The following is a 57671-nucleotide window of genomic DNA, read 5'->3' on the forward strand; positions in this document are numbered from 1 at the left end:
CAGGATATCTTGGAACGCGGATTGCTGGGTCAAGTCACTTATGTCCGGGTCAGATTGTCGCATGACGGCGCGCTCGCGAACTGGCTGCCGGAGCATTTCTACAATGCCGAGCAGTGCGGCGGCGGCGCTTTGATCGACCTGGGCTGTCACCCGATGTATCTGTCCGCGCTGTTCCTCGGCGAAGCGATCACCGGCGTCAGCGCCAACTTCGGCTACATAACAGGCAAAGAAGTCGAAGATAACGCTCTGGCTACGCTGTTTACGGCATCCGGCGCAATCGCTTCGGTAGAAGCCGGCTTCATCAATGCTTACTCTCCATTCACGGTGGAAGTGCACGGAACGGAAGGGACCGTTCTTTACGGCACGCCGGATAGCAAGCTGCTGCTTCGTTCCAAGCGAGACGAAGCAGCGGCTGAATGGACGGAACAGCCTTTGCCTGCCAACCGCGAAAGCGCGTTCGAGCAATGGGTTCGCCATATCCAAGAAGATACGCTCGCTTCGGAAAATATTGCCGCGGCGATCCAGCTTACGCGTCTGATGGAAGCAGCCAATCGTTCAGCGAAAACAGGTTCGGTCGTTTCCCCGCAAGAGCTGAACGGTTAACATGGGTGGACATATCGCGCATGCCGCGCCTTTTCCCTACGAGACGATGTTTGAAAAAAGCGATTTGCTGGAGCGGCTTGAGATTGCGGTGACCTGGGGCCACTACGAGATTCGCGTGCTGCGCTTTCATTTGACCTCATTCGAACCGGGGCGCGTCATTAGTTTTCATAATCACTCGACCTACGAATTTCATTTTATTCCGCGCGGAGCGGGCCGGGTCATTCTTGGCGATCAACCCTATTCCTTGTCGGACGGCATGCTGTATCTGACCGGCCCCGGCGTGATGCACTATCAAGAAGCCGATTCGCAGCAAGCGATGGAAGAGTTATGCCTGCATCTGGATATCGTGCCGAAGACCAATCCGTCCGTTGATCCGTGGGAAGCGGCGGAAGCGGAAGAATGCATGCAGAAACTGAACGCGCTTCCTCCTAGACCTACGCAGGACAGCTACGGCGCCATGCCTTGTTTTCTGGATGCTTATGAAGCCTGCGAGAGCAAACGACTCGGTTACTACACCGATATTCGAATGCAGGTCGTCTCGATTTTGCTAAAAACGATTCAAGCGTACGATTCGGGCGACGTCGGAATGGAAGCGCCAAGTCGCGACATGGTGGCTTACCGCTACGAATACGCCGTCCGTTATATGGAAGCCAACTACACGTCCGGGCTGCGCTTGGAAGACGTCGCGGAAAAGTTGGACCTCAGCGCTCGCCAGCTTCAACGTATTTTCCGCGATATTGATCCGACCCGGCCTTTCAGCCGCGTGCTGGAAGATATTCGATTGCGCGCGGTCTGCGATCGTCTGCGAACCGGAAGCCTGTCGATTGAGCGGATTGCCGAACTTGAAGGATTCTCGACAGCGGCTTACCTGCATACCGTTTTTCGCAAACGCATGGGCATGTCGCCTTCCGTGTATCGGAGAGCGAAACAATCCGAGCTGCATCGTCAGCCGGCCGAAGCGCCCATTCCCCTGTTTTCCCATTCCAAAAACGAGGTGAATCATCATGAGTAAAACGTATAAAATCGGTATCGTCGGCTGCGGCGGCATTGCCAACGGCAAGCATCTTCCGAGTCTGAGCAAATTGAAAAACGTCGAACTGGTCGCCTTCTGCGATCTGGTGCCGGAGCGCGCGGAAGAAGCCGCAGCCAAATACGGCAGCGAAGGCGCAAAAGTATACACCGACTATACCGAATTGCTGAAAGACGGTTCGATCGACATCGTGCACGTCCTGACGCCGAACGAATCGCACGCACGCATCTCCATTGCGGCTCTGGAATCGGACAAACACGTCATGTGCGAAAAACCGATGGCCAAAACAGCAGCCGAAGCCCGTCAAATGGTCGAAGCGGCGAAAAAGTCCGGCAAAAAGCTGACCGTCGGTTACAACAACCGTTTCCGCCGCGACAGCCAGTATTTGAAAAAGATTTGCGAAGCGGGCATGCTCGGCAATATCTATTATGCCAAAGCGCATGCGATTCGCCGCAGAGCCGTTCCGACATGGGGCGTGTTCCTGGACGAAGAAAAGCAAGGCGGCGGCCCGTTGATCGATATCGGGACTCACGCGCTCGATCTGACGCTGTGGATGATGGATAACTACAAGCCGAAAGTCGTGCTGGGCACCAAATACCATGAGCTTTCCCAACGCGAGAACGCAGCGAATGCTTGGGGACCTTGGGACCCGGAGAAATTCAAAGTGGAAGACTCCGCATTCGGGATGATCGTGATGGAAAACGGAGCCACCGTGGTGCTGGAATCGAGCTGGGCGATCAACTCGCTGGACGTGGACGAAGCGAAATGCAGCCTCAGCGGCAGCGAAGGCGGAGCGGACATGAAAGGCGGTCTGCGCATCAACGGCGAAGAGTTCGGCCGTCTGTATACGAAAGAAGTCGATTTGTCTTCCGGCGGCGTCGCGTTCTATGAAGGCAAAGCGGAAAGCGACTCCGATCTGGAGATGTATCGTTGGATCGACGCGATCGAAAACGATCTGACGCCGACTGTGACGCCGGAGCAGGCATGCGTGGTGTCGGAGATTCTCGAAGCGATTTACGAGTCGGCGCGGACGGGCAAAGCGGTGTACCTCAACGAGTGAGTGAGTGTGGGCGCTTCGGGAGAAATTCGCTCAAGACGCTGTCTCACTCGGAAAAGTTGATTGGAATTTTTAGTTGAAGTTTTCCAAGTTCAAAGGCGTCTTTCGCTGAATTTCTCCCTCCGCTGGCGTCTCGCTCGGAGGTAAAAAGTAAGGAATGATGCATGGCGGCTTTTTGATTAAGCCGCCGTATATCGGATTTTTGTATTTTAGTCAAAAATTTGGACAAAGCAAAGCCCCGGAGATTTCTTCCGGGGCTTATTTGATACGAATGTCATTTTCAAAAAAGCTTTTTCTTCACGGTCCGGATCAGAATTAATGTATCAGATTCCTGCACCGCGGTCGACGTCGCTTTTGGGAGCGTCGTCGGTTGGGGAAGAAGATTCCGGTTCGTCAGTATCGGTGTGGGACGCGGAGTACGCTTCCTGCGTCGAAGGTTCCGGCGAGGCAGTCCCGTCGCTCGGTTCGCCGGTGGAAGCTTGGTCGGTTTCCGGCGGAAGTTCCTCCGCTTCTCTGTCGGCCCGCGCTAATTCTTCGGCCGCGGCCCGCTCGGCGGCTTCCTGTTCAAGCTTCGCGAACTTTTCCTGCTCGAGCGGAACCGCCGATTCTTCCAATGCTTCCGCCGAGACGCGGAACTCGCCGCTGCGGATGCGGATACGCACCCAGTCTCCGGTGATCGCGCCCAGATCGATATAACGGTCGGCCGCGATGTCCTTTTTCTCCCACTCTTCATGTCGAACGATAAAGCCGAGGCTCAGCACGTCAGGGGCGACTTCGAGCAATGCGGACGCTTTGTCTTCGCCTATGTCGACAAAGTCCACGCGGCGGCTGCCGAAAGCGGCCCCCCACATCCATAAATTCCAGCCCGCATAATCATGATCTTCGCGTTCGTATTCCAGAATCAGCCGACGCTGCTCGTATTCGCGGACTTTTAGCGCCAATTGAGCCTGCACGCCGTCGCCGAAAACGGAGATTACCGCGCGGCCGGGGCGGATGCCCGTTACCCTTCCTGCCTGGTTAACCGTCGCGATTCCGACGTCGCTGGAACGCCATTCGAGACGCGAAGCCGACATCGGATTGCCGAACGGGTCTTTGGGCTCGGCTTGAAGTTTGAGGCTGCGTCCGACATACAGACGCTGCACGCCTTCTTCCATCGTGATTCCGATCTGGTGCACCGTGCGGCGCTCGATCAGGATGGCCGTGCTGCTGCGCATATCGCCGCATACGGCGGTAATGAGCGCGCGCCCCATGCCGATCGTCCAGGCCGATCCGTCGCGCCGAATAATGATTTTTTCCGGGTCGGACGAATGGTAGGAGACTTCGGCTTCCGGCATCCTCCGACCGCGCTGATCGCGCACCGTCGCGTGCAAGAACAGCTTTTCGCCGGGCTGAACGACTCCCGGCATGTTTTCCCACTCCAACAGCGCCGGGTCCGGCTTGTAGTCGTCCTCTTCGTCATAAAGCACCATGCTCGAAAGCGCGGGCACATGCACGAAGTCGGACGCTTCTCCTAGCGCCTGCGTGCCGGCTCGGCGATGATCGACCACGATCTTCCACGCACGTCCGCGCGCGGGCAGTTCGATCGTTTGCTCCGATTCCGACGCGTTATGCACGACGACGATCGTTTTCCACAGATCGCCCCCTGCATGGTCGTTCAGCATAAACCCGACGACGCCGCCGTGCATGCGGAACACATCCATATGCTTTTCGATATCGCCGCGCGTTTTGAGCCGGAAAGCGCGGTGCGAACGTCTAAGCTCGATCAGGCCGCGTATATAATCCGTCACGCCGTGGAAGCGGTCTTTGTTGTTCCAACGGATCGCGTTGATGACGTCCGGACTGCGGTAACTGTTATGGTCGCCGAACTTGCTGCGCAGCAGTTCGTCGCCGGCACTGATGAACGGTACCCCTTGCGCCGTCAGCACGAGTCCGTACGCCAACAGCTGCCTTTTCACCAAATGATGCTCCAAAGGGTCGATATCGTTTAGCATGACGTAAGGATCGCTCGCTTCGACCGCCTGGGCCGCCGTCAGTCCCCGCGAAGGCTGTCCGTCATGGAAAGACAAGAAGCCTGTTTCTTCCCAGTTGCCCCGAGATTTGATCAGCTTGTCCCACAAAATCAGGTTATCGTGCGCCGTGACGTAATTGACGCTCTCCGCAGGTTCGGCCGCGAAATCGTGCACCGCTCCGCGAAGCCCCTGCGCGATCTCGCCTTCTTTTCCCGGCGCGCCGCTCACGAAGCCCGTCCCCCAACCGTCCCCGTCGCCTTTGAGCGCATTGCGGAAATTGTCGTTGAAGACCGCGAAGCCTCCGCCCTGCTGCGCGCCCTTGAGCGTCAACTCGCGCAGCGGAGAATCCAGCGCCGTCCACGGCTCGCCGTAGATCAGGATAGTCGGATCGACCTTTTCGTGCAGCACCGACGCGACCGTTCGCATCGTCGTCGTGTCGATCAATCCCATCAAGTCGAAGCGAAAGCCGTCGACGTGATACTCTTCCGCCCAATACAGCAGCGAATCGAGGATGTATTTGCGCACCATCGGACGTTCGGTAGCCAGCTCGTTGCCGACGCCGGAGCCGTTGCTGAGCTGACCGTACTTGTTGAAGCGGTAAAAATAACCCGGCACGACCGGATCGAACGGTCCGTCCTCCACCGAAAACGTATGGTTGAACACGACGTCCACCACGACCCGGATTCCGCGGGCGTGCAGGGCCTGAACAAGCTTTTTCAACTCGCGGATGCGCGATTCCGGGTTATGCGGGTCCGAAGCATAAGAACCTTCGGGCACGTTATAATTTTGCGGATCATAGCCCCAGTTGTAAGATTCCGGCGTCACGTCGCATTCGTTGACCGTGCAAAAATCGTACACCGGCAGCAGATGGACGTGCGTAACGCCGAGCTCTTCCAAATGGTCGATGCCGACCTTGCGCCCTTCCTTCGTGCGAATGCCGCTTTCCGTAAACGCCAAATACTGGCCGGAATGATTCATTCTCGCGTCTTCCGAAGAGGAAAAATCACGCACGTGGAGCTCGTAAACGACCGAATCCACGGCATGCCTGAGCGGCGGGCGAATATCGCTTTCCCATCCTTCGGGATCGGTACGCTTCATGTTGACGATAGCTCCGCGCTGACCGTTGGCTGAAGCGGCTTTGGCATATGGATCGACGACGTAACGGCTTTTCTCGTGCTCGCCGATCTTGTAGGTAATATGATAAAGGTAGTAATAGCCTTCCAGATCGCCGGGCACGACGATGCTCCACACGCCGTACTCGTCTTCCTCCATCGTCAGCTCGCGGCCGCCCGAATGATCGGTGACCCGTCCTGCTTTGTCATATTGTCCTTCGTCTTCGTACAAGGCCACCCGCACCTTTTCCGCGCCGGGCACCCAAACTTTGAATGTGCTGTATTGCGGGGAAAACGTCAGCCCAAGATCCCCGTAAGGGTAAGCTTCGAAATCGGGACAGTCCAGTGTATCGTTAAAGCTCAGCGTATCGGCCATATCGTTCACCCCTTGTTGAAATCGTCGTATCCACGTTTATTTTAACAAGCATTCGTTCTTTAAGGAAAGAAAAACCCTGCGGCGACTTCAAGCTAAACGGCTATCTTTTTATTCAACTGCTTATCGCCGAACATCCGGAATGCGTACTGAAGGCTATCGAATCGTTCGCCCGTTATTGCTTCGCATCCCTGCTAACCTGACTTACTTTATAATTGGACGAAAAAGAACCGTAGGACGCACAATCTTTCATACTTTCTCGCAACAATGCTCATTTATTCGCTTATCAAAAAACGGAGTGTCCTCGACACTCCGTTACTCCGGCATGGCAACCCATGCCTGAAAGCTTATTCGCCGAGGCGCAAGCCGAGAATCACAAGATCGCGTTCAACCCCGTCCAGCACAGCCACGCGCGGCAGATTCCCCCAAGATTCAAAACCGTATTTTTTGAGCAAACCCAGACTCGGCGCATTATGCCCGAATACAAAGCCGAGCAGCGTATGAACGCCAAGTGCAGGACTTTCGTCGACTGCTTTTTGCAACAGGCGGCTGCCGGCTCCGGTACCGCGCAGGGACTCGTCCACGTAAATACTGACCTCGGCCGTCGCATTGTAAGCGGGACGTCCGTAGAAGGATTGCAAACTGACCCAAGCAAGCACGCGACCGTTTTGCCGCATCACCCAAAGGGGTCTGCGAGACGGTTCATGTTCCGCAAACCAGGCATGACGACTTTCAACCGTAATCGGTTCAAGATCGGCGGTGACCATGCGTCCGGCAATCGTGGAATTGTAGATATCCACGATCGCAGGCAGGTCTTCGAACGTAGCCAGTTCGATCAGCGGTTGTTCATTGGATGTTGTTGTTTCATTGGATGTCGTCATGTTGCAGTCCCCTTTTCCATAGATCAAACTTCTTTTTATATTTAGCTTAAGCCGACCTCGACCTCGCTCCACTCCCACAGTTTGGCTGCCGCTTCATCGTCTTCGGCTTTACGATCCAAACTTTTGGGCTGGCTTCGATAAAAATACTCGCGCGATATCCCCTCAACCTCGGGACTATCCGCCAGATAGACAGCCGTGGAAGCTCCTTCAGCAGGCGTCTGGAACGAAGGCAGCTTGCCAAGCGCGCGATACACGCCTTGTCCAAATCCGGTGCCGCGGTCAATGCCGAGCTGCGTCAATACCGCGCCGGGATGGAGTGCATTAACGGCTATTCCGGAATCGTAGGTTCGCAGTGCCAATTCGCGCGCAAATAAAATATTGGCAAGCTTGGACTGGCCGTACGATTTGATCACATTGTAGCTTTGACGCAAATGCGGATCTTCAAAGTGGATTCGGCCTGCTTTGTAAGCCCCGGAAGCGACCACCACGATCCGGCCGCGATCCGCAGCCTGCACCAAGCCCAGCAGCAGATTCGTAGCCAAAAAATGTCCCAGATGATTAACGCCAAGCGCCAGCTCGAAACCGTCCTTCGTCTCCTGGCGCTTGGGACTGATCACGCCCGCGTTATTGATCAATACGTCTAGGCTGGATACACGCCCGTGGATGTCGTCGGCAAACTGCCGAATCGAAGATAATTCCGCCAGGTCGCCCCGTACGAGTTCGGCTGAACCGCTTCCTCCTGCGACTTCCACCTCGCGCAAGGCCTTTTCGCCCCGCTCCTGATTGCGACAGAGCATCAGAACCCGGTATCCCCGCTGCACCAATTCGATCGAAGTCGCGAGTCCCATGCCCGCGTTAGCGCCTGTTACGAGTGCTGTTTTTCCGTTCAAGCCGTTCTCCTCCTTTTGAAGTGGAACAAAGTGCTGAATGATTGCTTGATCAGGTATTGATTATCCTCCATCATAAACCAGCATAACGTGACATGACAATTAGAGCGTGTCGCGAATCAATCACGCTTGACTGAGAACCGTGATAAACTCGTCAAAAGAATCCGTAACCTCGGCCAGCTCTTCCCCGTCCATTAGCCAAACTCGGATGCTTCCCGGACTTCGATTTTCATCCAAATCAATTAGGGCGTGTACGCAAACTCAGCGCCGTGCATCTTGATCTGCTTCCGGCGGAGTTTGCGTACACGCCCTAGAAAACAATTTCCTCCTTATCCGAACAGAACGTCAAAACGGGCAGCACTCCACAGTGTTTTTCGCACTGTGGAGTGCCGCCCTTTTTGCATTCCGAATATCGGATTTAGTCCGCTTGCTCGGCTTCGTACTGTTCAGGCGTCAGAAGTTCTGCCAGCAGTCCTTCCGCTTCGCCGTCCGGCGCGATCTCGATCATCCAACCGCCGCCGTAAGGCACGCTGTTGACCAATTCAGGCTCGCTTTCCAAGGCTCCGTTCACCGCTGCGATCGTACCGCCGACCGGGCAGAACAGATCCGATACGGTCTTAACGGACTCGATCGAACCGATGCTTGCTTCCGCCGCAACAGCAGACCCTTCTTCCGGCAATTCGACAAATACGATATCGCCAAGCTGATGCTGCGCGAAATCGGTAATGCCGAGACGCAGATTGCCGTTAGCCAGCTTTTCCACCCATTCATGATCCTTGGTATAGTACAGACCTGCTTTCACTTCGCTCATCGTCTACTTCGCTCCATTTCGCTGTATTGCCGAACATTCGGCATATTTAAAGTTTTGCTTGTTCGGGAATTTTCCGCGCTTTTAGCTTAAAGCAGCCTATTTGGCGTGTCAATGTTCCTCACAATATTTTTGGTAAAATTCAAACTTTTGTTGACAACACACAGGCGCATCCCTTAATAATTAGGATAAAGCATTTGATCCGCATTTGGCAAAAAACGAACGTTGCATCATATTCGCATAGGCGAATGAAAGCATAGGGAGAGAGTACCGGACGCTTACGCGATCGCGGGTACCGCCGAAGGAGTAAGCCGGATCGATGGATCGCGGTGAATCTCTCAGGCAAAAGGACCTTTGCCGGACGCCACTCTGGAGAGCATCCGCGCGTTAAGCTTAGGCCAATGCCTGACACGCTGGCGGATCACCCAAGGGGAAACCTGCTTCAAGGCGGGGTAACTCTCAGGTATCAAGGACAGAGCCCTTACGACTGGACCCTTCTTCCCCTTTTGGCGGGAAAGGGGTCGGTCTTTGGGCACCTGTCCTTTTTTGTTGATCGCGAACACCAAATTCGATTCACAAGGAGACTTTGAAACGATGACTTCTCTCAAGCGAACCCCGCTCTACCCTCTGTATGCGGAAACCGGCGAGCCGCGCTGCATCGACTTCGGCGGTTGGGAGCTGCCCGTACAATTCCATGGCATTCAAAAAGAACACGAAGCGGTACGCGAGCGTGCAGGACTGTTCGACGTATCGCACATGGGCGAATTTATTCTGAGCGGCGAAGGCGTGCGCGACTTCCTTTCCCGACTGACGACAGGCGATATTCATTCTTTGGAGGTCGGTCAAGCTCTCTACACCTTCATGTGCTACGAGAACGGCGGGGTTGTGGATGATCTGCTGGTGTACCAGATTCGCGAAGGTCATTTTATGTTGGTCGTCAATGCGGGAAATATCGAGAAGGATGCGGCATGGATACTCTCGCATAAGCCCGAGTCTATCAATTTCCGCGACGTTTCCGAAGGCACCGCGCTGATCGCGCTGCAAGGCCCGGCTGCTTTGCAGATTCTCAAAAAGGTCTGCAACGAGCCTGCGCTCGACGAACTCAAGCCTTTCCATTTTATCGAAACCGGCGTGTTTGAAGGCACGATGGCTCAAGTGTCTCGCACCGGCTATACCGGCGAAGACGGGTTCGAGATTTATGCCGCTCCCGAATTCGTTGCAAAAATTTGGCGCGACCTAATCGCAGCGGGCGAAGAGTTCGGTCTGCTGCCGTGCGGTCTGGGCGCACGCGATACGCTGCGCTTTGAAGCGAAACTGCCGCTATACGGTCAAGAATTATCGGCAGACATCACACCGTTCGAAGCTGGACTAGGTTACTTCGTCAAGCTGGGCAAAGGTGACTTTATCGGACGCGAAGCGCTCGCCGCCCAAAAAGAAGCGGGCATACCGCGCAAGCTGGTCGGTCTGGAAATGATCGACCGCGGCATCGCGCGTTCGCATTATCCGGTGTTTGCGGGCGATCGTCAGATCGGCGAAGTGACCACTGGAACCCAATCTCCAACGCTGAAGCGCAATCTCGCTCTGGCGCTGATCGAAGCGGAATTTGCGCCGATCGGCACGCAGGTCGAAGTCGAAATTCGCGGCAAAAAGCTGAAAGCCGAAGTGGTCAAAGCTCCTTTTTATAAAAACACGCCTGCCCATAAAGCTCTGATTCAACAATCCGAAAAGGGAGTGAACACGCCTTGAAGAAGCACCGCTATATTCCGATGACCCAGCAGAACGAACGCGACATGCTCGCTGCCGTTGGCGCCGAAAGTATCGAAGACCTGTTCGTTGACATTCCAAAAAACGTCCGTTACGAAGGCACGCTGCCGATGTCATCCGCACTGGACGAAGCCGGTTTGCTGCGCCACATGACACAGCTAGCCGGCAAAAACGCCGACAGCGACCGCTATGCCAGCTTCCTCGGCGCGGGTCTGTACGATCATCAGGTTCCGGTCGTGATCAACCATGTCATTTCCCGCTCGGAGTTCTATACGGCGTACACGCCCTATCAACCGGAAGTCAGCCAAGGCGAGTTGCAGGCGATCTTCGAGTTCCAGTCCTACATTTGCGAATTGACGGGCATGGAAGTCGCGAATGCCAGCATGTATGACGGCGCAACGGCAATGGCTGAAGCGGCATCGCTCGCAAGTGCGGCTACCCGTCGCAAAAAGATCGTCATTGCTTCCACGGTACACCCGGAAACACGCGAAGTCGTGCGTACCTATGCTTACGGCCTCGGAATCGAAGTCGTCGAAGTCGGATTTCATAACGGCGTAACCGATCTGGGTAAATTGGAATCGTTGATCGACGGCGATACGGCCGCTGTGTTGGTGCAATCGCCGAACTTCTTCGGCGCGGTGGAAAACGTTCGCGCGATCGGCGAGCTGGCCCATGCGCAAAAAGGCCTGCTCGTCGTCGGCGCCAATCCGATCTCGCTTGGCCTGCTTGAAGCTCCGGGCAAGCTCGGTGCGGATATTACGGTCGGCGACGCGCAGCCGCTCGGCATCTCCGGCTCGTTCGGCGGTCCGACTTGCGGATACTTCGCGGTATCCAAAGCGCTGATGCGTAAAATTCCGGGCCGGATTGTGGGTCAAACAACGGACAAAAACGGCAAACGCGGCTTCGTACTGACGCTTCAAGCCCGCGAGCAGCATATCCGCCGCGACAAAGCAACATCGAATATCTGCTCCAACCAAGCCCTGCTGGCGCTATCAGCTTCCGTGTACCTGTCCATTATGGGACGTCAGGGATTGATCGACGTATGCGACCTTAACCTGAAAAAGTCGCATTACGCAGCTAAGCAACTGAGTGTGATTCAAGGGGTAGAACTTGCCTTCTCCTCGCCATTCTTCAATGAATTCGCGCTGAAACTTCCTGAAGGCACCGATGTAAACGCCCTGAACGAAAAGCTGCTGGAAGAAGGCTTCATCGGCGGATACAATTTGTCCTGGGAATATCCGGAGCTAGGCTCTGTTATGTTGATTGCCGTTACGGAAAAACGTTCGAAAGAAGACATCGACCGCTTCGCGGAAATTTTGGAGGGAAGTCTATGAACACGAGCCTCGATCTGACAGCGCCAACCCTTGTCGATGCTAAGGAAGATTGTGCCCTGATCTTCGAATTGAGCCAGCCGGGCCGCGTTGCTTATTCCTTGCCGGAATGCGACGTCCCGACAACCGAGGATGAAGTCTCGTCCTGGTTGCCTGACGAGTTCAAGCGCAGTGATGCAGCCGCATTGCCGGAAGTGTCTGAAGTTGATGTGATTCGCCACTATACGGGGCTATCCCGCCGCAACTTCGGCGTCGATAACGGATTTTATCCGCTCGGCTCCTGTACGATGAAATACAATCCGAAAATCAACGAAGACGTGGCTCGCTATGCCGGATTCGCTAAGATCCATCCATATCAACCCGTATCGAGCGTTCAAGGTGCACTTAAGCTGATGCACACGCTCCAAACCGATCTGGCCGCGCTGACGGGTATGGATGCGGTGACGCTTCAACCGGCAGCAGGCGCACACGGCGAATGGGCCGGCTTAATGATGATCCGCAGCTATCACGAAGCCCGCGGAGAAAAACGCACCAAAGTCATCGTTCCCGACTCCTCGCACGGCACGAACCCGGCCAGTGCGACGGTTGCCGGATTCGAGACGGTGACGATTCCTTCGAATGCTAAGGGCATGGTTGATCTGGATCTGCTGAGAGCAGCAGTCGGTTCGGATACCGCCGCGCTGATGCTGACCAACCCGAGCACGCTGGGATTGTTCGAAGAGCAGATTGTGGAAATCGCCGAGATTGTGCACGAAGCGGGCGGTCTCCTCTATTACGATGGTGCCAACTCCAATGCGATCATGGGCATCACGCGTCCGGGCGACATGGGCTTCGACGTCGTTCACCTTAACTTGCATAAAACGATGAGCACCCCGCACGGCGGCGGCGGTCCGGGCGCGGGCCCGGTCGGCGTCAAATCGATTCTGATCCCTTACCTCCCGGCTCCGACCATCGAGAAATTGGAAGACGGGTCTTACGATTTCGCAGCCGCTTCGCCAAATTCCATCGGCCGCGTCAAAGCCTTTTACGGCAACTTCGGCATTCTCGTTCGCGCTTATACGTATATCCGCACGTACGGTCCGGACGGCCTGCGCCGAGTATCCGAATGTGCCGTGCTGAACGCGAACTACATGATGGCCCGTTTGAAAGATTATTATGAAGTTCCGTTCGCGGGTCCATGCAAACACGAATTTGTCATGAGCGGCAGCGGCCTGAAAAAATACGGCGTCCGCACGTTGGATGTCGCGAAACGCCTGCTCGACTTCGGGTACCACCCGCCAACCATCTATTTCCCTCTAAACGTCGAAGAATGCATCATGATCGAACCGACCGAGACGGAAAGCAAAGAAACGCTCGACGGCTTTATCGACACGATGATTCGCATCGCGAAAGAAGCCGAAGAAGATCCGGAACTGCTGCTCAATGCGCCTTACACCACACCGGTCACCCGTCTCGATGAAACGAACGCCGCGCGTAAACCGGTATTGAACTGCTCTTGCAGTTAAGGAAGCTTTCGGTACATCAAACCTCATAGGCTATACGTTCAGGGTACGAGTAGCTTATCTATCCTTTGCGTTTTTTGCAGGCCACTTTTCCGGGAAATCCGGCAAAGTGGCTTTTCTTTTTGTTTCCGTCGCTTCATAATAGAAAAAGGGCCGTCCGCCATGAATCGATCCGGGTGCCTATAGTGTTTTAATATCCAAATTTTCAGGAAGTCGAGGGTTGTACCGATTATGTCACTCACAGATAAAGGTTACCGCATTTTGATGAAAGACGTGATCCGCGAAGGCGATCCGATTTTGCGCCGCAAGGTTGAGGAAGTAAAGTTCCCTCTTTCCGATGAAGACCGCAATGCCATGGATGCCATGATGCGCTATCTTCACGAAAGCCAAGACGATGAACTAGCTGAAAAATACGGGCTCCGTCCGGGCGTAGGCATCTCTGCCAATCAGGTCGGCGTAGATCGTCGGATGTTCGCCGTGCTGTTTACGGACGTCATGGAAGAAGAAAATCCAACTTTGTACGAATATAAGCTGTTCAATCCGAAGATCGTCAGCCATTCCGCCGCGATGACGTATTTGCCGGACGGCGAAGGCTGTTTGTCCGTAGATCGTCCGGTCGAAGGCATCGTGCCTAGATATGAAAAGATCAAGCTAAAAGCTTACGATGAGAACGGAAAAGAACTGCTACTCAAGCTCAAAGGCTATCCGGCGATCGTGATGCAGCATGAATTGGATCATTTGAACGGCGTGATGTTCTACGATCATATCAACGAGAATGATCCGCAGGCAGAGCCGAAAGGCGTGAATATTCAGAGTTTGTGGTAGGCGTTTGTCCGATTACAAAAAGAACCGGCATCTGCCGGTTCTTTTTGTTTACAATCAGGTAAGATGTTTGTTTTATTCATATTGATCTGAGCGATGTTTATAAAAGCTACCTAAATTCATTTTTTGAATGAACCAATACCCCAGTCCGAACGTGATTCCCGAGAATAAGTAGAAGAAATAAAAAAGCTGCGCTTCAGAAGAAAATGGATGTCCTCCACCCCAAAGCAAAAGTGCCAGAAGAGTCGGAATAAAGAAAATGGCTACGCAAGCCAGAGGGTAAAGTAGCCATTTAAGACTTTTGAACTTTTTATCCACGAGATAAACCAACCCGATATATAACGGACAAGCCACGACGAGAAATCCAAAAAGAGACGTGAAAATCGTGTATCCCACATCGTGAAGAGGTTGATTATAAGCAGCATGTAAACGATATACGTAACCCAAAAATCCCGCACTGTAAGAAACAGCTCCGAGCAAAAACATCGCGAATTTAAACATAAAATCCTCCCTTCTTTAATTATGTATCTTTTAATGTAGATCAGATCCGTTTGTTGTTGGTGTTCCAGGCAGTACTTCATTCCATACGAAGCAGTCCCTTACGTTTAATTTTAACAAAAAAATCCGGCTCCCATAAGGGAACCGGACGGACGCAGCTTCGGCGTGCCAAAATGCTCGGCGCGCACGCCGGAGCGACAGAGATCGTACAGTCGAAACGGTTCATGCGAAATGCGTCTAACTTAGACTTGAATAGCTTCAACCAGAGCTACGACTTCTTCGGCTGTCGAGCATTCCAGTGCCTTCGCTGCCAGCTCCTGCATGTCCGCACGGGACAGTTTGGAGATTTGGCTGCGCGCCGGCAGAATGGATGTTGCGCTCATGCTGAATTCGTCGAGGCCCAGACCCAGCAGCAGCGGAATCGCGACGGAATCGCCGGCCATCTCGCCGCACATCCCTGCCCACTTGCCTTCTTTGTGCGCGGCTTTGATGACCATGTCAACAAGGCGCAGGATCGAAGGGTTGTAAGGCTGGTACAGGTACGACACGCGTTCGTTCATGCGGTCGGCAGCCATCGTGTATTGGATCAGGTCGTTGGTGCCAATGCTGAAGAAGTCGACTTCTTTCGCGAATTGATCCGCCAGTACGGCAGTCGAAGGAATTTCGACCATGATACCGAGTTGGATGTTTTCCGCAACCGGAGTTCCTTCGTTCTTCAGGTTCTCGCGTTCTTCTTCAAGCAGCGCTTTGGCTTGGCGGAACTCGACCAGGGTCGCGATCATCGGGAACATGATGCGCAGATCGCCGTGAACACTTGCGCGCAGCAAGGCTCTCAACTGGGTGCGGAAGATGTCCGTACGATCCAGGCACAAGCGCACCGCGCGGAAGCCCAGGAACGGATTCATTTCTTTTGGCAGTTCGAGGTAAGGAAGCTCTTTGTCGCCGCCGATATCAAGCGTGCGGACAACGACCGGTTTGCCTTCCATTTTCTCGAGTACCGTTTTGTAAGCATTGTATTGAACGTCTTCGGAAGGGAGTTTGTCGCGGCCCATGTACAGGAACTCTGTCCGGTACAGGCCTACGCCTTCGCCGCCATTATCGAGAACGCCGGCTACGTCGTTAGGCGTGCCGATGTTGGCAGCCAGTTCAACGTGAACGCCGTCCGTCGTTACGGTCGGCTCTTCGCGCAGCTTGCGCCATTCCGCGCGCTGCTCGTCGTACTTGGCTTGCTTCTCGCGATATTCGGCAACGACTTCTTCGCTCGGGTTCACGATGACGTTGCCTTCGAGACCGTCAACGATGACCAGGTCGCCCGGCTGTACTTGCTCCAGCACGTTCTTCGTTCCGACAATTGCCGGAATTTCGAGCGAGCGGGCCATAATAGCCGAGTGCGACGTGCGTCCGCCGATGTTCGTCGTGAAGCCTTTAACGTATTTACGGTTCAATTGAGCCGTATCCGAAGGCGTAAGGTCTTCTGCGATCACGATGACCTCTTCGCTGATTTCGGCAGGGTTCTGCACGTTCAAGCCGAGCAAATGTCCCAGAATACGCTTTGTTACGTCTTTCATATCCGCCGCGCGTTCCTGAAGGTAAACGCTCTTCATGTTCTCGAACATGGAAACGAATTGTTTGGACGTTTCGTTCAGCGCGTAGTCGGCATTGACTTGATCATTGACGATCATGTCTTTGACCGGGCTGATCAGCTCGGGATCGTTCAGAATCAGCAAATGCGATTCGAAGATCTCCGCTTTTTGCGCGCCGAGTTCTTTCAGCGTGTTTTCCTTGATGCGCTCCAGTTCAACCTGCGATTTCGCAAGCGCGTCGTCAAGCTTGGCGATTTCCGCTTCAGCATTTTTGACCGTTTGCTGGGTTACAGTATAATCCGGATGCTCCAGGCGAAACGCTTTTGCGATAGCGATGCCGGCCGAAGCCGCGATTCCGGAAATATTAAGCATTGACTTCGCCCAGACCTTCTCCGACCATAACGTCTTCCAGAGCTTTCAGAGCTTCCGCTTCTTCTTCGCCTTGAGTGATCAGAGTCAGTGTCGATCCTTTTTCCAGACCCAGGGACAGAACGCCCAAAATCGATTTCAGCGTTACGCGTTTGCCGTTAGCTTCTGCGAACGATTCAGTCGATTTGAATTTGTTAGCCGTGTTTACCAGTGCTGTTGCAGGGCGTGCGTGGATACCGTCTTCGTCTACGATTTTGAATGTTTTTTCCATGATTGAATTCCTCCAATGTGTATGTTTGTTGGTAAAACGTTCTTACTTAACTATAGCTGACTTGTATGCACTTTGCACGTTTGCCTGCTATTTGAAGATTTGACTGCCTCTTGCCATGATCCGAATGATTGATGGTTCACCAGCTCGGACCGTGCCTGGCTTCAGCAGCTGTACAGCCGCTTCCCCGGGAAGGTTCATGAAGACGACAGGCGTGATGATCGAAGCCGCATGCTTCTTCACATCCTCCAAGTCAACTTCCAAGATCGGCTGCCCGGGGGCAACGCGATCTCCTTCCGCTACACATACATTAAACCCGTGACCCTTGAGTTTAACGGTATTGACGCCGATATGAACCAGAATTTCTATGCCGGCTTCCGACAAAATTCCAACGGCGTGTTTTCCCGGGAACACCGTGAGCACGGTTCCGCCAACCGGAGAGAGAATGCGTCCCGAAGATGGGAGTACCGCAAAACCGTCACCGATCATTCGGCGGGAGAAGAACGAGTCGGGCACGCTTGAGAGATCGAGCAGCTCACCGTCGGCCGGCGAAACGATGATGTCGCCTTCCGCCTTGTTCTTATCGATGACCTGCTGATCGGCAGTTTGTACGCTGAACGAGTCCTCATTCAGCGCGCGCTCTGCCACCATCGCTTGCATCTGCGACTTGATCGCGTCGGAGCGAGCCCCGAGCAAGACATGAACCTCGTCATGATCCATTTCCCAAACGCCGAGCGCTCCCAACTGCCTGAGACGCTCCTTATCCACCTGACCGTTCTCGGCGACCCGAACGCGAAGCCTTGTGGTGCATGCGTCCAGATTCAATACATTATCTTGTCCGCCGAGTGCCGACAAAAGTTGTCTCGGCAGCTCGTCTGCTCCATTCGGTTTCCCGGATGAAACAAACGTTGACGCCTCACTCTTGCGGGCGCCGGAACCGGCTCGTTTCAGAAGCTCAAGCAGCTTCGTAAACATAGGGGCAACTTCCTCTATATTTATTCTTCCAACGAAATTTAAGCGAAAGCGCAAAAAAGGCACGAATGGCACGAGAAACAGAAGTAAATTAGCAGAACGAAACAGACATGCAGTATGCACAGTCCGATCCCTACTCGTATTTTCTTCGTTCCCGTATCGATTCATGCCTGATCGTATCAGTAACACATCGCTACAAAGATCGTTTTCAGTTCGCTTACGTTCGTCATTATAGCACCCGCCGAAATAGCTGGCAAGCCCTTGCACCGACAAACAATCCTAGAGATTATCTTTTTCCGCAAGACGCTGCAAATGTACGGTCAAATAACTGGATTCCGCCTTGTAAACCGGGAGTCCCAGCCGCTTTTCCATCACTTTGGTCAATTTCCAAGCAAGCGAATACATTTCCGGATATTCCCTTCCGAGCAGCTCGGCCAAGCGATCCGTGGAACGAACTTCTTCGCCGCGGCAGACCCGTTCGATCGCGAAACGAAGATGGGTCAATAGGCGCGAATAATCGAGGCTGGCACGATTCAAGCCGCCGTCCAGATTCTCTTCGATCAGGTCGACCAAATCCGCGATCAACTCGGAATGCCCTCTCACCTCGGTAATGGGACGGTTCGTAATCGCGCTATGGATATGCAAAGCGACGAAACCCACCTCATCCTGACCCAATGCGATGCCCAGACGTTCTTCGATCAGATTGACGACATACTGCGCCAGTTCATACTCTTCCGGATAAATTTCCTTCGTTTCATAAAGAAAAGGATTTTGGAATGTGATTCCCTTTTCCGTACGTTTGAGCGCAAACGCAATATGATCGGTCAAAGCGACATGGATATGCTCGTTCAGCGGCGAAGCAATCCGTGTGCTAATTGTCTGAATCGCTTCGTTCATCACCTCGATCAGATTCTCGTCGACTTGAGGAAGCAGCTGCTTGTACTGTTCCTGCTCACGGCGGCTGCGTAAAATAAACATCTTCTCCGCTGCCTCGGATTCGATCGAATCCTTCTCCGAGCGCCCGAATCCGATTCCTTTCCCGATAACGACCACTTCACCGTAATGCGGATCGTCCGCAATAATGACATTGTTGTTCAAGACTTTGGACACCAGCATCCGCTTGCTTCCGCTCCTCTTCGTTACAGCTCATTATGACGAATAGATTACCAAAAAAACGCCTGAAATTCAACTTTGCGTTACGCTTACGCGCTTAGCATAGGCTTGTTTCGACGCTATTTCGAGATATCGACAAACCCTTCGCCGAATACGTCGCGCACATCGTGGATCGTCACAAAGGCATCTTTATCGGCGCTCTTCACGATCTTTTTCAACTGCGAGACTTCCTGCTTGCTAATAACAATATAAAGAACTTCCTTTGCTTCCTTGGTGTAAAATCCGTGTCCGGACAGTACCGTTACGCCGCGATCCATCGCCGTATTGACCTGCTCGGCAATCGTATGCTGATGCTTGGAGATAATCATAACGGCCTTCTTCGGATTCAAACCTTCGACGATAAAGTCCATCACCTTGGTTCCCACATAAAGCAGCACGATGGTAAACATGAAGTTTTCCACTTCAATGACCATCAGCGAGGCTACAGCAACGATCACGTCGAAGAACAGCAGCCCGTAGCTAATGTTCCAATCCAGATATTTGTTCGCCAAACGAGCCAAAATAACCGTGCCCGCCGTCGTCCCGCCTACGCGCACGATCATGCCGATTCCGACACCCGCAAAAATACCGGCAAAGATCGCATTGACTGTTTTTTCTGTCGAAGCGATGTCCCAACCTTCCGTCAAATGCAAAAATAACGAATTAAACGCAACCGCTAAAATTGTATAAATAATCGTCTTCTTATCCAGAAAACGATAGCCGATTACCAACAAAAATCCGTTGATAATCAAATTGACGAGACCGGGCGACCACTGAAGCCAATAATACAAAATGATCGTAACGCCGGTTACCCCACCCTCGCCAAAGTCGTTGGGGATAACAAACAGATTGACCGCCAGCGCAAAGATAAAGGCGCCGAGCGCGATAAACGCGACATCGGTAATCGTCTTGGTTACTGCTTTTCTTTTCATAAGTTCATTCCCGTCCTTTTCCGGCATCTCGCCAGCGATAACACCTGTCTGCACAACCGCTGAGCCACACGCAATCCCCTAATTCTATCCCATGAAAAAAAGGACCGTCAACCTGCATTTTCTCTAGGAAAATACGGGATTCGGCCCTTCTTGCATACTTATTCGAAAACGGTGCAAAACCTATTCGTCTCCAAATCCATTCGGAGCACCCGGATCGAGCTAATCCATCCAAATACTCGGTTACTCGGTTCTCTCTTCCGCAGGACGTTCCGCCAAGGCAACGGCCTCGGATCTTGCTGCTTTTTCTGCTGCCAGGTTAGCGCCCACTTGCGCATCGGTCGGTGCTTTTTTGCCTCCGGTCAGATTCTGAATCATCTGCTCCAGATCCAGCCCCGATACGCTCTTCAACATTTCAGGCGCGGTTGCCATAAGCTCGGTGACATAGCTGCTCACGCGCGCAGCACCGCCGCCTTCGCCGCGTCCGGTATCGACGACCGTAATCTTGTCGACCGCCGCGATCGGCTCGGCAATCTTGCCTGCCAGTTCCGGAAGCATATTGACGATAACGTCCAGAATGGCCGCTTCTCCGTAATGCTTGAACGCTTCGGCCAATTTTTCTTTGGCTTCGGCTTCGGCAAGACCGCGCAGACGGATAACTTCGGCTTCCGCCGTACCTTTGGCGAGCTCGGCGTCGGCAGACGCGATACCGTCCAGGCGTTTCTGCTCGGCGGAGGCTTTGGCCTGCGTTTCGATCGAATACTGGTGCGCATCGGCTTCGCGCATCCGGCGAGCTTTATCCGCTTCCGCCGCGACTTCTACGGCGTAACGATCGGCATCGGCTTTTTTCTTGACTTCGGCATCGTATTGCTTTTGACGAACCAGAATTTCTTTTTCCTGCAAGTCGATCTCGCGGTCTTTACGTACCAGTTCAACGCGCATTTGTTCTTCGACAGCTGTCTGCTTGGCACGCGCTTCCTGAATCAGATAAGCTTGGTCGGCGTCGGCTTTCGCCGTATCCTGATCGCGTTTGAACGCGGCGATCTTCAATTCTTTTTCTTTTTGTCCTTCGGCAATGTTCGTATCGCGAATCAGTTCGGCTTTTTGTCCTTCTTCTTCGGCACGAGCTTTTTGAATCCGCGAATCTCTCACGGCTTCCGCTTCGGCAATCTCCGCGTCGCGCTTCACGGCCGCGATTCGCGGCTTACCGAGAGACTCCAGATAGCCGTGCTTGTCACGGACGTCTTTGATGGTAAAGGAAACGATTTGCAGGCCCATCTTCTTCAGGTCGCGTGCCGCGACACTTTGCACTTCTTGAGCAAAACGGTCACGGTTGCGGTACATCTCTTCGACCGTCATGGAACCGAGGATCGAACGCAAATGGCCTTCCAATACTTCCTGAGCTTCCGACTTGAGGGATTCGATCGGCTTGCCCATGTACTGCTCGGCAGCCGTCGCCACGTCTTCCGTCGAGCTGCCGATCTTGATGATCGCCACGCCGTCGGCCAATACCGGAACCCCCTGCTCCGTATACACTTCCGGTGTCGTTACGTCCAGCTTATGCGACAACAGCGACAAATATTCGGCCTTTTGGAAAATCGGCAGAATGAATGCGCCACCGCCGCGCACGATCTTGATTTTGCGTCCGGCTTCGTCGTCGGCAATATTTTTCGTGCCGAGGAACGAACCGGTCACCACCATCGCCTCATCCGTGCTAACCGTCTTGTAACGGGCCCAAAACGCCAACCCCAGTACGAGCAGCACGGCCACGACGATACCCGGAATCAGTAGATAATCCGGAATCTGATCGAAAAAGTTCATTTTACTCCAACCCCTTTTCTGTTTTTTCGAGTTCGCTTACGCCCAGCGTCCCATCTTCGATGTCAATGACGACCACCCTGACTCCCGCAGGAATCCAGTCTCCGTCGAAGCTAAAAGCCGTGTGCAGCGTATTGCCCGAACCGCCCATGCTGACCATAACCTCGCCGTAGCCTTTTTCCGGAACCGGCACGGTAACTTCACCGATTCGGCCTGTCAGATCGTTCATCGAGTAGCCTACCGAATTCTCGCTGCCTCGCATCGGCTTCACATAACCGAAGTAAAGCAGCAGACCCGAGAGCAGCGCACACAGTACCGAAGCCGATACGCTCCACAGCGGCGGCAAGCCCGCATAACGCTCAATCAAGATGCCGGCTCCGCCGAAAACGGTGACCATCCCGGCAAGTACGACAGGCTGCAGGAACTCGAACGACAACGCGTCGAACACACCGCCCAGCGCGTCGCCGATCCAATCCCCGAACACGACGCTGATTAACGCAAACAGGACTCCGCCTACCAAGCAACCTAAATAGAGCGCTTCCATAGTCGCATCATTCCTCCATTCTTGGAGCTTTCCCATCCCGTTTCGGCATTCGGCGGCTCTTCCGTTATGGAAAAGCCTGTGCATGATGTACGAGTTTATCGCGCATTGCTTTATCACGCTGAAGCGCCGCCGCAAGCCGAAATTTTGTGAATGGGTATATTGTTACATACGGGTGATTGCCGATTTGGTTTCATTTTTCTCTAAATTAGTTCAATTTTCCTGCGAAGTAGAGACTTGGGCTAAAATTCCCAGCAGTTCATCTTCTTCAAATCCCGAATTCGCGCTTGCTTGCAGGGTATATGTTACGTCATTCGGCCTAGCCGTAGCGTAAACCATATGGTTTTCAAGATTAGCGACTTGAATCTCGGTTCCTTCCACGGAACGCGATTCCGAACCTTGAACCGTTGCAGGACGCTCGCTTAAGGTTAGCAACAACGCTTGATCGCCTTCGTACGGGCCATATAGCAGTTCTTCGATCGGTAGAGTGTCTTCGCTTATCAACTTGCCTTTCTCACGCGAATAAACCAAGACGATGCTATCTTTGTCCATCGGATCGACCTCATCGCTTTTAAGCTCGTCAGGCATGGAAAAGTTTTTATCTTTGTAGGCCAGACTGAGTTCGACCCCTTCGATATTCGGAATCCCGGCATCCGGGTAAACCTTTTGCACTTCGCGTCTTGCGTCGACCAGACCATCAGGTTCGGCAGGCGTAGATGAGCACGCAGCGAGCGAAGTCGCGAGCAGTACGGAGATTAAAAGTTGCGGCGTCTTATTGGGTATTTTCATGGTGAATCAGCTCCTCTCTAACTGATAAGCGCAGAGAATGAGTGAGTCGTTATGGAGAAATTTTGAGGGAAGCGGGGGCGCTGCGGGAGAAATTACAAGCATATGCTTCCGAAGTGCATTTCTTCGAAATGCTTTACAAGCCGCTGTCTCACGAAGAAAGCTTTCAGCTTTCCTCGTTCAAAGGCGTCTTTCACTGAATTTCTCCCTCCGCTAGAGCTTCCTCAGTGGTTTAGGGAAAGAAGCAAAGAAAAGAGACCAGCGGTTGCATGGTCTCTTTTTGGAGAGAATCAGAAGTTGATTTTTTCGGCGATTTCTTTTAAGGCATTTAGGCTAATTGTCGGGCTGCCGGTATGCAGAACATAATAACAGTCTTCCGTAGCGATCCACACTTGTTTTTTGGATCCGCCTTTGATCGAAGAAGTGTCTTCGAGGATCGCGGGATGACCTTCGATGTCTCCGATCGTGATGAACGAAGGATCGAAGTAAGCTTGCTGGGTATCGATGGCGGATTGAGGATTTCGATCTAGGCTTTTTATTTGGTAGATATTGATTTCAGACTGATCTTCTGTCGCGTATACGATATGAATTATATCTGTTCCGAGGTTATCCTCTAACGAAGCGTATTTTTTGTGCAGGATCTTGTTGTTGAAAAAGGATGAGAATTTCCCAGGTTGAGTAGAGAACGCCGAATCCTGATGTTCTTTTTCCAGACTCAACGGGATTTTGATTTCGTTGTTCGCCTCAAATTCCTCAAGACTTATGGAGCCGTATATCGGTGCCCCTTGAAGCGCTGCTTCGCTACTACGTGCAGTCTCGACCACCGAATGTTTCGTTCGAAGAAACCGGATATTTCGCGGCATAAGCTTGCTGATACATCGTCGCTCCTCCAAGTACGATTACGGAAGACATTACAGTGGCGATCATTGTTTTTTTGTTCATTGCATTCGTGCTCCTCTCAATCAAATTCGGAATAGCCTATATGCTGAACGGGATTAGTATAAAAAAGTTTACTATAAAAATAAAAACACGATCCCCGATTGATACCGGGGTCGTGTTTTGACGTTCATGCTTTGGAGTTGCAAAAGTTTCAGCTTCCCAATACGGCTTACAGCGAAGCTTTATAGATCGCCACGACGTCTTCGCGCTGCAGTTTGTTGAAGTTGCCGAAAGGTCCGAATTTCATCGCTTTGTCGGCCATTTCTTCGATGCGGCTGCTATCGATCTCGTAGTCGGCCAGCGTGCTTGGAGCGCCGATGGAGTTCCAGAATGCGCGCAATGCTTCGATACCTTCGAGACCGACTTCTTCGGCGGATTTGCCTGTCGCGTCGATACCGAAGACGTTGACGGCAAGCTTTTTGAAGCGCTCCGGATCAACGCTCAAGCTGTGCTTCATCCAGTTCGGGAACAGGATCGCCAGACCCCCGCCGTGCGGGATATCGTAAACGGCCGATACGGCATGCTCGACGTTATGGGTTGCCCAGTCGCCGGTGCTGCCCATGCTCAGAACGCCGTTCAGTGCCATCGTGCCGCTGTACATAATCGTTTCGCGCAGCTCGAAGTTTTCCAGGTCGTCGATCAGCTTCGGACCCGCTTCGATTACGGCACGGAGTACGGACTCGCAGAAGCCGTCTTGCACGGGCGTGTTGCTTTCGAGGTGGAAATACGTCTCCAGCACGTGCGACATCATATCGACGATGCCGTATACCGTTTGGTCTTTTGGCAGGGAGTACGTGAACTCCGGATCGAGGATCGAGAAGGTCGGGAACGAATACGCGCTGCCCCAGCCCAGTTTCTCCATCGTTTGCTCGTTGGTAATAACGGAACCGCTGTTCATTTCCGAACCGGTTGCCGCCATTGTCAGCACGACGCCGAGCGGAAGACCGTCTTTGGCAGCCGCTTTGCGTTCCGCGAAGTCCCACATGTCGCCGTCGTATTTCGCGCCGACCGCGATTGCTTTGGCACAGTCGATCACGCTGCCTCCGCCGACCGCAAGGATCAGGTCGATGTTCTCGTTTTTGCACAAGTCCACGCCTTTATGAACCGTCGACAGACGAGGATTCGGTTCGACGCCGGCAAGTTCAACTACGTTCGAGCCGATCTCTTTGAGCAAAGAAGTTACGCTATCGTACAAACCGGAGCGTTTGATGCTGCCTCCTCCGTATACGAGCAGGATGTTTTTTCCGTATTGCGGAACCAGCGTTTTGAGTTGTTCCAGTTGGCCTTTGCCGAAAATAAGGCGTGTCGGATTATAGAAAGCGAAAGATTTCATGTGAATGTGTTACCCCTTCCTTTTCATAAGTTCGTATTCATTATATACCGGATTGATCGGAAAACAAAAAAGACTGCCGCAGTCCGAAAACGGCACGGCAGTCTTTTCAATCTTCAGCGGTCTCTATTAAGGGACGCGCGACGATGCTCAACAGCGGACAAGCTCCCGAATTTTACGCGTCTTGCCGGCTCCAGCCCAGACTGCTCACGTAACGGAAGAACGCTTCGCGGCCTGTAGCGTCCGTTTTATACACGCCCGCATGGCCCAGAATCTCCGTAAACTTGGCGCCGACTTCAAGCTCGATAAGCGCTGTAGCGGCTTCCGGCGTTAGCTGCGAGCCGTGCGCGGCGATCAGCTCGCGTACCCACGGCAGATGCTGCGCCAGCACGTGGGACGCGTCGCTTTCCGCAGCAGCCAGCAAAGCGGAATCGCCGCTCAGCACGCGCCCGATTTGCTCCAGCTCGTCTTTCAGGCGTCCCGGCAGAATCGCCAGACCCATCACTTCGATGAGACCGATGTTTTCCTTTTTGATATGGTGCATTTCTCGGTGCGGGTGGAAAATGCCTTCCGGATGCGCAGCGTCGGTCCGGTTGTTGCGCAGCACCAGATCCAGCTCGTACGCGCCTTCGCGGCGGCGGACGATCGGCGTCACGGTGTTATGCCGAACGTTCTCTCCGTCTTTTTCGCTGGACGCGCGTACGTTGACGCTTTCGTCGCTGTACGTTTTCCATGTCTCGTAGATCTCGTCCGCCGCTTCCAGCAGTTCCGCTTGATCGTCGCCCGTCAAACGGATGACCGACATCGGCCAGCGAACGACGGACAGCTTCACGGAAGGATATTGCGCATGCGCGAACACCGCTTCCGTCGGTGCTTTTTCGATCGGGAAGGTATGCTTGCCGCCTTGGAAATGGTCGTGCGTCAAGATCGAACCGCCCACGATCGGCAGATCGGCGTTGGAACCCAGGAAATAATGCGGGAACCGATCGGTAAACTGAAGCAGACGTCGCAATGTGTCCTTGGTCAGCTTCATCGGAACATGGTCGCGGTGCAGCACGATGCAGTGTTCGTTGTAGTAGACGTAAGGCGAATACTGGAACAGCCAAGGCTCGTCGTTCAGCTCGAGCGGAATCACGCGCAGGTTCTGGCGGGCCGGGTGATTGATCCGTCCGGCATAACCCACGTTCTCGCGGCAAAGCTGGCATTTCGGATAGACCGGAGGCGGAAGCAGCTTGGCCTGCGCGATCTCTTCCGACGTTTTTTCCGGCTTGGACAGATTGATCGTGATCTCGATCGTGCCGAATTCCGAATCATGCGTCCAATACATATTTTTCGCCACGCGATCCATACGGATGTAGTTCGAATCGATGCACCATTTGTAAAAACGATCCGTTGCCGCCGTGATGCCGCCTTCTTGTTCCGCTTGAAGGAAATCGCGCGTCACTTCGGACGGACGGGCAAGCAGCAGCCCCATCAGCTTGGCGTCGAGCAAGTCGCGCTGCGTATCGGTATTTTCCGGGATCATGCCGGTTTGCGCCGCGTAATCGATCAGCGTATCCAGCATCGGCTGCGGGCCTTCCGGCAATGTTTCGGCCAGCGCGTCAAGCGACGCTTCGGCAGAATTCGGATCGGCTCCGTAAGGCTCGTCGAATCCGAACTGCTCCAACAGACGGTTGCGCCCGAAGTCGCCGTCGGCTTCCTCCAACAATTTTTCCCGCAGCGCAAACGCCGTCAAACGCTCAATGGCTCTTAGCGCTTCTACTTTCGTCACTTCCCCCGCCGAACCCTGCTGCGCGTGCTGTTTCAACTTTTCGCTCATGGACACTGCCCCCGTTATCGTTTTTTGAAGCGCGAATTCGTACCTTTGACCCGAATATTAGTCGTTGTAACCGTTAGGACGCGATTGATGCCAGTTCCAGGCGCTCGCGATGATCGTCTCAATGTTTTCGCGCGCCGGCGTCCAGCCCAACACTTCGCGCGCTTTTTGCGAGGATGCGATCAGGATCGCCGGGTCGCCCGCGCGGCGAGGTTCCGTTTTGACCGGAATTTCTTTGCCTGTCACTTTGCGCGCCGTCTCGATGATCTCGCGCACGGAGAAGCCGCTGCCGCTGCCGAGGTTGAACACGTCGCTTTTGCCGTCGTTTTTCAGGTAATCGATCGCCCGCAGATGCGCGTCCGCCAGGTCGCTGACATGCAGGTAGTCGCGGATGCACGTTCCGTCTTCCGTCGGGTAATCTTCGCCGAAGACGGAGATGTGCGAACGTTGTCCCAGCGCCGTTTGCAGGACGATCGGGATCAGGTGCGTTTCCGGACGGTGGTCTTCGCCGATCTTGCCGCTTTCGTGCGCGCCGGCCGCGTTGAAGTAGCGCAGAGCCACGTAGCGGACGTTCAGCACGCGGTCGTACCAGCGGATCATGCGTTCCATCATCAGCTTCGTTTCGCCGTAGACGTTGGTCGGCTCGGTGCGGTCCGTTTCTTCGATCGGCGTCTTTTCAGGTTCGCCGTAAGTCGCCGCCGTGGAAGAGAAGACGATGCGGCGCACGCCGGCTTCGTTCATTGCTTCCAACAGGCATAGCGTGCCGTACATGTTGTTGTCGTAGTATTTACCCGGGTTCTGCATGCTTTCGCCGACCAGGGAGTTCGCCGCGAAGTGAATAACGCCCTCGATCTCATTTTCCGCAAACAGTTTCTTCAGCAATTCTTTGTCGCGCAGGTCGCCTTCGTACAGTTTTCCGCCCAGCAACGCTTCCTTATGCCCCGTTTGCAGACTGTCGATCACGACTACTTCTTCGCCGCGTTCGAGCAAAGCCGCTACCGTATGGGACCCGATGTATCCTGCACCGCCTGTTACCAAAATCGCCATTATGTGTTCCTCCTTGGATTGGGACGATCGCTCGTCCTGATTAGGTTGAATCCTTGTGCTTGAAAAAGTTAGTTCCCGAGTTGCTCCACGCCTTCGCCGACGCCGCAGACGTAGAAGTCGCCTGTCAGTCCGGTGCGTGCTTGGTAGTTCTCGCCGACTTCGCGTACAAAGCGTTCCACGTCGTCTTCATGCACCAACGATACCGTGCAGCCGCCAAAGCCCGCTCCGGTCATGCGCGCGCCGAGCGTTCCCGGAATTTTGCGTGCTTCTTCGACCATGACGTCCAGCTCGTCGCAGCTCACTTCATACAGGTCGCGCAGCGAGTCGTGGGACAGGTTCATCAGACGGCCGAATTCTCCCAGATCGTTCGCCGTCAGTGCTTCGACCGAAGCCAGCACGCGCGCATTTTCTTCAATGACGTGCCGGGCGCGATTGCGAACCGTCTCGTCGGTCAAAGCCGATTTGAAGTCTTCGAACTGCGAAGGGGTAAGCTCGGCGAGGTAGCTCAGGTCGGCTTTGCAGCTTCTCAGGCGTTCCAACGCTGCCGTACACTGTTCGCGGCGTTCGTTGTACTTAGAATCGACCAGGCCGCGGCGCTTGTTGGTGTTGCCGATGACCAGCTTGTAGCTGCCCGTCCGGAACGGCACATGCTTGTATTCCAGCGTGTCGCACATGAGCAGGATCGCATGGTCTTTTTTGCCGTTCGCCACCGCGAATTGGTCCATGATCCCGCAGTTGACGCCGACGAAGTTGTTTTCCGCGGCCTGCGACAGCAATGCGATCTGCACCGTGTCGCGGTCATAGCCGCCCATTGCCAGCAAGCCGTAGCCTGTCACGACTTCGATCGACGCGGAGGAGGACAGCCCTGCACCGTTCGGAATCTCGCCGTGGTAGAACAGGTCATAGCCTTTCGATACCGGGAAACCGCGTTCCGCGAGTTCGACCATTACGCCGACCGGGTAATCCGTCCATTGTCCGCTTTTGTTCAAGCCGATCTCGTCGACCTTGATTTCCGCTTCTTCCGGCATATTGGTGGAAGCCAACGTGATCAAGCCGTCTTCGCGTTCGCGAATGACCAATGTCGTGCCGAACTCCAACGCTGCCGGCAGCACGTATCCGCCGTTGTAATCGATATGCTCGCCGATCAAATTCACGCGTCCGGGCGCATGGAACACACTCGGTTCAATGGCCGATTCACCGAATTTCCGTATAAACATTTGCTTGATAGACCCTGCATCCATTCTGAGATCACCTCGTAGGTTGTTTTGTTTACCTTGTGCCCTCAGTATAAAAGATAGCGTTCTCCTTGATAATGCACCGATGTGCGGACTGCATGGACTTATGTGACTTCCCTTTTCAAGAAGAGTATACTGGAGAAAAAGGCTGCACAAGCCGGAAAAGAAGGTTCACGATGAACGATGCTGCAAGCGACTTCTCCTACTCGGTTGCGCCCAATCCCGTTTACGATGATAAAGGCAGGCTGTATGTCTTGTTCGCCGGGGAAAGCCAAACTCTGCCCGAACACAAGATCGGACCCAAAATCTACGACTATTTCCTGCTGCATATCATTGAATCGGGCCGCGGCTCATTCGTGCACGAAGGACAGCCGTACGCGCTGGAAGCAGGCGACGCGTTCCTGATTCGGCCCGGAAGGCTGGTCAGCTATGTATCCGATAAAAGACAACCTTGGCGCTACCGATGGATCGCCTTCGCAGGTCCTTTGGCCGAAGATATCTTGCATACCGCCGGATTGACCTCGCAGCATCCCGTTTTTCGCCCGTCTACCGAGTCGAATATCCCTCGCTTGTTGATCGAGACGCTCGAGGCATTTCGCGCAAGGCGTGCAAGCGCACATCTCTCTTCACTCGGCAATCTGTACCTGATCCTGGCAGCGGCTGAAGACGCGGTGCGCGGCGACTCGGCGCTGCCCGCTGCGGATACGGCAGGCAGCCTGGCCGTCAAGCAGATGATTCGCTACATGACCGACCAATATGCGCATCCGGTGTCTATCGAAGATATGTGCCAGAGTTTGGGATACAACAGAGCCTATCTTGCGCGTCTTTTTAAAAAGGAAACAGGTGTCGCTCCGGTCACGTATCTGCTGCGGCTACGCATCGACAAGGCACGAAGCCTACTTCGCGAACGACCGGACTTGTCCGTTCAGCAGATTGCGTCTTCGGTCGGCTTGACTGATCCGCTATACTTTTCCAGGCAGTTCCAACGTTTGCATAGACAGTCGCCTACGGCTTACCGAGAATCGGTGCTCAAGCGGAAACGTCCGTCCGACGATTAACCCTACAAGACGCTTGCCTAACGATGTAATTATCCCAAAAGCAAACAAGCGAAGCAAAAAACCGTATTCCGCATAAAAGTCCCGCATTTTCGCTTGGACCCTTGAGGTCGCGAAAACGCGGGACTTTTATCAGAAACGGCTATTCAAAAAACGATATCGGGCACTTCTACCCAAGCAGCGCGTTGACTTTGCGATTCAAGCCGTCTTTTACTGCTCGCTTTCGGTTTTCAAAATCTTCTCGATCCGTTCAAGCTCTTCAGTCGTAAACTCCAACTGCTTCAACGTCTCGATATTTTCTTCGATCTGCGACACGCGGCTTGCGCCGATCAGAACGGAGGTCACGCGTTCGCCGCGCAGTACCCAAGCCAAAGCAAACTGCGCCAGGCTTTGACCGCGTGCGACAGCCATCTGGTTCAGCGCACGGACTTTGCGCATCGCCTCCGGCGTGATCTGATTCTGATTCAGGAACGGCGAAGCGCTGGCCGCACGGGAATCTTCAGGAACGCCGTTCAGGTATTTGTTGGTCAGCAGACCCTGTGCCAACGGACTGAACGCGATGCTGCCCGCCCCGCTCTCGTCCAACACATCCTGAAGGCCATGCTCGATCCAGCGATTCATCATCGAATAGCTCGGCTGATGAATCGTAAGCGGCGTGCCGAGGTCTTTGAGGATGGCAACCGCTTCGCGAGTTTGCTCCGCCGAATAATTGGATACGCCTATGTACAGCGCTTTGCCGGAACGCACGATATGATCGAGCGCTCGCATCGTTTCTTCAAGCGGCGTATCCGGGTCCGGACGGTGATGATAGAAAATATCCACATAATCCAAACCAAGCCGCTTCAGGCTCTGATCCAGACTGGAAACGAGATATTTGCGCGAACCCCATTCGCCGTACGGGCCGGGCCACATATAATACCCCGCTTTTGTGGACACGACCAGTTCGTCGCGGTAAGCTTTGAGGTCGGTTGCCAGTAAGCGCCCGAACATCTCTTCAGCCGATCCTGGAGGAGGTCCATAGTTATTCGCCAAGTCGAAATGCGTAATGCCCAGATCGAAGGCACGATGCACGATGTTTCGACCGTTTTCGTAAGCGTCAACGCCGCCAAAATTATGCCACAGTCCGAGCGAGATCGCCGGAAGCTTGAGTCCCGACCGCCCGCTGCGGTTATATTTCATCTGGTCATAGCGTTCTCCGCTCGCCTTATATTCCATCGCTTTTCTCCATCCTTTCATTTCGAAACTTGCTCCCATCCATCTTAGCGCCGAGGATGCCGATAAGCAAGAAAACGATTACATATTTTTTTCAACTTTCGTTAGACGTATCCAAGCAACTGCCGTACCCGTTCGGCCACAGCTCCCATGGCTTCCGTGATAAGCAGGTCGGCATGGCTGTCGTACGGGGTAGGCGTGCGATTGAGCAAAGCCAGATGCCCGCCCGTGAACATGCCGACCAGGCTGGCCGCCGGTTGAACGGTCAACGACGTGCCGCCGACGATCATCAGATCCGCTTCTTCGATGGCCTGGACGGAGGCTTCCAGCACATCCGAATCCAGCATCTCTCCATATAGCACGACGTCCGGTTTAAGCAATCCCCCGCACTTCGGGCATGCCGGAATCGCCGCATCGCCCATTACCGCATCGAGAGCGTAAGCAGTTCCGCAGGACGTACAGGTATTCCGAAGCACGGAACCGTGAAGCTCAAGCACGTTCCGGCTGCCCGCCTTCTGATGCAGACCGTCGATATTTTGCGTGATCACCGCGTTCAGTTTTCCGTTCTTCTCCAAGTCGGCCAACAGCCGGTGCATGGGATTCGGCTCCGCCTGCGGATAGACCATACGGCTTCGGTAGAACCGATAGAACGTCCCGGTTTCCCCGTAAAAAAATTCCCGGCTCAACATATCCTCCGGGGAATAAGGGAATTCGCTTTGACCGCTATCGTATAAACCTCCGGCTGAACGGAAATCGGGAATCCCGCTTTCGGTCGATGTGCCCGCTCCTCCGAAGAAGACGATCTTTCGAGCCTGACGGATCCGCTCTGCCAGCATTTCCGCGCGATCTGTTGTCATCGAATTTTCCTCCTCCGCATGCTGACCTGAATCTTCAATCAAAGTTTCGGACTCTAATACCCAATTCGCTATAATCTCCAATCACAAAGTCGGCAGCAGACATATGCGAACGGGGGCCTCCGCCTGACACGACGCCGATCGCAAGCCGTGCTCCTGCACGCTTGGCCATCTCCATGTCAGCACCTCCGTCACCGATCACAATCGCCTGTTCCGGCTGCACGCCAAGTCTGCGGCAGGCTTCGAATACGAGATCCGGTGCCGGCTTACCCTCCTGTACCAAGTCACGGCCGTTGATGCAGTCGAATAGCCCCTCAAGTCCCGCCCAACGCAGATGCTTGATCGCGGAAGACGTGCCGTCCGATGTCGCGACGGCGAGCTTGATTCCCGCTGCTTGTGCATTTTCGAGCAGCGCAATCACACCGGGAAGCGGGAGCACCGGCCTATCGGCTTCCAACCGTTCTTCCGCAGCAGCGGCAAACTTTCGCACGGCGTCTATGCTTTCATGCCAAGGCAGCCCAGCCCCGTATAACTGCCAGGCCAACACTCCGGTCAACTCATCGGCTGTAGCCAATGCCAACGGGCCCGAACGGTCATAATCGAGGATTCGCCCATTCTCGCCGCGCACTATGCCAAAAGCTTTCTCGGCGCTGCCTAGCCATTCTCCGCCCAATCGGAGCAATTTTCGCTCTGTGCGCTTCAGCATCTCGTCTGCCCAGCGTCCCCACAATGCCATAAAGTCCAGCAGCGTTCCGTCTTTATCAAAGATCAAAGCCTCGCAAGCGACTTCATGATCTGCGATCGTCAAATAAGAAATAGGCATACGTGTCCTCCCGTTTTAAAAAAAGCCGCGCAGAACCGTAAGTGTGCCGAAACGCCGCAAACACTTGACTGATTCTGCGCGGCTGATCCTTCGTTCCGAATCTTTGCGCTGCTATTGCCCGGCTTCCGCAGGAATCGCATCCAGCCAGGTTGAGATTAGGGTTACCGTTTGTTCGCGCTGCTGCGCTTCGGGAATCGAAGCTTTGCCGTCTCCGCCCTGTTCGCCGTAACTGCCGAAGTGACCGTGGTTTCCTCCTTCGATGACTTCGTATTGCGCATTTGCAGGCAGATAACCGCGACCTTCCTCGTAACTTTCCCGCTTCAATACTTGGTCTTCCGAAGCCGTGATCGACAGGGCAGGCATTTGCGTTTTGCTCAAATCGCCTTTCCCTTCGGCATACGAAGCGAGGAAGAAAATACCCGCGATCCGATCTGTATGTTCAACTGCATAACGGGCCGCAAATGGTCCGCCGAGCGAGTGCCCGCCTATCGCGAACGTCTCGTCCGGATATTTGTCTTGTACTTTTTCGGCTTCGTTTTGTCCCAGAAACGCGAAGTTGAACGGCATCTTCACAACCACCACATGCCGCCCGGTTGCTGCCAGGTCACGCGCAAACGGAGCATACACTTCCGGCTTCACGCGTCCCCCGGGATAGAAAATAACGCCAGGTTGCTTCACCGCCACCGTACTATCCGACCCGATCGCGGGTTCAAATTCGATCCAATCATCCGTTTGCGACACCGCTACGGCATCATCGCTTTTCAAAGCAGCAAGAGCCTCTTCGGATGGCTTGTACGGCGTGCTCACATACACGACGGCAGCCGCAATCAATACAAGCACCAGCACCAACACAATCGTCAGGATCAAGCGTCCTTTGCGGCGCGGCGTTCCTCCGGTCTTGTTTGGTCTGCCTCTTCGTTTTCCGCTATCGAACGGCTGAATCGGCGCTTTCGATCCTGTTAACATGACAACTTCCTCCTTACATCCAATAAGTTTCCCCGTCCCATTATAAAGAATCGCGACGAGTCCGGCAAAGGCAGTCCGGTATTTTTTACATATCGCAAAAAAGCCCGCGTCTCCGGTTAACGGAATGGACACGGGCTTTCGGCTCTATTACCGTGACCGTATCCGATTTTCGAGTTGCGCGGACGAACCTTTCTTGAAACGGAAAGGGTTCGATCCGCGCGCAAACCTCGTATCACAAGCGGTCAAAGTACTCATTTAGCTGTTTTTGGCTTGACGATAGGCTTCCGCGTACTGCGCCGCCTTTTCCCGAATCTTCGTCATATCGCCTGTTTTCAACGCTTCGCTGGTCAGATCGGAGCCGATTCCGACCGCCACGGCTCCTCCTGCGATCCAGTCACCCAGGTTGTCCACGGATACGCCGCCTGTCGGCATCAAATTCGCTTGCGGTACAGGACCTTTAAGCGTTTTGATAATCGAAGGCTCGAACATATTTCCCGGGAAAAGTTTCATGACGTCCGCGCCCAGTTCCAATCCTTTTAACAGATCAGAGATCGTTACGACACCAGGCATCACCGGAACGCGATACAGATTGCACATTTTGATCGTCTCTTCGTTCAATGCGGGCGAAACGACGAACTGCGAACCCGCCATGATCGCCATACGCGCCGTAACCGGCTCAAGCACCGTGCCTGCACCGATAACCGCAAAACGATCGGAATCTTGTGGCGCTTCAGGGTTATATACGCGGCTCAAACGCTCGATGGCTTGGAGCGCGTTAGGCACAGTCATGGTGATTTCGATAATCTTCACGCCGCCTGCAATCGCTTGTTCAGCCATTTCCACCACTTGTTCCGGAGAATCTCCCCGCAGAACCGCGACCACGCCGCAGTCCAAAATGCGTTGCAGCACTTTAATTTTCTTCATTAAGCTTCCTCATTCCTCTCCGATTCCGGCCGTGTACGGCGATTACGCCCGGCAATTTGTTCGATCCCTCATCCGCCGCTATGTACTCGCTTTCATTGTGCGCTATGCCGTTTTCCGGTGTCAATGAAAAAACGAAAATAAACCGATTAAGCACGTTCATTTCATTTTGGCGAAGGACCAACTGTCTCGTTTGAAACGAACACGTTCCTGACGCATCAAGAAGCTTTTTCACGCATTCAAGTCTTTTTTCCGTCCAGATCTAAAAAACAAAGAAAAATCGAAAAAATTGTAAATGCTCGCCAACCCGCACTACTGCAAGGATTTGGAAAGAAAACCTGGGTACATGGGGCTTTTTTGAGCTTGCTCGGCGTTTCATCCTAAAAAAGCGGTGGTAAATAGTTGGTGCACGCGGCAATAACAACTACTGAGGAGTGATTGAGATGGCAAACAGTCAGTCGGGCAACAAGAAAATGAGTCGCGAAGAAGCCGGTCGTCTGGGCGGAGAAGCTACGGCGAAAAAGCACAGCCGGGAGTTCTACCAGGATATCGGACGCAAAGGCGGCAAAGCTACGGCGAAATCGCACAGTCGGGAATTTTATCAAGAAATCGGACGCAAGGGCGGAGAAGCAACTTCCAATTCCCACGACAAGGACTTTTACCGGGAGATCGGACGCAAAGGCGGTCAGAAGTAATTTCGAATATGGGCAGACCGCTGAACCTACGTTTATTTCCCTCGCGCGCGCCAAACGAAAGAACCGATCATGCCGATTCGATTCTTTCGTTTGGACGTGCCTTTTTTGCGTTGGGCAGCTTTTTCCCGTCGAATGGACGATTTGTTTTCGGGACTTTGCTAGAAAAAAGTAACGGCATGTGTTAGACTGTTTAGAAAATTTAGCTTCATGCTTGGTCGGGTTTTCGCAAGTTCTTGCTTTGCTCGTTAACCGCGCTAAAGCTGTCATTTTAATATATCGTTCTGGGGGGAAAGTCATTATGGCACCGAAAAAAATGCGTTCCGACATGATCAAAAAAGGATTCGACCGCGCACCGCACCGCAGTCTTTTGCGTGCAGCCGGAGTTAAAGAAGAAGATTTCGGCAAACCGTTTATCGCGGTCTGCAACTCTTATATCGATATCGTACCGGGTCACGTGCACTTGCAAGAATTCGGTAAGATCGTGAAGGATGCGATCCGCGAAGCCGGCGGCGTACCGTTCGAGTTTAACACGATCGGGGTCGACGACGGGATCGCCATGGGCCATATCGGCATGCGTTATTCCCTGCCAAGTCGTGAAATCATCGCCGATTCGGTAGAAACGGTCGTCTCCGCGCACTGGTTTGACGGCATGGTCTGCATCCCGAACTGCGATAAGATCACGCCGGGCATGCTGATGGGCGCTCTGCGCGTCAACATCCCGACCCTCTTCGTCAGCGGCGGACCGATGAAAGCCGGCAAAGACAAGAACGGCCGCTCGATCTCGCTGACTTCGGTCTTCGAAGGCGTAGGCGCTCACCAAGTCGGCAAGATCGACGACCAAACTTTGCTTGAACTCGAACAATACGGCTGTCCGACCTGCGGATCATGTTCGGGCATGTTCACGGCAAACTCGATGAACTGTCTGGCTGAAGCGCTCGGCTTGGCTATGCCGGGTAACGGCACGATTCTCGCCGTTGCTCCGGAACGCCGCGAGTTCGTTCGTCAATCGGCTACCCAGTTGATGGAACTGATCAAGCTGGATCTGAAACCGCGCGATATCGTAACGGTTGAAGCGATCGACAATGCTTTCGCGCTGGATATGGCGATGGGCGGATCGACCAATACGGTTCTGCATACTCTGGCGCTGGCTCAAGAAGCGGGCATCGAGTATCCGATCGAACGCATCAACGAAGTGGCGAACCGCGTTCCTCACTTGGCGAAACTCGCTCCGGCATCCGACTGGCATATCGAAGACGTGCACAATGCGGGCGGCGTAAGCGCCGTGTTGAACGAACTGCTCAAAAAACCGGGCGCGCTGCATGCGGATCGCATCACGGTAACAGGCAAAACGATTCGCGAGAACGTTGAAGGACAAGAAATCCAAAATACCGAAGTGATCCATAAGATCGACAATCCGCATTCCGAACGCGGCGGCTTGGCTGTTCTGTTCGGGAACCTGGCTCCGGAAGGCGCGATCATCAAGGTCGGCGCGGTTGACGCTTCGGTGGGCGGCTATCACAGAGGCCCGGCAATCTGCTTCGACTCCCAAGAAGACGCGCTGGAAGGCATCGCGAAAGGCCAGATCAAAGAAGGCCATGTCGTCGTTATCCGCTATGAAGGACCTAAAGGCGGACCGGGCATGCCGGAAATGCTGGCTCCGACTTCGCAAATCGTCGGCATGGGCCTGGGCGCCAAAGTCGGCCTGATCACGGACGGACGCTTCTCGGGCGCATCCCGCGGAATCAGTATCGGCCACATCTCGCCGGAAGCGGCAGAAGGCGGACCGATCGCCTTCGTGGAAGACGGAGACTTCATTGAGCTGGACTTGAACAAGCGCACGATCCAATTGGAGATCAGCGACGAAGAATTCGCTGCTCGCCGCGCGAACTGGAAAGGCTTCGAGCCGAAGGTGAAGACCGGCTATCTGGCTCGTTACTCTAAGCTCGTGACCAATGCGAGCATGGGCGGAATCATGAAAATTTAATGTAGACAAAGCCCGGAGACTTCGGTTTCCGGGCTTTTTTTGTTGGGGAATTCTTTTTGTTTGGAGCGGGAGGTGGCTGCGAAAAGAATTTTTCAACGTCAAAAGCCCGGAGAGCGAGGGCTCCGGGCTTTGTATTGAGGTAGTGTAGGGGAAGAAACGTACACGTCCTGGATCTAAATATACTGATTTTCTACCGGATCGAAATCAATCCTGCAAAGTGACGCCGATACGAGAACGAGTAATTGAGTCTTTTCAGGTAACGGCGCCGGCCGGTTGTTTTTCGGCGGGGATGTTGTCCGAGGCTGCTTTTTCGCCGGTATCTTCAAGTGCGGTGCGGACGGGTTCATCCGCGGGTTTGCGTTTGCGGTCTGCTCGTTTATGGTTTTTGAAATCGCGGGTGAGCAAGACGTCCATCGGCATCAGCATGATTTTGGGCACGAGCAGCTGGGATTGTTCGCCCAGGCGCGACGCGCCGGAAGGATGCAGGACGCCGAGCAGGACTTTAAGATAGACTCGCGTCATTTTGGCAAATAAACCTTCCGGAAGATCGAGCACCTGGAATCCGAATTGTTCCGGGCCGCGGTTGATCATGCTGACGCCGTATAAGCCTTTCGCTTCGCGCAGCTTCGGATCGCGGCGAACATGTTCGGCGATTTTGGGCAGGCTCCGTTCCGTCTCGCGCACCATCAGGATTGCGGTCTGCATGGCGGAGCGGGAGCGGCTGCTGAAATCGAATAGCATTTTGTTGTCAAAATGCAGTTCCAAAATAGAGTCGCCTTTTTCCAAACGCTCGCCGTCCGCCAGTTCCAGCGTCTGACCCGAATATTTCGTTTGGCGAAAGTGGAAAAATGGAGCTCCCTCCGCTTCCTGAAGCCGGAAAGCCCATTTGAACGCTTTTTCGTATAACAGCCATCCACCGACCAAAGCACGCTTCATAGGGGACAGCTTTCGGCCTTTTGCTTTCTGCTCCGCTTTATGCGCTTTTTGCGTAGAAGCCATCAGTCGCTCGACCGTTACGCTGCGGAGCCCTTTCGCGTAAGCTTCTTCCAGAAAACGTTCGAGTGCGCGAATCATATTTTCAGGAGCCTCGTCATTTGCTCCAAGCGTAGCCCCGCAGTCATGCAACACAAGCACCTCGCCGCCGCGCATTTTTCGACGCATGCGTTTGAGCAAGCGATCTTCGCCGAGCCGTTTGCGCCAATCGCCAAAAATGCCGGACCAGAGCACCAACTTCAACTCATGCCGGCCGACCAAGTCGAACAGGTTGACGATGCCCCAAGGCGGACGGTAATACACGGAACGCTGTCCGGTTACGCGCTCGATTACTTCGTTGGTGCGATTCACCTGTTTGCGTACCGAGCCGGGCCACATTAACCAGTTCGCGCGGTGCACATAGTTATGAATGCCGATGCCGTGACCTTCCGCTTGCATGCGTTTCAGCAGCTCGGGATGTTGAGCAGCGTGCGAGCCAACGACAAAAAACGTCGCTTTTGCTTCATAACGCTTCAACATGTCGAGCAACTGCGCCGTATATCGCGGGTCCGGTCCGTCATCGAAGGTCATGGCGAACTCCGTTTCGCTCGTGCCCTTGCGGAAAGCCCGGAATCCGAAAATCCGGCTGATCAACCCCGGAATGAATGCGTAAAAAGATGATAAGTAAAATAGCCATATCAGCAAGGTCGTTTCCATTTCCGCTCTCCGTTTCTCTATTTTGAAGTTCGGGCAAGAGTTTTTGAACATTCTATTGCTCGCCGTCATCACTTTATTTTATCATAGGAATTAATGGAATCAATCCAAAAGTACGGACTTTCACGGTCTGACATCCCTTGCAAAGGAGCCTATTCATGATATCGTTGTACCGGAAATACTGGCGAACTGCTTTTGACATTGCCCTGATCGTACTGACTATCTATTTGGTCATGTTGGCATTCAGTTGGCTGTACGGCATCGCGGCACCTGTCTTTTTATCCATTGTCGTCTTTTTGATCATCGAACCTTTTGCCCGCTTTTTGCATCGCAGAAAATTACCCAAACCGTTGGCCTCCGCCATCTCGGTACTCCTCTTCGTTTCGGTCATTTTGGGAGCTTTATTCGGCGCAGGCTTGATTTTCGTCTCGCAGATTGCGCGACTCGCCGATAACTTGCCGGAGTATACCGCCATCATTCAGGTTCAATTTGCGAATCTAACCGAATTTTTACATAGCGAGCTGAATGCTCTTCCGGCTGGAACCGTGGAAAAAGCCAATGAATACTTTGCCCTGTTCACGGATCAATTGGCGGGTTGGCTGAAGTTTGCATTCTCGCACGTGCTTGCCTTCCTGACTTCTTTTTCCAGCTTTATTGTCAGTTTTACGATCTCGATCATCCTGGCCTTCTTCCTTAGTTCAGAGATCGTTTGGTGGAAAAAGGTCGCTAACGACAAAACGCCGAACACGTTCAAGCATGCTTACCAGTTTCTGAAAGATCATGTCTTCCGTTCAATCGGCTCTTATCTGAAAGCACAGGCGATTCTGGTTTTTATCACGTTTGCCATCGTTTATGCGGGTCTGTTGATTCTGCGCGTAGATAATGCGTTCGCGATTGCGATCGTGTCTGCCCTGTTCGATATATTGCCGCTGCTCGGCGTGCCCGCTATCTTCATTCCTTGGGTCATCTATCTGTTCATTGTGGGAAATACAGGCCTCGCGATCGGACTTATTGTTCTTCTTGCAGTCGTGATGCTGACGCGCCAACTGCTCGAACCTAAAATCGCGGGCAACTCGATCGGGATCTCTTCCGCTTATCTGATGCTCTCCTTCGTTCTGATCTCGACTTCGTTGTTCGGCATGGCCGGTTTGATTCTGGCGCCGATTCTGTTGATCCTGATCAAGGAGCTGCTTCAGGAAGGCTATCTGCAACGTTGGATTCGGATGCCGCAGGAGGAATTCGCTGTGCATCCGCTCAGTCCTTCCGGTGCGCAACCAACGCCTCCTCCTCCGTCGGACCCGCCGCCTGCCGCTCCAAGCGGGAGCCCGTCGGCTTCCGATCCGGATGCCGACGCACCGGACTAACCGTATGTACGCAGACGTTCCCTGAATGGGAGCGTCTTTTTTCATTTGATCCATGCCATGTAAAGTTCAGATGAAAGTTAGATGAAGGACGTTTGGTTAACGTTTTAACGATATGCGCTGCGGGTATAGGATTGACGTATGCCCATTTTATGTAAGGTAATTCCACCATCCGAAGCGAGGGAAAGGGGACTTGACGTGAGCGACGAAAAGAAACCGCAAAACGGCAGCGAACAAGAAGAAAACATGACGTTGACGACCAGACAAGGTCATCCCGTACGGGATAACCAGAATGTACGCACCGTAGGCAGCCGCGGACCGACCACGTTGGAAAATTACCAGTTTCTTGAGAAGATTACCCATTTTGACCGCGAGCGTATTCCGGAGCGAGTCGTCCACGCGCGCGGAGCGGGAGCTCACGGCGTCTTTACCGCGTACGGAACAGCCGGCGACGAGCCCGTATCGAAATACACCCGAGCCAAGCTTTTTCAGGAAAAAGGCAAAGAAACGCCGGTGTTCGTTCGTTTCTCCAGTGTTATTCACGGCGGCCATTCCCCGGAAACGCTGCGCGATCCTCGCGGATTCGCGACCAAATTTTATACCGAAGACGGCAACTGGGATTTGGTCGGCAACAACCTCAAAGTGTTCTTTATTCGCGACCCGCTGAAGTTCCCGGACATGGTGCATGCGTTCAAGCCGGACCCGATCACCAACGTGCAGAGCATGGAGCGCTTTTTCGACTTCGTATCGCTCAGCCCGGAAGCGACACATATGGTAACGTTCTTGTTCTCGCCTTGGGGCATTCCCGCCAATTACCGGCAGATGCAAGGGTCGGGCGTCAATACGTATAAATGGGTCAATACCGAAGGCGAAGCCGTATTGGTCAAGTATCATTGGGAGCCGCTGCATCAAGGCGTCAAAAACTTGACCCAGCAGGAGGCCAACTCGATTCAATCGACCGAATTCAATCACGCCACGCTCGACCTGTACGCAGCGATCGAAAAAGGCGATTATCCCGAATGGGAGCTTTGCGTGCAGATTATGGAAGATCATGAACATCCCGAGCTGGATTTCGATCCGCTCGACGATACCAAGTTATGGCCGCCGGAGCAGTTCCCATTCCTTCCGGTCGGCAAAATGACGCTGAACCGGAATCCGGAAGATTACTTCACCGAAGTCGAGCAAGCCGCGTTCGGTACCGGCGTGCTGGTCGACGGCCTGGACTTTTCCGACGATAAAATGCTGCAAGGTCGCACCTTCTCCTACTCCGATACCCAGCGCCACCGCGTCGGAGCCAACTATTTGCAGCTTCCGATCAACGCGCCGAAAACGCATGTCGCCACCAATCAAAGCGGCGGCCAGATGCAATATAAAGTCGACCGCGCTCCGGGCCAAAACCCGCACGTTAATTATGAACCTTCATCGATGGGCGGCTTGAAAGAAGCGCCCAAGCCGGGCAAAGACCACGAACCCGAATACCATGCCAAACTGGTCCGGGCTCCGATCGACCGCCCGAACAACTTCGGCCAAGCCGGCGATACGTACCGCTCGTTCGAAGACTCGGAACGCGACGAACTGATCAACAACCTGGTCGGCGCGCTGTCGCAATGCAAACCCGATATTCAAGAACGCATGATCGACTACTTTACCCAAGCCGACGCCGACTACGGACGCCGCGTATCCGAAGGCTTGGCCGCAACAGAAAAGACGCAATAAGCGGACAATCAGATCCTCGGAAAGCCATTGAAGAAGCCCAAGAAAAAGGCAAAGAATCCTGACCTTACTAAAAGGTTCAACACGAATCGAACTCGAATCTTATCAGCCCATTCTTTTCATCAAAAAGAGCTCCGGACCGAAGTCCGAAGCTCTTTTCTTGTTTCTTCCCTACCCCACTCTCACCGCTTAAAGTTTCGGGGGCGGAGGGTAAGGACTGTGAAGAAGCGATAGCGTTCGCCTTTGCCATTGGGAAAATACAATTAAAACTTCCAATCCTTTTTCCCGATGGCAACACGCGATCGTAACAGTCCTTACCCGCAGCTCCAAGCTCCGCAGAAATTTTAAACGGTAAACTTCGAAATCGAATCTTTCAGCTCGTTCGACGCATTGCTCAGTTTCGCCGACAACTCGACAAGTCGCACGCCGACGTTCTGCTGCTCGCTGCTCAGCGACGCCACTTCTTGCGACGTTGCCGAAGATTCTTCGGCAACCGCGCTAACGCTTGTCATCGCTTCTGCCATCGTCTTCTGCGCGCTGCCCAACTCGCCGATCGAAGTCGTTACGCCGTCGAGCTTGCCCGAGAACAGTTCCATCTGCTCCTGCACGGAATCGAAAATTCCTGTCGTTTGCTTCACGGATTGGACTTGCTCCTGGAACATCGGATATACGGCCGAGAGCGTGCGTACCGTTTCGTCCATCTCGGACTGGATGTTATCCGTAATTTCGCCGACCATGTCAATCGATTCGCGCGAACGGCTTGCCAACTGGCGTATTTCTCCGGCAACGACCATGAAGCCTTGACCGGCTACCCCTGCGCGTGCTGCTTCGATGGTAGCGTTAAGCGAGAGGATATTCGTTTGCTTCGTAATATTTTGCATCACGTCGAGTACCTTCATGACCGAAGCCGTGCTTTCTTTCAACGCATCGACTCTCGTAACCAGCGAGCGAACCATATTTTCCGTGCTTCCCGTCTGGCTGAGCAATTTATCGAGATGCTCCGTGCCTTGACGGCTCGCCGTTTGCACTTCGCGTGCGGAAACGTCCATTTCGCGGTTGGCCGAAACGACATTTTCCATCCGTTCGCCGATCCGCTCCGTCAATTCGGTGCTCTTCTCTGCTTCTTGAGCCAGGCTGGATGCGCCGTTTGCGATTTCTTCTGTTGCAATCGCAATCTCGCGTGCCGAGCTTGCCGTCTGCTTCGAAGCCTGCTCCAGCTCGCCTGCCGTGTCGAGAACCTGCTGCGCCGTGTCCGTCGTTTGGCGAATCAGGTCGGTAATGCGATCCATCATGCGGTTGAACGCGCTGGACAGCTCGCCGATTTCATCTTTGGAACGATAATCCGTGCGTACGCTCAGGTTACCTGTCGCGCCTTCTTGCATCAGACCTTTCAAATGCCCCAGCGGACGGCCGATCATGCGCACCATCCAGATCCCGATTACGACAGCGACAATGATTGCCACCAATACGAAGATCACGATCAGGGTCAGGATTCCCGCCGCGCCTTCCATCAGCACTTCGACAGGAACGGTACCGATCAATTTCCAACCGGAGCTTTCCATCGTATTGTAAGCAGCCAATACGGTAGTTCCGAACTGCTTGGCTTCAAATTTTCCGTTTGCGCCCAACTCGTCTTGCTCAAATACGTAAGTGGTCGGTTGTCCTCCCGAGCCCTTGACGTCCGAAGCCACGTTCGTGCCGTCAGCAGCCAAAAGTTCGATATGGCTGCCTTCGCCGAAGTTTACGGATGCCAATTGATCTTCCAGCGTTTTCACGTCAAGCTGCAAGCCGATAATGAATTTGGCGCCGCTGCCGTTTGTAGTCGACATCAAACGTGCCAATGTATAGCTTCCGCGAGTTGCGTCTGTCGGCAGCCACAATACGTTATTTTTTCCACCCGTCAGATCCGCATACCAGGTCGTCCCCCGGATTTCTTCGGGAGTCGGCAATTGATTGCCTGCCGTGAAGAATTCGGTCGAAGTCTCATCCGTAGGCAGGAAATAGATCGCTTGGAGACCCGTTGTGACATTGACCTGGTTGCTCAGCGATTCATTGATCTCGCGAATAGCCTGGAAACGGTCAAAGTCGGTTGCCGACCGCTGCAAATTATTGATCGCGTCCTGAATCTCCGGATTGAAGAAAATCTGCGTCGAAGAGTCCATATAACGCTGCAGGATGATATCGAGTTTCTGCGACGTTTGAATAACCGTTTGCTCATTCGCGGAGGCTGCGTTCTCTTTGATCGTATCGCGTGCTTTGACGTAGGACATAATGCCGAGTGACGATACGAACACAACCATGCTCGCAAGGAAAATAAAGAATAATCGAATCCCGACCGACTTGCTCGGGTCGAGCGCGCGCCAGTTTTTAACGAAATCGAGCATCGTGGTTCCGAAATTTCGAGTGAAACGTTTCGATTTTGTTGGATTAAAAGCTTTGTTTTTGCCCAAAGACCTAAAAGCACTAAGGCTTTTCTTTTTTAAAGCGTTATCATTTTGTACAGTGCCGTCAGAATCATTTTCCAAATCCGACGGTGTCGATTTCGGTAGCGTTTTCTTTTTTTCGCGCGTTTTTTTCGGACCTCTGTCTTTTTTCAGCAGCTTCAGCGAAGGCTTCCCTTTTCCTTCGATCTTGCCGCCCTCCGGCTCGAGTACTGGGTTTTCCCCGTTCTGCTCGCCCTGTTTTTTCATCATACCCATGTCCCCACCCGCCAGTCATTAGAATCAGCGTTGTAACACCGGAAAATGAGAAAGCGCTCTCGCACTTATCTATGTAACTAGTATCTTGTCGACTCTTAGTTAGAGCATTGCGTTTGTATGAAAAGCATACGTTTTAGGCGCGTTTCATACAGGCGCAAGCTTACTTTCACGTTGACAAGATACTAGTCCTTTGTCCCACTTCGAATGTCTCGTTTAGTAAGCTAACATTGATCTGGGACAAAGGACCGCTTTCATTTAAAAAAAGTCCGGGATTACAAAATGCTGGATATCTCTATTATCGGCATAAGCAAGCAAAAAGCAAAGGGAAATACGCACTTTTTCAAAAAAATTTAGCTTAAAATCAAAACCCTTCAGATCCGCTAAAGATTTGAAGGGTTTTGAAAGGAGTTCTAAAGAACCATGACCGAAGTCATTCAATGATATTCTATTTTTTCACATTTTTCTTGCGCATCATGTCGAAATAACGCAGTGGCTGGTCTACTTTCAACTTCACCCGCTGCATAGGGTGACGAGCGGCGTCCAGTTCGTTGCCTTCTTCATCCCAGATCGTTCCGACGACTTGCTTGAAGAATGTACCGTCCGGACCGAAAAATTCGATTTCCGTGCCAGGTTTGAAATGGTTGCGCTGCTGAATCGTCGCGATTTCGGTCTCTGCATCGTAGTCGAGCACCAGTCCCGCGAAGTCGTACGGCACAGCCTTCTCTTCCGGTTCATAGATATGATCTTCGTGATCCGGCGTATCGTAGAAGAAGCCTGTATTGAGCGGACGATTCGCCGCTTTGTTCAGCTCTTCCATCCATTCCGGCTTCAGTACATAATTTTCCGGGTCGGCCATATAGGCATCAATCGCTTGACGATATACATTGACGACCGTCGCCACATAGTGGATCGACTTCATGCGTCCTTCAACCTTGAAGCTGTCGATGCCGACTTCAATCAGATCGGGAATGGAACCGAGCATGCACAAGTCTTTCGAACCCATGGTGAACGCGTTATCTTCCGCCAGGAACAACGGATTACTTTCCGTTTCCATCTGCTGTTCTTCGGATACCCAATCGCCTTCCGGAGAAGAATTTTCGAACAGGTCGTATTTCCAACGGCAGGATTGGCAGCAGCCTCCCCGGTTCGAGTCGCGGTCCGTAAAATGGTTCGACAGCACGCAGCGGCCCGAATACGACGAGCACATCGCGCCGTGCACGAACGATTCGATCTCGATATCGACGTTCTTTTTGATCTCGGCGATCTCTTCCAGACTGGTCTCTCGTCCCAACACGACGCGCGGCAGTCCTTCTTCTTTCCAAAATTGCACAGCCTGCCAGTTCAGCGTCGACTGTTGGGTGCTCAAATGAACTTCGATCAGCGGAGCCGCCGTTTTGGCCGTCTCCACGATGATCGGATCGGCCGTGATGATCGCCGCGATCCCTGCATCCTGAAGATTGCGAAGATACTCGGCAATCCCGTCCAAATCCTCTTCATGCGTATAAATATTGGTCGCGACGAATACTTTGGCACCGTATTTGTTCGCGAACTCCACGCCTTCTTTCATTTCCTCGAAGCTGAAGTTATCCGCGTTCGATCGCAAGCCGTAGGCTTGTCCCCCGATATAAACGGCGTCTGCCCCATAGTGCACGGCAAATTTCAGCTTTTCCAGATTGCCGGCCGGCGCCAGCAGCTCGGGCTTGTCCAGACGATAACGTTTCCCTTTATGCTGCGGCTTCGATTGAACCGGCGTTTGTGTCATTTCCACGTTGCAATCCCCTTCCCTTTCTCAATAAACCTGTTCTTTGTAGAAAAATCCGAATGACAGCTCGCGACGAGGGTCTTGCAAATCACGAATCTCGTCCAACCAAGCTTCGTCGAACGCGTAACCTTCCGGGTCGGACACGAAAGAGTCGATGGCTTTGCGATACGCACGCGCGGCTGCCGCATTATAAGCTGTATTTTTTAGAATGCCTTCGATCTTGAAACTTTGTACGCCGGCCTCCATCAACAGATGCAGGTCCTCCAGAATACAGATATCGCCGGAACTCATAATATGCGTACCGTTGGAATCCTCGTAAATCGGGAATAATTCATCGCGACGCTCGGCTTCGATCAGGTACAACCCGCGATTCAGTCCGACGTTATCATCTTCCACAGGTCGTCCTTGATTCGCCATATAGCTATGCACCAAGCTGCGTTTGGAGTGGTAGATGTTCGTCATGCCATGCACCTGTACCTGAGCTTCCACTTCCAGATTCGGCATCATGCCCGTCACTTCGTCCATATTCAACTCACGCGCCAGAACGACTCTTGTCGCGCCGCGACGTCCCCAATAGTTGGATGTGCCGTGGTTCGTTGACGTCATCTCCGCGTTCCAGTGCAGCGGCATGTCCGGCAACAATTTGCGTACCTGCATCAATACGGAAGGATCGCCGAACTCGATGCCGTCGACGCCGATCTCGCCCATTTTCTCCAAATAACCCGGTAAAGCAGGCAGCGTATCGTTATCCATGAGGTTATTGGCGCAAACATAGATCTTAATTCCTTTCGGATGCGCAAAAGCAACCGCTTCTGCGATCGCCTCCGGCGTAAATTCACCGGGCAGACGCATTCCGAACTTCTCTTCCCCCAATAAAAAAGCATCGCAACCGGCTTCCGCCAGTGCTTTCAATTCATCCAGTGTGCCGCAAGTTGCCAACAATTCGGGTCTGTATCCCAAAACGGCCACCCCCTTCTTTATATCCTTATCGACGCAAGCCGGGACAGTCAGTTGCCTCCGGCATTGCTTTCTTCGATATTTTTTTCATGTTCGGCAAACGTCTTCGCAAATAAATGCTCGCCCGAGCCGTCTTTTTTCGTTACGTAAAAGAAATAATCCGACGCTTCGGGCTGAAGTGCCGCTTCGATCGACTTCAAACTCGGCGAAGCGATCGGCCCCGGAGGAAGTCCTTCGTTTTTATACGTGTTATACGGACTATCGATCTCCAAATCGGAGTACAAGAGCCGCTCCTTCTGCTCACCCAATGCATACTGGACAGTGGCATCGATCTGAAGCTTCATCGGGTCGTTCAAGCGATTATAGATGACTCCCGCGATCAGCGGTCGTTCCGAATCGACAACGGCTTCGCGTTCAATCAATGAAGCCGCGGTCAATAGCTCATGCACGGTCAGGCCGCGTTCCTTGAGCAGATTGTCGAAGTCCGGAATCGATTGCAGCTTCTTGCCGGTCTCCTGCACCAATCGACGAACGACGTCTTCTTCGGTTGCATCCGTACTAAATTCATACGTATCCGGGAACAAATAGCCTTCCAGCGCATACTGAAGTCCTTCGTTATCCGGAACGCCCGCAGGCAGATCATCCGCGAATTTCTCCGGTTCGCGAGTCAGCTGGCGAATCGTTTTCGCATCCCAGCCTCCGGTTTCGCTGAGCCGCTCCGCAATTTGCTTGATCGTAAAGCCTTCCGGAATCGTGACTTTTACCGACCCCTGCTGATCGCCGGATGCCGACGCCGCGCCCGCTTTTTCATTCAAAACCGCCGTAATGGCCGCATAATCGGAACCTGGAAACAATTCGTGCGTCCCCGCTTTGAAGGAACTGCCTTCATTTTCGATTCTCAAATAAATTTTGTACAGAAGAGCGCTTCGAATCAGCCCTTCTTCCTGTAATCGGTCGGCAATACCGGCTGTACCGGTTCCTTCCGCGATCTCAAAAGCGACCGCTTGATCCGAAACCGGAACGGGACGCATCGAAGCATAGACAAAGGCCCCGATCGACGCGACGAGCAGCAATATAATCAGGAAAAAAGCCAACGGTGCTTTGGATCTCTTTTTCGTTTTCGTCACTACGGCGCACATCCTTTTCAGGCTTCCGGTATGGAAAATCGAGTAAAAAGGGCGGACTGCTCCGCCCTTCAACGTTTTTTTGCGCATGGCAAAACGGACCAGGCTCACCGGGTCCGCTTGCTTTACCGATTCCCTTAGATTTCTTCCGGGAAAGTGAGTTCGTCGAACAGCTCGGCTACATTTTCCCACTCGTCATCGTCGTCGATCGTCGTCAATTGAACTTCGCCTTCCGGTGAAGTTTCGATCTTGAGAATCTGCACATCGTCATCGGCTCCGGCGTTCTCGTTTTGCAAAACTGCATACGCGCCGCCGCCCACTTCGAACTCTTTCAAGATTCGGTACGTCACCGATTCGGCATTCTCGTCGATCAGCTCGACATCCAATCCGTATACCTTCTCCAACTTGTTCGTGTATACGACCTGACTTGCGGAAAATTCAGTCATAGCTTTTATTCCTCCCCGTCCAATTCGGCAACAAGTGTGTTGAAAGTCTCTTCGACGATCTGCCATTCGGCTTCGTCTTCAATTACATAGAGCTTCAAATCATCGTCGTCTTCCTCATAGCGGAATGCATAGACTTCGTCTGCTTCTTCATCATCCGAATCCAGCGGAACAACCATCATATACTTGCTGTCGGAGCCGTCCACTTCGAATTTCATGATAACTTCAAAGCCTTCTTCCTGACCTTCTTCATCAGGGATATAAATAATTTCCGGCTCTTCGCCTACGAGATTGGAATCGTTTGCCATGCCCGTCACCCTTTCACCGTTTTGATTTGGAATCGAGATAATTTTGCAAGATCAGACCCGCCGCGATCTTGTCGACGACCTGTTTGCGCTTCTTGCGACTGACATCAGCTTCGAGCAGCGTTCGCTCGGCGGATACTGTTGTCAGACGTTCATCCCAGAGGTGAACAGGCAGACCCAGCAATTCCCGCAGCGATTCGGCGAACTCGATGCACAGCTCGCCGCGCGGACCGATCGTGCCGTTCATGTTTTTCGGAAGACCGACAACGACCTCTTCGGCTTCATTCATCTTCGCAAGCTCGACGATCCGCTGCAAATGCGAATCGTCTTCGCGGCGCTGGATGACTTCGATGCCTTGCGCAGTCCAGCCGAAAGCGTCGCTCACCGCGACGCCGATTCGGCGATCCCCATAATCGAGACCCAGCAATTTCATGATACCTATCTCCTATCGAAGCTTGGACAAATAAGAACGGACCAGCTCTTCGATCAGCTCGTCGCGCTCCTTCTTGCGGATCAGGCTTCGCGCGTTGTTATGTCTCGGGATGTAAGCCGGATCTCCGGACAATAAGTAGCCTACAATCTGATTGATTGGATTGTACTCTTTCTCCACAAGCGCGTCGTACACGGTAAGCAAGATTTCCTCTGCGGAAGTTTCTTCATCGCCTTGTACGTTGAACTTTACAGTTTTGTCCATGGAATCCATAAGGATTACACCTCGCTTCGCAAAGCGTCCGCGTGCACGCGGCGCGCCTTGACGCCTTAATTGTTGAATCTTATTTATCATATCACACTTTTCCCGGATCAAGAAACGGGGAATCGGGTGAAGATGAAGGCCAAGAATTAAGCGTTCAGCGATTGTTCAAGAACGGATACGGCCTTATCGAGCGCTTCTTGCAGCTTCGATGCATCTTTGCCTCCGGCTTGCGCCATGTCGGGACGACCGCCGCCGCCGCCGCCGCATACGGTTGCGGCTTCTTTAACCAGCTTGCCGGCATTCAAGCCGCGAGCCGTCAGCTCTTTTGGAACGACAACGACAAAGTTGACTTTGTCTTCGGAAGGCGCGCCCAGTACCAATACGGCTTGGGGCAGTTTCACTTTCAGTTCATCCGCCAACGAACGAAGGCCGTCCATATCGGAAGCCGATACTTTCTCGGCCAAGACCTGTACGCCGCCTACTTCGCGAACATTGTCCGTCAGTTGACCGGCTTCGATCGCGCCCAGTTTGCCGCGAAGCGATTCGATCTCGCGCTCTGCATCCTTAAGTTGTTTGTTCAGACCGTCGATCCGCTTCGGAACTTCGGTAATCGGCGTCTTGAGCGCTGCTGCCGATTGCTTCAGCAGCTCAAGCTGCTCGTCGAGGTACAGGTACGCTCCGCGTCCCGTCAACGCTTCGATTCGGCGCACGCCGGAACCGATGCCGCTCTCGCCGACAAGCTTGAACAATCCGATCTCGCTCGTATTCCGAACATGGCAACCGCCGCACAGCTCCAGGCTGTAATCGCCGATTTCGACCACGCGGACGATGTCGCCGTATTTTTCGCCGAACAGAGCCATCGCGCCCATTGCTTTGGCTTCTTCGATGCCTTTGAGTTCGATCTGCACGTTGACGCCTTTCCAGATCTGCTCGTTCACGCGACGTTCCACATCGGCCAACTCTTCTTGCGTGATGCTGCCGAAGTGCGAGAAGTCGAAGCGCAGACGCTGCGGTTCAACGAGCGATCCTGCTTGGTTAACATGCGTGCCCAGCACTTCTTTGAGCGCTTTATGCAGCAAATGCGTCGCCGTGTGATTCTTCTCGATTGCCGTGCGCGAATCGCGTTCCACGCTTGCGCGAACATCATCGCCGACGTGAAGCTCGCCGGATTCGACGGTTACTTGGTGCACGTGTTGGCCGCCCGGTGCTTTTACCAGACCTTCGACATTCAGCGTTCCGGTAAAGGAAGAGATGGTCCCCACGTCGCTGACCTGGCCGCCGCTTTCCGCGTAGAACGGAGTCTTGTCCAGTACGACGAGCGCCGAATCGCCTTCGCCTACGGATTCTACGATTGCGCCGTCTTTGATCAAAACGACGATCTTCGCTTCGACAGACGTTTCACCGTAGCCTACGAATTCGCTTGCCGCTTCCAGTTCGGACAATGCGCCGCCCTGGATGTTCATGCCGCCGCCTTTTTTATGCGCTTCACGGGCTCTTGTACGCTGCTCTTGCATCGCCGTCTCGAATCCGTCGCGATCTACCGTCATGCCGTGTTCCAACGCGAAGTCTTCGGTCAGGTCGAGCGGGAAGCCGAACGTGTCGTACATTTTAAACGCGTCTTCGCCGCCGATCACGCTCTCGCCTACTGCCTTGGCACGCTCTGCCGTCTCCGTCAGAATCGCCAGACCGTCGGACAACGTCTTGAGGAAACGTTCTTCTTCCAGACGAATCACGCGTTCGATCAGTTCGCGGCTATCTACGATTTGCGTGTAGTATACGCCCATTACGTCGCCTACGGTGCGAACCAGCTCATACAGGAACGGACGGTCAAGCCCGATTACGCGTCCGTAACGAACGGCGCGACGGAGCAAACGACGGATGACGTAACCCCGACCTTCGTTCGAAGGCTGAACGCCGTCGCCGACAGCGAACGTTACCGTACGCACGTGGTCAGCGATAACTTTAAGCGCAACGTCATGCTCTTCGCTTACGCCGTATTCGATTCCTGCCAGCTTCGCCGTATGCTGAATCATCGGCTGGAACAGATCCGTGTCGAAGTTCGAGTTCACGTCTTGCAGAATGGACGTCAGACGCTCCAGGCCTGCGCCCGTATCGATGTTTTTGTTCGGGAGCGGCGTGTAGCTGCCGTCTTTATTATGGTTGAATTGCGAGAATACGAGGTTCCATACTTCGAGGAAACGCTCGTTTTCGCCGCCCGGATACATCTCCGGATCATTCGGGTCCAATACGCCGTAAGCGTCGCCGCGATCGTAGAAGATTTCGCTGCAAGGTCCGCAAGGGCCTTCACCGATATCCCAGAAATTTTCGTCGCCCAGCTTGATGATGCGCTCGGCCGGCAGACCGACCTTCGTATTCCAGAGCATGAACGCTTCTTCGTCTTCCGCGTATACGGTTACGCTGATGCGCTCCGGATCGAAGCCGATCCATTGCGGTCCGGTGAGGAACTCCCACGCCCACGTGATCGCTTCTTCTTTGAAGTAATCGCCGATCGAGAAGTTACCCAACATTTCGAAGAACGTATGGTGGCGACGCGTCTTGCCCACGTTCTCGATATCGTTGGTGCGAATACATTTTTGCGAGTTCGCGATTCTTGGATTTTCCGGCTTCACGCGGCCGTCAAAATACGGTTTCAGCGGTGCCATACCCGCATTGATCCACAGCAGGGACGGATCATTGTGCGGCACAAGCGGCGCGCTCGGTTCAATATGGTGACCTTTTTGTTCGAAGAATTCAAGCCATTTAGAGCGGATTTCACTAGCTTTCATCATTTTCGGACCTCCGTTTATGAATGTTAAAAAACATAAAAAACGCCCCTGAAATATTCAGGGACGATTGCTCGCGGTACCACCCTGGTTATCGCCCCATGACTTCGGCCTGCATCAAGCAGCGTGAAGGCAATTATGGACGATCTCCTCGTTCGCGTCCGTTAACGGGGACGAGTCGGCTGCGGCAAAATCTGCCAAGCACTCCGGAATCAGCTTTCGGTCCGTTGGCCTCCCAGGCTCTTCCACCCATGCGCATCTGCACAAGGAGCCTGTTCGCTGAGGAGGCGTCCCTTCAGGACGTACTTCATTCCTTCATCGTTTTATCGACTATAGTCAATGCTTTCCCAGTATATCGGGCACCCGAATTTCTGTCAATGAGAAAGCAACCGGCAAAGAAGAATCCGCAAAAAGCAAAAAAAGCCGGAAGAACCCGGGAATAAACTTCTTTGAGTCCCCTTGTTCTTCCGACTTCTTCCGATACTTGTTTAAGAAGCTCTCGACTCCGCATGCAGCTGATGTGCGGCATCCGCCGCATTTTCCAGGCAAAACAAGTCGTCCAGCGAACTGAGCGTTCCGTCTTTTTCAACTTGATAAACCGACATCTTTCCGGCATTAACGTTCAATTCGATAAAACAGCTCCAGCAGTAGAACTGATGCGAGCCGATTTTCCCGATATCTTTGGAACTGCAATTTGGACATTTCATTATGGGGATCACCTATCCGTCCGCTTATTTGAATGTCGTGAAGAAGTCTGGATTTCTTCCGATTGAACGATTATTCACAATCTGAATCACGAAACAAACTTTTTTGCGCAAGACGGGTTTGTTTCGAATCGCCATGTGGGACATATCAATGATTAATACGCACGCGGCTGATAATCGTTTCAATTTTTTTGACGACTAATTCGATTTCCTTCGAAGTATTACCCAATCCGAAGCTGAATCGAATCGCGGAATGCAAAACATTTTCAGGCAAATTCATGGCGCGCAACACATGGGAGGTCTCCAGCGAACCCGACGTGCATGCCGAACCGCTGGCTACGGCAATCCCTTCCATATCCAGGTTCATCAGCATCGTCTCGGTCCCCACGGCCGGGAAGCTGATGTTGACGATATGTGCCAAAGTATGCTCGGGAGCTCCGTTAACAACAAACTGATCCTGGCCAATTGCCGTCTTCAATCCTTCCAAAAGCTGATGACGCAATCGAATCGACTCCGCATGGCGTTCATCCAGCCCGGATACGGCCAGTTCGACGGCTTTGGCAAATCCGGCCATTCCGGCCAGATTCTCTGTGCCCGCGCGACGCTTACGCTCCTGATTCCCACCATGCAGCAAAGCAGGCAGCTTGATATGGGGCGCAACGTACAAAGCTCCGATCCCCTGCGGACCGTTGATCTTATGCGCGGAAAAGCTGATCAAATCCGCATTCAACTCTTCGCAGTCGATCTTCAACGAACCGAGTGCCTGAACCGCGTCCGTATGGAACCAAATTCCTTGTTCACGGGCAAAAGCGCCGATCTCGCGGACCGGCTGTATTGTGCCCACCTCGTTGTTCGCCAACATCACGCTGATCAGCGTCGTGTCCGGGCGAACATGTTCGCGAATCCAATCCAGATCCACGCGTCCGACCTTATCGACGGGAATATACTCCACGTCAAACCCCTCTTCAGCCAGTCGCTCGGCCGCGTGCAGCACAGCATGATGCTCGATCTGCGAGACGAGCAAATGGCGTCCTTTGTCCAGACGGGCCATGGCTGCACCGAACAGCGCCGCGTTGTCGCTCTCCGTACCGCCCGATGTGAACACGAGATCGGCCGGACGGGCATGAATGGCAGCCGCAATCCGTTCGCGCGCCGAACTAACGATCCGCTTGGCATCGCGTCCGAACGCATGCACGCTGGACGCATTGCCGTAAGTTCCGGTCATAATGCGCAGCATCTCCTCGGCTACGAGCGGATGCACCGGGGTAGACGCTGCATGATCCATATAAATTCTGTTCATTTTTGCGTTCACCCCAACTTAGATGTAGAACATATAATTATCCGGTTCGCCCTTATCTCGGAACGAGATCAGATCGCCCAGCGTCGTCGAATCGATTACGTCGGCGATGGCATCACGGATTTTTTTCCACAGATCGCGCTTGGCCGGGTCGTCTTCTTCGGCGAAGTCCACGACCGAGATCGGACCTTCCAGTACGCGAATGATTTCGCCTGCCGTTACCGTATCGGGATCGCGCGACAAAATGTAGCCGCCGTAAGCGCCGCGGATGCTTTTCACGAGACCGCCGTTACGCAATGGGGCAATCAGTTGCTCCAGGTAATGCTCGGACAACGAGTTTTTCTCCGCGATACTTTTCAGGGAAGTAGGTCCTTCGCCGTATCTTGCTGCAAGTTCCATCATAATGGTTAAGCCGTAACGGCCTTTAGTCGATATCTTCAATAGAGGCACCTCTTTCGATTCATTCGGGGTTATATCCTGTGTATACTCAGACTATCGTAACATAATCGCGGAGTGTGATGCACTACAGAATCTGCGCTTTGTGAAAATGTCCGTGCGGAAAGGACTTAGGGAACTTTAAAACTCGTCCGAGATAGTCGTAAATATTCGCGTTTTGTGGTAAAATGTTGCCGAGCGTGCGCGGATGAACGGCGAGAAAGTTACGTTTGCGCGGGAAGCAAGAAGACTCCGAGAGAAATTCGTTCCGGTCGCGTGTTGAAATGGAGAAAAGGAATTAAATTTTAGCGGAATTTTCTCCATTTCAAAGGCGAACATTTCATTCCTTCACTGAATTTCTCTCTCCGTCCTCTCGCTTCCAGTTACGTCAAATTTCTCGACCTTTCAGACGCGCGAAGCGCGTTATTTTATTTTTTGTTTAGTTTGGTGAAGTTCAAACACATTTCTTATAGAAGACGGTGATAGATATGAATAAATCTCCTGAAGAGACACGGGTTGTCGTCGGGATGTCCGGCGGGGTGGATTCTTCGGTTACGGCTTTGCTGCTTAAAGAGCAAGGGTATGACGTGATCGGGATCTTTATGAAAAACTGGGACGATACCGACGAGTTCGGGCATTGCACGGCTGAAGATGATGCTGAGGATGTTCGCCGCGTTTGCGAGAAGATCGGGATTCCTTACTATACGGTGAATTTCGAAAAGGAATACTTCGACAAAGTGTTCTCGTATTTCCTGGATGAATACAAGCGCGGACGGACGCCGAATCCGGATGTCATGTGCAACCGCGAGATTAAGTTCGGCGAATTTTTGAACAAAGCGCTGGATCTGGGGGCCGATTACGTGGCTACCGGGCATTACGCGCGGGTAACGGAAGAGAACGGCGAATTCAAGCTGCTGCGCGGCGTGGACAACAATAAGGATCAAACGTATTTCCTGAATGCGCTGAATCCGTACCAACTGTCCAAAACGATGTTCCCGATCGGCCATCTGCCGAAACCTGAAGTTCGTCGGATCGCGGAAGAAGCAGGTCTGGCTACTGCGCGCAAAAAAGACAGCACGGGCGTATGCTTTATCGGCGAGCGCAATTTCCGTGAATTCCTTAGCGGTTATCTGCCGGCCAAATCCGGCGAGATGGTCGATATCGCGACGGGCGAATCGAAAGGCCGTCATGACGGTCTGATGTATTATACGCTCGGACAACGCCAAGGTCTGGGTATCGGGGGTTCCGGCAACGGCGAACCTTGGTTCGTGGCCGACAAAGATTTGGAAACCAATATTCTTTACGTGGTACAAGGCGATAAGCATCCGAGCCTGTATTCCACCGGTCTGGTCGCAAGCGGCGTAACGTTTGCTTCGGGACGCGACGAGTTGGCAAACGGCCCTTTGACTTGCACGGCAAAATTCCGCTATCGTCAGCCCGATCAAGGCGTGACTTTGACCCGCCTCGAAGACGGCTCGGTCCATGTCGCCTTTGCGGAGAACCAAAAAGCGATTACTCCGGGTCAAGCAGTCGTGTTCTACGACGGCGAAACTTGTCTCGGCGGCGGCACGATCGAAACGGTCGAGAAAGTTCCTTGCGAAGCAACCGAACAAGCGGGTATCCTTTAAAAATTACCGATTACTTTCTTCGCCCGATGCGACATAAAAAAAGAAGCCCGCTGTTCACCGTATACGGTGAACAGCGGGCTTCTTGCTTACGAGCTATGCGTTATAGTT

Annotated in this window: 50 protein-coding genes and 2 riboswitches (1 of these 52 running past the window's edge); of the genes, 13 read left to right on the plus strand and 37 right to left on the minus strand. The window is 53.3% G+C overall.

Going from position 1 to position 57671, the window contains the following annotated elements:
• The 3 genes in view from SACSAC_RS21480 to SACSAC_RS21490 are tightly spaced (at most 1 nt apart) and all read left to right on the plus strand, a layout consistent with a single transcriptional unit that may run on beyond the window.
• Nucleotides 1–603 carry the 3' portion of a Gfo/Idh/MocA family protein gene (locus tag SACSAC_RS21480; RefSeq protein WP_037290199.1) on the plus strand. 399 nt of this gene lie to the left of the window's left edge, so 603 of the gene's 1002 nt are visible here — the last part of the coding sequence; its start codon lies beyond the left edge, outside the window; it ends in the stop codon at nucleotides 601–603.
• Between the two features lies 1 nt (nucleotide 604).
• Nucleotides 605–1615, plus strand: a complete 1011-nt coding sequence (locus SACSAC_RS21485; protein ID WP_084778265.1) for an AraC family transcriptional regulator — start codon at nucleotides 605–607, stop codon at nucleotides 1613–1615.
• The gene (locus tag SACSAC_RS21490; protein WP_037290201.1) at nucleotides 1608–2693 is read left to right on the plus strand and encodes a Gfo/Idh/MocA family protein; all 1086 of its coding nucleotides are present in this window, start codon (nucleotides 1608–1610) and stop codon (nucleotides 2691–2693) included. The genes SACSAC_RS21485 and SACSAC_RS21490 overlap by 8 nt, the downstream gene beginning before the upstream one ends.
• A 320-nt stretch (nucleotides 2694–3013) precedes the next feature.
• Here the strand turns inward: SACSAC_RS21490 and pulA are convergent, their stop codons facing one another.
• From pulA to gcvH, 4 genes are all read right to left on the minus strand, one after another.
• Nucleotides 3014–6187: a type I pullulanase gene (gene pulA, locus SACSAC_RS21495; RefSeq protein ID WP_245608671.1), complete on the minus strand. Its 3174-nt coding sequence runs from the start codon at nucleotides 6185–6187 to the stop codon at nucleotides 3014–3016.
• A gap of 344 nt (nucleotides 6188–6531) precedes the next feature.
• Nucleotides 6532–7065 (minus strand): GNAT family N-acetyltransferase, encoded by a 534-nt coding sequence (locus SACSAC_RS21500; RefSeq protein WP_037290204.1) that lies wholly within the window; start codon nucleotides 7063–7065, stop codon nucleotides 6532–6534.
• A gap of 41 nt (nucleotides 7066–7106) precedes the next feature.
• Complete coding sequence (locus SACSAC_RS21505; protein ID WP_037290206.1) at nucleotides 7107–7955, minus strand: SDR family oxidoreductase; 849 nt, start codon at nucleotides 7953–7955, stop codon at nucleotides 7107–7109.
• Nucleotides 7956–8370: 415 nt separating this feature from the next.
• Nucleotides 8371–8763 carry a glycine cleavage system protein GcvH gene (gene gcvH, locus SACSAC_RS21510; RefSeq protein WP_037290209.1) on the minus strand — a complete coding sequence of 131 codons (393 nt, stop codon included), beginning with the start codon at nucleotides 8761–8763 and terminating at the stop codon, nucleotides 8371–8373.
• A gap of 245 nt (nucleotides 8764–9008) precedes the next feature.
• Nucleotides 9009–9124: riboswitch (glycine riboswitch) on the plus strand.
• A gap of 3 nt (nucleotides 9125–9127) precedes the next feature.
• Nucleotides 9128–9238, plus strand: a riboswitch (glycine riboswitch).
• A gap of 116 nt (nucleotides 9239–9354) precedes the next feature.
• Here gcvH and gcvT point away from each other — a divergent pair.
• The 4 genes from gcvT (at nucleotide 9355) to def (ending at nucleotide 14182) form a co-directional block, all read left to right on the plus strand.
• Nucleotides 9355–10506 (plus strand): glycine cleavage system aminomethyltransferase GcvT, encoded by a 1152-nt coding sequence (gene gcvT, locus SACSAC_RS21515; protein ID WP_037293468.1) that lies wholly within the window; start codon nucleotides 9355–9357, stop codon nucleotides 10504–10506.
• Nucleotides 10503–11858: an aminomethyl-transferring glycine dehydrogenase subunit GcvPA gene (gcvPA, locus tag SACSAC_RS21520; RefSeq protein WP_037290212.1), complete on the plus strand. Its 1356-nt coding sequence runs from the start codon at nucleotides 10503–10505 to the stop codon at nucleotides 11856–11858. Before gcvT ends, gcvPA begins: the two co-directional genes overlap by 4 nt.
• Nucleotides 11855–13360, plus strand: coding sequence for an aminomethyl-transferring glycine dehydrogenase subunit GcvPB (gene gcvPB, locus SACSAC_RS21525; protein ID WP_051507310.1), 1506 nt, complete (start codon nucleotides 11855–11857; stop codon nucleotides 13358–13360). Before gcvPA ends, gcvPB begins: the two co-directional genes overlap by 4 nt.
• A gap of 228 nt (nucleotides 13361–13588) precedes the next feature.
• Entirely contained in the window at nucleotides 13589–14182 is a 594-nt protein-coding gene (def, locus tag SACSAC_RS21530) for a peptide deformylase (protein ID WP_037290215.1), read from the plus strand.
• Between the two features lie 72 nt (nucleotides 14183–14254).
• Here def and SACSAC_RS21535 read toward each other — a convergent pair whose 3' ends face one another.
• From SACSAC_RS21535 to SACSAC_RS21600, 15 genes are all read right to left on the minus strand, one after another.
• Nucleotides 14255–14680 (minus strand): hypothetical protein, encoded by a 426-nt coding sequence (locus SACSAC_RS21535; RefSeq protein ID WP_037290218.1) that lies wholly within the window; start codon nucleotides 14678–14680, stop codon nucleotides 14255–14257.
• A 239-nt stretch (nucleotides 14681–14919) separates the two neighbouring features.
• Nucleotides 14920–16632, minus strand: coding sequence for a phosphoenolpyruvate--protein phosphotransferase (ptsP, locus tag SACSAC_RS21540; protein ID WP_037290221.1), 1713 nt, complete (start codon nucleotides 16630–16632; stop codon nucleotides 14920–14922).
• Nucleotides 16625–16900 (minus strand): HPr family phosphocarrier protein, encoded by a 276-nt coding sequence (locus SACSAC_RS21545; protein WP_037290224.1) that lies wholly within the window; start codon nucleotides 16898–16900, stop codon nucleotides 16625–16627. The genes ptsP and SACSAC_RS21545 overlap by 8 nt, the downstream gene beginning before the upstream one ends.
• An 87-nt stretch (nucleotides 16901–16987) precedes the next feature.
• Nucleotides 16988–17872, minus strand: coding sequence for a PTS sugar transporter subunit IIAB (locus SACSAC_RS21550; RefSeq protein ID WP_051507311.1), 885 nt, complete (start codon nucleotides 17870–17872; stop codon nucleotides 16988–16990).
• A 276-nt stretch (nucleotides 17873–18148) separates the two neighbouring features.
• Nucleotides 18149–18985 carry a glucose PTS transporter transcription antiterminator GlcT gene (gene glcT, locus SACSAC_RS21555; protein WP_037290227.1) on the minus strand — a complete coding sequence of 279 codons (837 nt, stop codon included), beginning with the start codon at nucleotides 18983–18985 and terminating at the stop codon, nucleotides 18149–18151.
• A gap of 116 nt (nucleotides 18986–19101) precedes the next feature.
• Complete coding sequence (locus SACSAC_RS21560) at nucleotides 19102–19953, minus strand: YitT family protein (RefSeq protein WP_037293477.1); 852 nt, start codon at nucleotides 19951–19953, stop codon at nucleotides 19102–19104.
• 240 nt (nucleotides 19954–20193) lie between these two features.
• Nucleotides 20194–21771: a flotillin lipid rafts scaffold protein FloT gene (locus tag SACSAC_RS21565; RefSeq protein ID WP_051507312.1), complete on the minus strand. Its 1578-nt coding sequence runs from the start codon at nucleotides 21769–21771 to the stop codon at nucleotides 20194–20196.
• Between the two features lies 1 nt (nucleotide 21772).
• On the minus strand, nucleotides 21773–22312 hold the full coding sequence (locus SACSAC_RS21570; RefSeq protein ID WP_037290230.1) for an NfeD family protein: 540 nt from the start codon (nucleotides 22310–22312) through the stop codon (nucleotides 21773–21775).
• A gap of 210 nt (nucleotides 22313–22522) precedes the next feature.
• Nucleotides 22523–23098 carry a hypothetical protein gene (locus SACSAC_RS21575; RefSeq protein ID WP_037290232.1) on the minus strand — a complete coding sequence of 192 codons (576 nt, stop codon included), beginning with the start codon at nucleotides 23096–23098 and terminating at the stop codon, nucleotides 22523–22525.
• 287 nt (nucleotides 23099–23385) lie between these two features.
• On the minus strand, nucleotides 23386–23814 hold the full coding sequence (locus SACSAC_RS21580) for a hypothetical protein (protein WP_156951060.1): 429 nt from the start codon (nucleotides 23812–23814) through the stop codon (nucleotides 23386–23388).
• An 85-nt stretch (nucleotides 23815–23899) separates the two neighbouring features.
• Nucleotides 23900–24037 carry a hypothetical protein gene (locus SACSAC_RS28100; protein WP_156951061.1) on the minus strand — a complete coding sequence of 46 codons (138 nt, stop codon included), beginning with the start codon at nucleotides 24035–24037 and terminating at the stop codon, nucleotides 23900–23902.
• 166 nt (nucleotides 24038–24203) lie between these two features.
• Nucleotides 24204–25367, minus strand: a complete 1164-nt coding sequence (locus tag SACSAC_RS21585; protein WP_037290238.1) for an iron-containing alcohol dehydrogenase — start codon at nucleotides 25365–25367, stop codon at nucleotides 24204–24206.
• A gap of 172 nt (nucleotides 25368–25539) precedes the next feature.
• On the minus strand, nucleotides 25540–27183 hold the full coding sequence (locus SACSAC_RS21590; RefSeq protein ID WP_051507313.1) for a UDP-glucose--hexose-1-phosphate uridylyltransferase: 1644 nt from the start codon (nucleotides 27181–27183) through the stop codon (nucleotides 25540–25542).
• 57 nt (nucleotides 27184–27240) lie between these two features.
• A complete protein-coding gene (galE, locus tag SACSAC_RS21595; protein WP_037290241.1) occupies nucleotides 27241–28227 on the minus strand; it encodes a UDP-glucose 4-epimerase GalE in 987 nt (328 codons plus the stop codon).
• A 68-nt stretch (nucleotides 28228–28295) separates the two neighbouring features.
• Nucleotides 28296–29468, minus strand: a complete 1173-nt coding sequence (locus tag SACSAC_RS21600) for a galactokinase (protein ID WP_037290244.1) — start codon at nucleotides 29466–29468, stop codon at nucleotides 28296–28298.
• A 170-nt stretch (nucleotides 29469–29638) separates the two neighbouring features.
• On the opposite strand from SACSAC_RS21600, the gene SACSAC_RS21605 reads away from it, so the two are divergent.
• Complete coding sequence (locus SACSAC_RS21605; protein WP_037290245.1) at nucleotides 29639–30520, plus strand: AraC family transcriptional regulator; 882 nt, start codon at nucleotides 29639–29641, stop codon at nucleotides 30518–30520.
• Between the two features lie 207 nt (nucleotides 30521–30727).
• Here SACSAC_RS21605 and mgrA read toward each other — a convergent pair whose 3' ends face one another.
• The 5 genes from mgrA to SACSAC_RS21630 all read right to left on the minus strand — a co-directional run bounded on the left by mgrA (nucleotide 30728) and on the right by SACSAC_RS21630 (nucleotide 35296).
• Nucleotides 30728–31732: an L-glyceraldehyde 3-phosphate reductase gene (mgrA, locus tag SACSAC_RS21610; RefSeq protein ID WP_037290247.1), complete on the minus strand. Its 1005-nt coding sequence runs from the start codon at nucleotides 31730–31732 to the stop codon at nucleotides 30728–30730.
• A gap of 101 nt (nucleotides 31733–31833) precedes the next feature.
• On the minus strand, nucleotides 31834–32586 hold the full coding sequence (locus SACSAC_RS21615) for an NAD-dependent protein deacylase (protein WP_037290250.1): 753 nt from the start codon (nucleotides 32584–32586) through the stop codon (nucleotides 31834–31836).
• Nucleotides 32587–32620: 34 nt separating this feature from the next.
• Nucleotides 32621–33406, minus strand: a complete 786-nt coding sequence (locus SACSAC_RS21620) for an HAD family hydrolase (RefSeq protein WP_051507314.1) — start codon at nucleotides 33404–33406, stop codon at nucleotides 32621–32623.
• Between the two features lie 111 nt (nucleotides 33407–33517).
• Nucleotides 33518–34372, minus strand: a complete 855-nt coding sequence (locus SACSAC_RS21625) for an alpha/beta fold hydrolase (protein ID WP_051507315.1) — start codon at nucleotides 34370–34372, stop codon at nucleotides 33518–33520.
• Nucleotides 34373–34627: 255 nt separating this feature from the next.
• Nucleotides 34628–35296, minus strand: coding sequence for a bifunctional 2-keto-4-hydroxyglutarate aldolase/2-keto-3-deoxy-6-phosphogluconate aldolase (locus tag SACSAC_RS21630; RefSeq protein ID WP_037290252.1), 669 nt, complete (start codon nucleotides 35294–35296; stop codon nucleotides 34628–34630).
• A gap of 440 nt (nucleotides 35297–35736) precedes the next feature.
• On the opposite strand from SACSAC_RS21630, the gene SACSAC_RS21635 reads away from it, so the two are divergent.
• Together SACSAC_RS21635 and ilvD are read left to right on the plus strand one after the other, a co-directional pair.
• A complete protein-coding gene (locus SACSAC_RS21635; protein ID WP_037290253.1) occupies nucleotides 35737–35988 on the plus strand; it encodes a KGG domain-containing protein in 252 nt (83 codons plus the stop codon).
• Between the two features lie 298 nt (nucleotides 35989–36286).
• The gene (gene ilvD, locus SACSAC_RS21640) at nucleotides 36287–37972 is read left to right on the plus strand and encodes a dihydroxy-acid dehydratase (protein WP_037290256.1); all 1686 of its coding nucleotides are present in this window, start codon (nucleotides 36287–36289) and stop codon (nucleotides 37970–37972) included.
• A gap of 252 nt (nucleotides 37973–38224) precedes the next feature.
• Here ilvD and SACSAC_RS21645 read toward each other — a convergent pair whose 3' ends face one another.
• Complete coding sequence (locus tag SACSAC_RS21645) at nucleotides 38225–39661, minus strand: polysaccharide deacetylase family protein (RefSeq protein WP_037290258.1); 1437 nt, start codon at nucleotides 39659–39661, stop codon at nucleotides 38225–38227.
• A gap of 155 nt (nucleotides 39662–39816) precedes the next feature.
• Between SACSAC_RS21645 and SACSAC_RS21650 the strand changes: the two genes are divergently transcribed.
• Nucleotides 39817–41022 (plus strand): AI-2E family transporter, encoded by a 1206-nt coding sequence (locus SACSAC_RS21650; RefSeq protein ID WP_037290260.1) that lies wholly within the window; start codon nucleotides 39817–39819, stop codon nucleotides 41020–41022.
• A gap of 243 nt (nucleotides 41023–41265) precedes the next feature.
• Nucleotides 41266–42735 carry a catalase gene (locus tag SACSAC_RS21655; protein ID WP_156951151.1) on the plus strand — a complete coding sequence of 490 codons (1470 nt, stop codon included), beginning with the start codon at nucleotides 41266–41268 and terminating at the stop codon, nucleotides 42733–42735.
• A 341-nt stretch (nucleotides 42736–43076) separates the two neighbouring features.
• Here the strand turns inward: SACSAC_RS21655 and SACSAC_RS21660 are convergent, their stop codons facing one another.
• The 12 genes from SACSAC_RS21660 to cymR form a co-directional block, all read right to left on the minus strand.
• Nucleotides 43077–45425, minus strand: coding sequence for a methyl-accepting chemotaxis protein (locus tag SACSAC_RS21660; RefSeq protein WP_051507316.1), 2349 nt, complete (start codon nucleotides 45423–45425; stop codon nucleotides 43077–43079).
• Between the two features lie 451 nt (nucleotides 45426–45876).
• The gene (locus SACSAC_RS21665; protein ID WP_037293492.1) at nucleotides 45877–47193 is read right to left on the minus strand and encodes a peptidase U32 family protein; all 1317 of its coding nucleotides are present in this window, start codon (nucleotides 47191–47193) and stop codon (nucleotides 45877–45879) included.
• 27 nt (nucleotides 47194–47220) lie between these two features.
• Nucleotides 47221–48153, minus strand: coding sequence for a peptidase U32 family protein (locus SACSAC_RS21670; protein ID WP_037290262.1), 933 nt, complete (start codon nucleotides 48151–48153; stop codon nucleotides 47221–47223).
• Between the two features lie 47 nt (nucleotides 48154–48200).
• Nucleotides 48201–49277: an endolytic transglycosylase MltG gene (gene mltG, locus SACSAC_RS21675; RefSeq protein WP_245608672.1), complete on the minus strand. Its 1077-nt coding sequence runs from the start codon at nucleotides 49275–49277 to the stop codon at nucleotides 48201–48203.
• 134 nt (nucleotides 49278–49411) lie between these two features.
• The gene (locus SACSAC_RS21680) at nucleotides 49412–49720 is read right to left on the minus strand and encodes a DUF1292 domain-containing protein (protein WP_037290263.1); all 309 of its coding nucleotides are present in this window, start codon (nucleotides 49718–49720) and stop codon (nucleotides 49412–49414) included.
• Between the two features lie 5 nt (nucleotides 49721–49725).
• A complete protein-coding gene (locus SACSAC_RS21685) occupies nucleotides 49726–50025 on the minus strand; it encodes a DUF1292 domain-containing protein (RefSeq protein WP_037290266.1) in 300 nt (99 codons plus the stop codon).
• A 13-nt stretch (nucleotides 50026–50038) separates the two neighbouring features.
• Nucleotides 50039–50455, minus strand: coding sequence for a Holliday junction resolvase RuvX (gene ruvX / locus SACSAC_RS21690; protein ID WP_037290269.1), 417 nt, complete (start codon nucleotides 50453–50455; stop codon nucleotides 50039–50041).
• A gap of 12 nt (nucleotides 50456–50467) precedes the next feature.
• Entirely contained in the window at nucleotides 50468–50725 is a 258-nt protein-coding gene (locus SACSAC_RS21695) for an IreB family regulatory phosphoprotein (RefSeq protein WP_037290272.1), read from the minus strand.
• 137 nt (nucleotides 50726–50862) lie between these two features.
• On the minus strand, nucleotides 50863–53502 hold the full coding sequence (gene alaS / locus SACSAC_RS21700) for an alanine--tRNA ligase (RefSeq protein ID WP_037293496.1): 2640 nt from the start codon (nucleotides 53500–53502) through the stop codon (nucleotides 50863–50865).
• A gap of 485 nt (nucleotides 53503–53987) precedes the next feature.
• Nucleotides 53988–54206 (minus strand): hypothetical protein, encoded by a 219-nt coding sequence (locus SACSAC_RS21705; RefSeq protein WP_037290274.1) that lies wholly within the window; start codon nucleotides 54204–54206, stop codon nucleotides 53988–53990.
• 145 nt (nucleotides 54207–54351) lie between these two features.
• Entirely contained in the window at nucleotides 54352–55503 is a 1152-nt protein-coding gene (locus SACSAC_RS21710; protein WP_037290276.1) for a cysteine desulfurase family protein, read from the minus strand.
• Between the two features lie 18 nt (nucleotides 55504–55521).
• Nucleotides 55522–55941: a cysteine metabolism transcriptional regulator CymR gene (gene cymR, locus SACSAC_RS21715; RefSeq protein ID WP_037290279.1), complete on the minus strand. Its 420-nt coding sequence runs from the start codon at nucleotides 55939–55941 to the stop codon at nucleotides 55522–55524.
• Between the two features lie 482 nt (nucleotides 55942–56423).
• Here cymR and mnmA point away from each other — a divergent pair, with 482 nt between their 5' ends.
• Nucleotides 56424–57563 carry a tRNA 2-thiouridine(34) synthase MnmA gene (mnmA, locus tag SACSAC_RS21720; protein ID WP_037290281.1) on the plus strand — a complete coding sequence of 380 codons (1140 nt, stop codon included), beginning with the start codon at nucleotides 56424–56426 and terminating at the stop codon, nucleotides 57561–57563.
• Nucleotides 57564–57671: the final 108 nt, after the last annotated feature.

Source organism: Saccharibacillus sacchari DSM 19268 (genome assembly GCF_000585395.1).
Taxonomy (GTDB): domain Bacteria; phylum Bacillota; class Bacilli; order Paenibacillales; family Paenibacillaceae; genus Saccharibacillus; species Saccharibacillus sacchari.

Bases quoted from the DNA above. Each gene is read 5' to 3' on its own strand.
- SACSAC_RS21485 (WP_084778265.1), top strand. From the start codon at position 605: ATGGGTGGACATATCGCGCATGCCGCGCCTTTTCCCTACGAGACGATG.
- SACSAC_RS21490 (WP_037290201.1), top strand. From the start codon at position 1,608: ATGAGTAAAACGTATAAAATCGGTATCGTCGGCTGCGGCGGCATTGCC.
- pulA (WP_245608671.1), bottom strand. From the start codon at position 6,187: ATGGCCGATACGCTGAGCTTTAACGATACACTGGACTGTCCCGATTTC.
- SACSAC_RS21500 (WP_037290204.1), bottom strand. From the start codon at position 7,065: ATGACGACATCCAATGAAACAACAACATCCAATGAACAACCGCTGATC.
- gcvH (WP_037290209.1), bottom strand. From the start codon at position 8,763: ATGAGCGAAGTGAAAGCAGGTCTGTACTATACCAAGGATCATGAATGG.
- gcvT (WP_037293468.1), top strand. From the start codon at position 9,355: ATGACTTCTCTCAAGCGAACCCCGCTCTACCCTCTGTATGCGGAAACC.
- gcvPB (WP_051507310.1), top strand. From the start codon at position 11,855: ATGAACACGAGCCTCGATCTGACAGCGCCAACCCTTGTCGATGCTAAG.
- def (WP_037290215.1), top strand. From the start codon at position 13,589: ATGTCACTCACAGATAAAGGTTACCGCATTTTGATGAAAGACGTGATC.
- SACSAC_RS21535 (WP_037290218.1), bottom strand. From the start codon at position 14,680: ATGTTTAAATTCGCGATGTTTTTGCTCGGAGCTGTTTCTTACAGTGCG.
- ptsP (WP_037290221.1), bottom strand. From the start codon at position 16,632: ATGCTTAATATTTCCGGAATCGCGGCTTCGGCCGGCATCGCTATCGCA.
- SACSAC_RS21545 (WP_037290224.1), bottom strand. From the start codon at position 16,900: ATGGAAAAAACATTCAAAATCGTAGACGAAGACGGTATCCACGCACGC.
- SACSAC_RS21550 (WP_051507311.1), bottom strand. From the start codon at position 17,872: ATGTTTACGAAGCTGCTTGAGCTTCTGAAACGAGCCGGTTCCGGCGCC.
- glcT (WP_037290227.1), bottom strand. From the start codon at position 18,985: ATGCTGGTGTCCAAAGTCTTGAACAACAATGTCATTATTGCGGACGAT.
- SACSAC_RS21560 (WP_037293477.1), bottom strand. From the start codon at position 19,953: ATGAAAAGAAAAGCAGTAACCAAGACGATTACCGATGTCGCGTTTATC.
- SACSAC_RS21565 (WP_051507312.1), bottom strand. From the start codon at position 21,771: ATGAACTTTTTCGATCAGATTCCGGATTATCTACTGATTCCGGGTATC.
- SACSAC_RS21570 (WP_037290230.1), bottom strand. From the start codon at position 22,312: ATGGAAGCGCTCTATTTAGGTTGCTTGGTAGGCGGAGTCCTGTTTGCG.
- SACSAC_RS21575 (WP_037290232.1), bottom strand. From the start codon at position 23,098: ATGAAAATACCCAATAAGACGCCGCAACTTTTAATCTCCGTACTGCTC.
- SACSAC_RS28100 (WP_156951061.1), bottom strand. From the start codon at position 24,037: ATGAACAAAAAAACAATGATCGCCACTGTAATGTCTTCCGTAATCGTA.
- SACSAC_RS21585 (WP_037290238.1), bottom strand. From the start codon at position 25,367: ATGAAATCTTTCGCTTTCTATAATCCGACACGCCTTATTTTCGGCAAA.
- SACSAC_RS21590 (WP_051507313.1), bottom strand. From the start codon at position 27,183: ATGAGCGAAAAGTTGAAACAGCACGCGCAGCAGGGTTCGGCGGGGGAA.
- galE (WP_037290241.1), bottom strand. From the start codon at position 28,227: ATGGCGATTTTGGTAACAGGCGGTGCAGGATACATCGGGTCCCATACG.
- SACSAC_RS21600 (WP_037290244.1), bottom strand. From the start codon at position 29,468: ATGGATGCAGGGTCTATCAAGCAAATGTTTATACGGAAATTCGGTGAA.
- SACSAC_RS21605 (WP_037290245.1), top strand. From the start codon at position 29,639: ATGAACGATGCTGCAAGCGACTTCTCCTACTCGGTTGCGCCCAATCCC.
- mgrA (WP_037290247.1), bottom strand. From the start codon at position 31,732: ATGGAATATAAGGCGAGCGGAGAACGCTATGACCAGATGAAATATAAC.
- SACSAC_RS21615 (WP_037290250.1), bottom strand. From the start codon at position 32,586: ATGACAACAGATCGCGCGGAAATGCTGGCAGAGCGGATCCGTCAGGCT.
- SACSAC_RS21620 (WP_051507314.1), bottom strand. From the start codon at position 33,406: ATGCCTATTTCTTATTTGACGATCGCAGATCATGAAGTCGCTTGCGAG.
- SACSAC_RS21625 (WP_051507315.1), bottom strand. From the start codon at position 34,372: ATGTTAACAGGATCGAAAGCGCCGATTCAGCCGTTCGATAGCGGAAAA.
- SACSAC_RS21630 (WP_037290252.1), bottom strand. From the start codon at position 35,296: ATGAAGAAAATTAAAGTGCTGCAACGCATTTTGGACTGCGGCGTGGTC.
- SACSAC_RS21635 (WP_037290253.1), top strand. From the start codon at position 35,737: ATGGCAAACAGTCAGTCGGGCAACAAGAAAATGAGTCGCGAAGAAGCC.
- ilvD (WP_037290256.1), top strand. From the start codon at position 36,287: ATGGCACCGAAAAAAATGCGTTCCGACATGATCAAAAAAGGATTCGAC.
- SACSAC_RS21645 (WP_037290258.1), bottom strand. From the start codon at position 39,661: ATGGAAACGACCTTGCTGATATGGCTATTTTACTTATCATCTTTTTAC.
- SACSAC_RS21650 (WP_037290260.1), top strand. From the start codon at position 39,817: ATGATATCGTTGTACCGGAAATACTGGCGAACTGCTTTTGACATTGCC.
- SACSAC_RS21655 (WP_156951151.1), top strand. From the start codon at position 41,266: ATGACGTTGACGACCAGACAAGGTCATCCCGTACGGGATAACCAGAAT.
- SACSAC_RS21660 (WP_051507316.1), bottom strand. From the start codon at position 45,425: ATGATGAAAAAACAGGGCGAGCAGAACGGGGAAAACCCAGTACTCGAG.
- SACSAC_RS21665 (WP_037293492.1), bottom strand. From the start codon at position 47,193: ATGACACAAACGCCGGTTCAATCGAAGCCGCAGCATAAAGGGAAACGT.
- SACSAC_RS21680 (WP_037290263.1), bottom strand. From the start codon at position 49,720: ATGACTGAATTTTCCGCAAGTCAGGTCGTATACACGAACAAGTTGGAG.
- SACSAC_RS21685 (WP_037290266.1), bottom strand. From the start codon at position 50,025: ATGGCAAACGATTCCAATCTCGTAGGCGAAGAGCCGGAAATTATTTAT.
- ruvX (WP_037290269.1), bottom strand. From the start codon at position 50,455: ATGAAATTGCTGGGTCTCGATTATGGGGATCGCCGAATCGGCGTCGCG.
- SACSAC_RS21695 (WP_037290272.1), bottom strand. From the start codon at position 50,725: ATGGATTCCATGGACAAAACTGTAAAGTTCAACGTACAAGGCGATGAA.
- alaS (WP_037293496.1), bottom strand. From the start codon at position 53,502: ATGAAAGCTAGTGAAATCCGCTCTAAATGGCTTGAATTCTTCGAACAA.
- SACSAC_RS21705 (WP_037290274.1), bottom strand. From the start codon at position 54,206: ATGAAATGTCCAAATTGCAGTTCCAAAGATATCGGGAAAATCGGCTCG.
- SACSAC_RS21710 (WP_037290276.1), bottom strand. From the start codon at position 55,503: ATGAACAGAATTTATATGGATCATGCAGCGTCTACCCCGGTGCATCCG.
- mnmA (WP_037290281.1), top strand. From the start codon at position 56,424: ATGAATAAATCTCCTGAAGAGACACGGGTTGTCGTCGGGATGTCCGGC.